General features: G+C 39.2%; 47 protein-coding genes and 1 pseudogene (1 of these 48 only partly in view). 11 read left to right on the forward strand and 37 right to left on the reverse strand.

Annotated elements, in window-relative coordinates:
• Nucleotides 1-289: 289 nt before the first annotated feature.
• From DC53_RS11655 to DC53_RS11635, 5 genes are all read right to left on the reverse strand, one after another.
• Nucleotides 290-763, reverse strand: coding sequence for a YehS family protein (locus tag DC53_RS11655; protein WP_002960721.1), 474 nt, complete (start codon nt 761-763; stop codon nt 290-292).
• Nucleotides 764-880: 117 nt separating this feature from the next.
• A complete protein-coding gene (locus DC53_RS11650) occupies nt 881-2125 on the reverse strand; it encodes a lipoprotein-releasing ABC transporter permease subunit (protein WP_002960722.1) in 1245 nt (414 codons plus the stop codon).
• Nucleotides 2115-2813, reverse strand: coding sequence for a lipoprotein-releasing ABC transporter ATP-binding protein LolD (gene lolD / locus DC53_RS11645; RefSeq protein ID WP_033029411.1), 699 nt, complete (start codon nt 2811-2813; stop codon nt 2115-2117). The genes DC53_RS11650 and lolD overlap by 11 nt, the downstream gene beginning before the upstream one ends.
• Entirely contained in the window at nt 2806-4023 is a 1218-nt protein-coding gene (locus DC53_RS11640) for a lipoprotein-releasing ABC transporter permease subunit (protein ID WP_033029508.1), read from the reverse strand. The genes lolD and DC53_RS11640 overlap by 8 nt, the downstream gene beginning before the upstream one ends.
• Before the next feature lie 147 nt (nt 4024-4170).
• Nucleotides 4171-5043 carry a LysR family transcriptional regulator gene (locus DC53_RS11635; RefSeq protein WP_182755463.1) on the reverse strand — a complete coding sequence of 291 codons (873 nt, stop codon included), beginning with the start codon at nt 5041-5043 and terminating at the stop codon, nt 4171-4173.
• A 134-nt stretch (nt 5044-5177) separates the two neighbouring features.
• Here DC53_RS11635 and DC53_RS11630 point away from each other — a divergent pair, with 134 nt between their 5' ends.
• Together DC53_RS11630 and fghA are read left to right on the forward strand one after the other, a co-directional pair.
• Entirely contained in the window at nt 5178-6299 is a 1122-nt protein-coding gene (locus DC53_RS11630) for an S-(hydroxymethyl)glutathione dehydrogenase/class III alcohol dehydrogenase (protein ID WP_033029416.1), read from the forward strand.
• 72 nt (nt 6300-6371) lie between these two features.
• Nucleotides 6372-7214: an S-formylglutathione hydrolase gene (gene fghA, locus DC53_RS11625; protein WP_033029420.1), complete on the forward strand. Its 843-nt coding sequence runs from the start codon at nt 6372-6374 to the stop codon at nt 7212-7214.
• Here fghA and DC53_RS11620 read toward each other — a convergent pair.
• Complete coding sequence (locus DC53_RS11620) at nt 7168-7548, reverse strand: hypothetical protein (protein WP_033029422.1); 381 nt, start codon at nt 7546-7548, stop codon at nt 7168-7170. The two genes, fghA and DC53_RS11620, sit on opposite strands and share 47 nt — an antisense overlap.
• Nucleotides 7549-8060: 512 nt before the next feature.
• Here DC53_RS11620 and DC53_RS11610 point away from each other — a divergent pair.
• On the forward strand, nt 8061-8477 hold the full coding sequence (locus tag DC53_RS11610) for an MgtC/SapB family protein (RefSeq protein ID WP_024590122.1): 417 nt from the start codon (nt 8061-8063) through the stop codon (nt 8475-8477).
• Nucleotides 8478-8626: 149 nt separating this feature from the next.
• Nucleotides 8627-9811, forward strand: coding sequence for an acetyltransferase domain-containing protein (locus DC53_RS11605; protein WP_033029425.1), 1185 nt, complete (start codon nt 8627-8629; stop codon nt 9809-9811).
• Nucleotides 9812-9873: 62 nt separating this feature from the next.
• Here the strand turns inward: DC53_RS11605 and DC53_RS11600 are convergent, their stop codons facing one another.
• Nucleotides 9874-10899, reverse strand: a complete 1026-nt coding sequence (locus DC53_RS11600; protein WP_033029428.1) for an energy transducer TonB — start codon at nt 10897-10899, stop codon at nt 9874-9876.
• A 180-nt stretch (nt 10900-11079) separates the two neighbouring features.
• Nucleotides 11080-12987 carry a beta-ketoacyl synthase gene (locus DC53_RS11595; RefSeq protein ID WP_033029430.1) on the reverse strand — a complete coding sequence of 636 codons (1908 nt, stop codon included), beginning with the start codon at nt 12985-12987 and terminating at the stop codon, nt 11080-11082.
• A gap of 126 nt (nt 12988-13113) precedes the next feature.
• Between DC53_RS11595 and DC53_RS11590 the strand changes: the two genes are divergently transcribed.
• Entirely contained in the window at nt 13114-14124 is a 1011-nt protein-coding gene (locus DC53_RS11590) for a GlxA family transcriptional regulator (protein WP_033029431.1), read from the forward strand.
• 33 nt (nt 14125-14157) lie between these two features.
• Here DC53_RS11590 and DC53_RS11585 read toward each other — a convergent pair whose 3' ends face one another.
• The 3 genes from DC53_RS11585 to DC53_RS11575 are packed head-to-tail and all read right to left on the reverse strand — an operon-like array spanning nt 14158 to nt 17190.
• Nucleotides 14158-14670 carry an MgtC/SapB family protein gene (locus tag DC53_RS11585; RefSeq protein WP_002960746.1) on the reverse strand — a complete coding sequence of 171 codons (513 nt, stop codon included), beginning with the start codon at nt 14668-14670 and terminating at the stop codon, nt 14158-14160.
• Nucleotides 14671-14678: 8 nt separating this feature from the next.
• Nucleotides 14679-15791 carry a GNAT family N-acetyltransferase/peptidase C39 family protein gene (locus DC53_RS11580; RefSeq protein WP_033029514.1) on the reverse strand — a complete coding sequence of 371 codons (1113 nt, stop codon included), beginning with the start codon at nt 15789-15791 and terminating at the stop codon, nt 14679-14681.
• Nucleotides 15792-15795: 4 nt separating this feature from the next.
• Nucleotides 15796-17190: a RimK family ATP-grasp domain-containing protein gene (locus DC53_RS11575; protein WP_033029432.1), complete on the reverse strand. Its 1395-nt coding sequence runs from the start codon at nt 17188-17190 to the stop codon at nt 15796-15798.
• Between the two features lie 294 nt (nt 17191-17484).
• On the opposite strand from DC53_RS11575, the gene DC53_RS11570 reads away from it, so the two are divergent.
• Entirely contained in the window at nt 17485-17826 is a 342-nt protein-coding gene (locus DC53_RS11570) for a zinc ribbon domain-containing protein YjdM (protein WP_033029433.1), read from the forward strand.
• Between the two features lie 148 nt (nt 17827-17974).
• Here DC53_RS11570 and DC53_RS0120505 read toward each other — a convergent pair whose 3' ends face one another.
• From DC53_RS0120505 to DC53_RS11525, 10 genes are all read right to left on the reverse strand, one after another.
• On the reverse strand, nt 17975-18319 hold the full coding sequence (locus DC53_RS0120505) for an REP-associated tyrosine transposase (protein WP_239462838.1): 345 nt from the start codon (nt 18317-18319) through the stop codon (nt 17975-17977).
• A 496-nt stretch (nt 18320-18815) separates the two neighbouring features.
• Complete coding sequence (locus DC53_RS11565) at nt 18816-19133, reverse strand: type II toxin-antitoxin system RelE/ParE family toxin (RefSeq protein ID WP_033029434.1); 318 nt, start codon at nt 19131-19133, stop codon at nt 18816-18818.
• Nucleotides 19121-19378: a type II toxin-antitoxin system Phd/YefM family antitoxin gene (locus DC53_RS11560; protein ID WP_033029435.1), complete on the reverse strand. Its 258-nt coding sequence runs from the start codon at nt 19376-19378 to the stop codon at nt 19121-19123. Before DC53_RS11560 ends, DC53_RS11565 begins: the two co-directional genes overlap by 13 nt.
• Nucleotides 19379-19804: 426 nt before the next feature.
• A complete protein-coding gene (locus DC53_RS11555; RefSeq protein WP_033029436.1) occupies nt 19805-20128 on the reverse strand; it encodes a hypothetical protein in 324 nt (107 codons plus the stop codon).
• A 348-nt stretch (nt 20129-20476) separates the two neighbouring features.
• A complete protein-coding gene (locus DC53_RS11550) occupies nt 20477-20983 on the reverse strand; it encodes a hypothetical protein (RefSeq protein WP_033029437.1) in 507 nt (168 codons plus the stop codon).
• A complete protein-coding gene (locus DC53_RS11545; protein WP_033029438.1) occupies nt 20983-22059 on the reverse strand; it encodes a hypothetical protein in 1077 nt (358 codons plus the stop codon). Before DC53_RS11545 ends, DC53_RS11550 begins: the two co-directional genes overlap by 1 nt.
• A 147-nt stretch (nt 22060-22206) precedes the next feature.
• The gene (locus DC53_RS11540) at nt 22207-22683 is read right to left on the reverse strand and encodes a GreA/GreB family elongation factor (protein WP_033029439.1); all 477 of its coding nucleotides are present in this window, start codon (nt 22681-22683) and stop codon (nt 22207-22209) included.
• 185 nt (nt 22684-22868) lie between these two features.
• On the reverse strand, nt 22869-23813 hold the full coding sequence (gene secF, locus DC53_RS11535) for a protein translocase subunit SecF (RefSeq protein WP_033029441.1): 945 nt from the start codon (nt 23811-23813) through the stop codon (nt 22869-22871).
• Nucleotides 23806-25644: a protein translocase subunit SecD gene (gene secD, locus DC53_RS11530; protein WP_033029444.1), complete on the reverse strand. Its 1839-nt coding sequence runs from the start codon at nt 25642-25644 to the stop codon at nt 23806-23808. Before secD ends, secF begins: the two co-directional genes overlap by 8 nt.
• A gap of 108 nt (nt 25645-25752) precedes the next feature.
• Complete coding sequence (locus tag DC53_RS11525) at nt 25753-26214, reverse strand: hypothetical protein (protein ID WP_033029452.1); 462 nt, start codon at nt 26212-26214, stop codon at nt 25753-25755.
• Between the two features lie 101 nt (nt 26215-26315).
• Here DC53_RS11525 and DC53_RS11520 point away from each other — a divergent pair, with 101 nt between their 5' ends.
• The 4 genes and pseudogenes from DC53_RS11520 to DC53_RS11510 all read left to right on the forward strand — a co-directional run bounded on the left by DC53_RS11520 (nt 26316) and on the right by DC53_RS11510 (nt 33027).
• Complete coding sequence (locus tag DC53_RS11520; protein ID WP_045984414.1) at nt 26316-28094, forward strand: ABCB family ABC transporter ATP-binding protein/permease; 1779 nt, start codon at nt 26316-26318, stop codon at nt 28092-28094.
• Nucleotides 28095-28334: 240 nt separating this feature from the next.
• A pseudogene (locus DC53_RS0120510) lies at nt 28335-30412 on the forward strand (M13 family metallopeptidase).
• A gap of 534 nt (nt 30413-30946) precedes the next feature.
• Nucleotides 30947-31660 carry a YebC/PmpR family DNA-binding transcriptional regulator gene (locus tag DC53_RS11515; RefSeq protein WP_033029454.1) on the forward strand — a complete coding sequence of 238 codons (714 nt, stop codon included), beginning with the start codon at nt 30947-30949 and terminating at the stop codon, nt 31658-31660.
• A gap of 41 nt (nt 31661-31701) precedes the next feature.
• Nucleotides 31702-33027 carry a leucine-rich repeat domain-containing protein gene (locus DC53_RS11510; protein WP_081824555.1) on the forward strand — a complete coding sequence of 442 codons (1326 nt, stop codon included), beginning with the start codon at nt 31702-31704 and terminating at the stop codon, nt 33025-33027.
• A gap of 78 nt (nt 33028-33105) precedes the next feature.
• Here DC53_RS11510 and DC53_RS11505 read toward each other — a convergent pair whose 3' ends face one another.
• The 6 genes from DC53_RS11505 to glk form a co-directional block, all read right to left on the reverse strand.
• Nucleotides 33106-34230: a sterol desaturase family protein gene (locus DC53_RS11505; RefSeq protein WP_033029456.1), complete on the reverse strand. Its 1125-nt coding sequence runs from the start codon at nt 34228-34230 to the stop codon at nt 33106-33108.
• Between the two features lie 205 nt (nt 34231-34435).
• On the reverse strand, nt 34436-35440 hold the full coding sequence (gene gap, locus DC53_RS11500; RefSeq protein ID WP_007375359.1) for a type I glyceraldehyde-3-phosphate dehydrogenase: 1005 nt from the start codon (nt 35438-35440) through the stop codon (nt 34436-34438).
• A gap of 9 nt (nt 35441-35449) precedes the next feature.
• Nucleotides 35450-36070, reverse strand: a complete 621-nt coding sequence (gene eda, locus DC53_RS11495) for a bifunctional 4-hydroxy-2-oxoglutarate aldolase/2-dehydro-3-deoxy-phosphogluconate aldolase (protein WP_007375360.1) — start codon at nt 36068-36070, stop codon at nt 35450-35452.
• Between the two features lie 33 nt (nt 36071-36103).
• Nucleotides 36104-37954 carry a phosphogluconate dehydratase gene (gene edd / locus DC53_RS11490; protein WP_033029459.1) on the reverse strand — a complete coding sequence of 617 codons (1851 nt, stop codon included), beginning with the start codon at nt 37952-37954 and terminating at the stop codon, nt 36104-36106.
• A 334-nt stretch (nt 37955-38288) separates the two neighbouring features.
• The gene (locus DC53_RS11485; RefSeq protein ID WP_007375362.1) at nt 38289-39305 is read right to left on the reverse strand and encodes a LacI family DNA-binding transcriptional regulator; all 1017 of its coding nucleotides are present in this window, start codon (nt 39303-39305) and stop codon (nt 38289-38291) included.
• A gap of 35 nt (nt 39306-39340) precedes the next feature.
• Nucleotides 39341-40333: a glucokinase gene (gene glk / locus DC53_RS11480; protein WP_007375363.1), complete on the reverse strand. Its 993-nt coding sequence runs from the start codon at nt 40331-40333 to the stop codon at nt 39341-39343.
• Between the two features lie 292 nt (nt 40334-40625).
• Between glk and DC53_RS11475 the strand changes: the two genes are divergently transcribed.
• Nucleotides 40626-41642 carry a LacI family DNA-binding transcriptional regulator gene (locus DC53_RS11475; RefSeq protein WP_033029462.1) on the forward strand — a complete coding sequence of 339 codons (1017 nt, stop codon included), beginning with the start codon at nt 40626-40628 and terminating at the stop codon, nt 41640-41642.
• 14 nt (nt 41643-41656) lie between these two features.
• Here the strand turns inward: DC53_RS11475 and DC53_RS11470 are convergent, their stop codons facing one another.
• From DC53_RS11470 to DC53_RS11425, 10 genes are all read right to left on the reverse strand, one after another.
• Nucleotides 41657-41890 (reverse strand): DUF6429 family protein, encoded by a 234-nt coding sequence (locus DC53_RS11470; RefSeq protein WP_008134061.1) that lies wholly within the window; start codon nt 41888-41890, stop codon nt 41657-41659.
• Nucleotides 41891-42125: 235 nt separating this feature from the next.
• The gene (locus DC53_RS11465) at nt 42126-42953 is read right to left on the reverse strand and encodes a LytR/AlgR family response regulator transcription factor (RefSeq protein ID WP_007375366.1); all 828 of its coding nucleotides are present in this window, start codon (nt 42951-42953) and stop codon (nt 42126-42128) included.
• Complete coding sequence (locus DC53_RS11460) at nt 42928-44010, reverse strand: sensor histidine kinase (protein WP_007375367.1); 1083 nt, start codon at nt 44008-44010, stop codon at nt 42928-42930. The genes DC53_RS11465 and DC53_RS11460 overlap by 26 nt, the downstream gene beginning before the upstream one ends.
• A 45-nt stretch (nt 44011-44055) precedes the next feature.
• A complete protein-coding gene (locus DC53_RS11455; RefSeq protein ID WP_033029464.1) occupies nt 44056-46608 on the reverse strand; it encodes a glycoside hydrolase family 3 protein in 2553 nt (850 codons plus the stop codon).
• Between the two features lie 381 nt (nt 46609-46989).
• Nucleotides 46990-47763 carry a family 16 glycosylhydrolase gene (locus DC53_RS11450; protein ID WP_007375369.1) on the reverse strand — a complete coding sequence of 258 codons (774 nt, stop codon included), beginning with the start codon at nt 47761-47763 and terminating at the stop codon, nt 46990-46992.
• A gap of 104 nt (nt 47764-47867) precedes the next feature.
• The gene (locus DC53_RS11445) at nt 47868-50552 is read right to left on the reverse strand and encodes a TonB-dependent receptor (protein ID WP_033029466.1); all 2685 of its coding nucleotides are present in this window, start codon (nt 50550-50552) and stop codon (nt 47868-47870) included.
• 674 nt (nt 50553-51226) lie between these two features.
• The gene (locus DC53_RS11440) at nt 51227-53635 is read right to left on the reverse strand and encodes a glycoside hydrolase family 15 protein (protein WP_033029468.1); all 2409 of its coding nucleotides are present in this window, start codon (nt 53633-53635) and stop codon (nt 51227-51229) included.
• 10 nt (nt 53636-53645) lie between these two features.
• A complete protein-coding gene (locus tag DC53_RS11435) occupies nt 53646-55142 on the reverse strand; it encodes an MFS transporter (RefSeq protein ID WP_007375372.1) in 1497 nt (498 codons plus the stop codon).
• Complete coding sequence (locus DC53_RS11430; protein WP_033029470.1) at nt 55135-56994, reverse strand: alpha-amylase family protein; 1860 nt, start codon at nt 56992-56994, stop codon at nt 55135-55137. Before DC53_RS11430 ends, DC53_RS11435 begins: the two co-directional genes overlap by 8 nt.
• Nucleotides 56995-57082: 88 nt before the next feature.
• Nucleotides 57083-57671: the end of a glycoside hydrolase family 13 protein gene (locus DC53_RS11425; RefSeq protein WP_033029473.1), read on the reverse strand. The gene runs 1268 nt beyond the window's last position; only the last 589 of its 1857 coding nucleotides appear in the window; its start codon lies beyond the right edge, outside the window; the stop codon is at nt 57083-57085.

The raw sequence follows: 57671 nt of genomic DNA on the forward strand, positions 1-57671 counted from the left end.
AAAGTAAGCTGATCCTACGCTGTTATGGCCGAGCTTTACAGCGTTATAGCTTACGAATGCAATTATTATCTTCATTTTGCCAAAATTAGCGTAAATCTATGAACTATTTATACGGGGCATTATAATTTTTACACGCAAATAAACCAATAAGTAACTTGGTGTTGTTATAAATGTATTTAATTATTAAGTGTTGGGGTTTACCATTGATAATAGGCTTTATGTAGCATTGCGCATACACAAGCCCATTAACTAAAAGCTAATTAGTTAAAAACTAATTAGCTAAAATCAATTACTCAGCAGACTCTTCTGGACGATGCTGCTTTTGTACACCGGTTAAAAACAAGCGTAATATTTGATCGTTACAAACACGGTAATGTTTGTTATCTACTTTTCGAGAAAATGCACTTAACTCATGTTTACTTAAGTCAAAATCAACAAGTGCAAGTGTTGCTATGACATCTTCTGCTTTCATATTTAAAGCAATACGTAGCTTCATAAAGATAATATTGTTGTTTAGCTTTTTCTCAGGCTCTGGTTGCTCACCTTCGCGTTTGCCACGTTGGGTATTAATAAACCCATTTAAAAAGCTAGCAAACTCAGTATCACTTATTGGGGTAAAAGCCTCTTCACCTTCTTTAGTTAACCATGCAATTACTTGCTCTTTGGTGACCGTATGCTCTGCTGATGCAAAAACATTGACCATAGCAGTATCAGTTAAGTTAAAAGTGTAGCGAATGCGGCGTAAAATATCGTTATTAGTCAAAGTAAATCCCAAAGTGAGGTATAGCAACCAAGCAGTTATTGCTTAATTTTAAATAAGCGCCTAGTTTAACAGGTTTACTAATACCACCCTATTAATTTTTATCTGAGCTTCTTATACCTAGTTACCAAGCACCTTGGCAGGATCTACGCGCGTTGCTTGCCATGCAGGATAAATAGTGGCAAGTATCGCAAGCACAAACGTAACAATCACTGTAATACCAATGTCTTCAAGTACTAATTTACTTGGTAAAAACTCTATAAAATAAACGCCCTCAAGTGGATTGGCTCCAAATAATTGGCTTATCCACGTAAAAAGCTCACTTATATTAAGCGCTAATACCACACCAATTAGTGTTCCTAGTGCCACGCCTACAAATGCTTGCATTAAGCCTTGCATTACAAAGGTGGCTAAAATAGTACTGTCTTTCGCGCCCATGGTTTTTAAAATCGCGATATTGCCTTGTTTTTCGCGTACTTCCATCACCAAGGAGGACACAATATTAAAACTGGCTACCGCTATAATTAAAAACACCACAATATAAACAATGGTACGCACCATTTGAATATCTTGATAAAGGCTACCTTGGGTTCTAAACCAACTAGAAACATACACGTAGTCGTCAATAGTTTGCCCTACTTTTAGCGCTATTTGGTGCGCCGAAAACACATCATCAACACTTAAACGCAGCCCTGTTACTTGGGTTTCATCGTAACCCAATGTTTGCTGTGCTTTGTTAAGATGTATAAATGCAGCGGTACTATCAATCGGTCCGCCCATTTCTATAACACCTGCAAGGTTAAGTGTTACGCGTTTAGGCGCTAATAATGATTGACCTTTTTGACTAATTTGCGGAATAAGTAATGTAATGTTATCGCCTACTTTGGCGTCTAACTGTTTTACTATTTGCTTACCTAAAATTACATCGTCAAGGCCTAACTGACTCACTAATTTACCACTGGTAAACTGGTTTACCGCCGATACATTACTCTCGAGCGATGGCTCAACACCTCGAATTTCTATCGCTTTTAGCTGGCTTTTATATTGCGCCATTCCGTTAACGGCAATAAATGGCGCAGCCCCTGTTACGTGAGGTTGTGTTTGTAAATCCTCAACCTTTTGCGACCAATTTGCAATGGGTCTACTTGGTGCTACATATTCAACCTGCGGCACAACACTTAGCAATCTATGTACTAGTTGCTGCTCAAAACCATTAATTACCGACAGCGCCACAATTAAAACCGCGACACCTAATAAAATACCAATAGTCGACGCTTTAGCGATAAAACTAACAAAGCCGTTTTTTTCATCTTTGTGGCCTGAATAGGCTCTAAAACGTTTACTTAAAAATGCACTAAGCAACATGCTGCGACTCTTTAATAGCTAGTTTTCCATCGTCTAAATAAGCTATTTTGCCTAGCTTATCGGCAAGTTCTAAATCGTGTGTAACTACCACAAAACTGGTGTTTAAGCTTTGGTTAAGCTCATTAATTAAATCGTAAATTTTAATCGCATTTTGTTTATCTAAATTACCGGTTGGTTCATCAGCAAGCACAAGCGCAGGTTTTGTAACCAGTGCACGGGCAATAGCCACGCGTTGGCGCTCTCCACCAGAAAGCGCAGACGGTTTATGCGAACTGCGATGTGCAAGGCCTACTTTTTCGAGCATATCGAGCGCTTGAGCTTTGGCTTCTTTTGCACTCAAGCCTTTAATTAATAATGGCATAGCTACGTTTTCAACTGCGCTAAACTCCATTAATAAATGATGAAATTGATAGATAAAGCCCAAGTTTTGGTTTCTAAATGCGGCTTGCTCTGTTCGCGAAAGTTTTGCAACTTCTTGGTTTCTAATTTTAGCGCTACCTGAGCTTGCGGTATCTAATGTGCCAAGTATGTGTAAAAGCGTACTTTTACCAGAGCCAGAACTCCCCACAATAGCGAGCATTTCACCTTGCTGCAGCGCTAAATCAACGCCTTTTAATACTTCAACTTGGTTGCTGCCATCTTGATAAACTTTACTTAAATTTTCACAACTAATTACTAAATCATTCATAACGTAATACCTCTGCTGGTTTTACTTTTGCGGCTTTACGCGCAGGATATAAGGTAGCTAAAAAGCTCATAGCAATACTGGCAAACGCTATTATTACTAAACTCAAAATATCAAATTTTACCGGAAGCTCTATACCCGCCAATAAGTTTAAGCCCACTAATGCAAGTAGCTCATTTATATATAAACTAAATATTACACCTAAAAATGCGCCTATTGCGGTACCAATTACGCCGTTATATAAGCCTTGCACCATAAACACTTTTTGCACTTGCGAAGGTGTTAAACCTAACGTTTGTAGTATGGCCACTTCACCTTGTTTTTCGCTTACCATCATGGTTAATGCCGATACAATATTAAATACAGCCACCAATACAATGAGGGCAAGCAACATAGACATAATGCGCTTTTCCATAGCAACGGCTGCAAATAGAGTACCTTGGGTACTGCGCCAATCACTATAATTATGATCTTGTAAAATACGCTGGCTTGCTTCAATAAACTCATCTAGTTCGAAAGGTTCGTGCAATGAAACACTTAAATTTGGGGCAGTGTTTTTATCCAGCTTTAATACCCGTTGTAGTGAAGCGCCACTTGTAAACGCAAGTGCCATATCTATCTCAGATCCGGTTTCGTATATTGCGGCAACTTTAAATAAACGCTGGCTGGGTACTCGCCCAAGAGGTGTATACGTTGAAGCATTAGGCATAATAACGCGAAGCTTATCACCCACGCTAACGCCTAATTTACGACTCAAATAACGACTTATAGCAATGTTGTAATTTTTGTTTAATACAGTTTTCCAATCGCCTTGCACTATTTTATCGGTAATTTTATACAAAGAACCACTATCGTTATAAAGGCCTTGTAGTAAAACGCCGTGCAAGTCTTTATTTGTTTGCAAAATAGCTTCGCCGTGGCGGTATAAGCTTACATGATCAACATAAGGAGATTGTTCGAGGTCGGTTTTAAGGGTGCCCATTTGGGTGGCAGTGTTTTTACCTGCGCTAACTTCAACATGCGGAATAAGTCCGAGCATATTGGTTTTTAGGCTATTTTCAAACCCGTTCATTACACTGCTTACCGTAAATAATGCCATTAAACCAATAGCGATACCGGCAATAGAAAAAAACGAAATAAACGATATAAACGCATTTCCTTTAGATGAGCGACTATATCTAAGCCCTATAAATAAGCTAACCGGTTGAAACATATTATTTTTAACACTTATCGTAAAAGTATTGAGCAATAGTAGCACGAAAAAAGTGCCTTTGGGTATGGCGTAAAATGTAAGAAATAATTTAAAAATCTGATACTTGGCTATATTTACAGCAATACATGTTTAACCATTAATTCGCGGTTAAGCTTTTAGCCCTTTAACTAAATAATCGAGCAATACCCGTACATTAGTGGCCACAAACTGCCTTGGTGGATATACGCCCCACACCCCTTCTTGCTGTGGTTGATAGGGTGTTAAAATAGGCACTAATTGCCCTGAGTTAATTTCGTTTTCAATGTAGTAGTCTGGGAGCTGTACAATACCAAGCCCCTTTTTTGCGCCATCCACCAGCGCCCAACCACTATTACACTGTAGCCGTCCCGCTATTTTAATGTGTTTATCGCGCCCATTTTCGTTTACGCGCCAGTAGCTACTATTCCCAATTAAACATTCATGGCTGTTTAGCTCGCCTAAAGTATGCGGCTCACCAAATCGCGTTAAATACTGTGGTGCCGCGCACATAATAAAGCGCCGCGCACTTAACCTACGCGCTTTTAAGCTCGAATCTTTTAAATGCCCTAGCCTTATGGCTAAATCAAATCCGCCCTCTAATAAGTTTTCTTGCTCGTTACTTAGTGTGGCAACAACTTCGACCTCGGGATGATCCTTCATAAAATTATGCACTATGGGCATAATAAAGCTCTCTCCGTACATAACTGGTGCTGTGAGCTTTATTTTACCTTTAGGCGTACTTTGTTGCTGAGCAAGGCCTTGAGTTGCCTCATCCATAGCGTGTTGTAAGTGCTTTATTTGATGTAAGTACACTTCACCTTCTTTAGTTAAAACCACTTTACGAGTAGTACGAGTTAAAAGCTGGGTATTTAAACGTTGTTCAAGCGCCGTAACATGACGGCTAATATGCGCAACCGAAAGCCCAAGCATTTTTGCAGCCGCAGTAAAGCTGCCCTCTTCACCAACCGCTATAAACTCATCAATTCCATCCCAACGCGCCATTATTACCATACTGTAAAAGTGTTTTAATAAAATTGAGATTATCATTATTTGAGAAACAAATACAATAAGCCCATCACCCAAGCAAATTGGGTCTACAATTATTTTTTAATAGCCAGTTAAAGGAAATAAAACACATGTCTGAATTTATTAAATCAAAAGCTGCCATTGCTTGGGGTCCTAATCAACCACTTAGTGTTGAAGAAGTTGATGTGATGATGCCTAAAAAAGGCGAAGTAATGGTAAAAATTACCGCTACAGGTGTGTGTCATACCGATGCATTTACATTATCAGGCCAAGATCCTGAGGGCATATTTCCTGCTATTTTAGGTCACGAAGGTGCTGGTGTTGTTTATGCTGTTGGCGAAGGCGTAACGAGTGTTGAAGTGGGGGATCATGTTATTCCTTTATACACTGCAGAATGTGGCGTATGTAAAATGTGTACCTCAGGTAAAACTAACCTGTGCTCAGCCGTGCGCGAAACACAAGGTAAAGGCCTAATGCCAGACGGCACAACACGCTTTTTTAAAGATGGCCAACCAATTTATCACTACATGGGAACGTCTACGTTTTCTGAGTACACAGTATTGCCAGAGATCTCACTCGCTAAAGTAAATAAAGAAGCATCACTAGAAGAGATTTGCTTACTAGGCTGTGGTGTAACAACAGGCATGGGCGCAGTTACCAACACCGCTAAAGTAAAGCCTGGCGACACTGTTGCTATATTTGGCTTGGGCGGTATTGGTTTATCTGCGATTATTGGCGCAAAAATGGCTGGTGCTGGTCGTATTATTGGTGTTGATATAAACACCACTAAATTCGATTTAGCTACAAAACTAGGTGCAACTGATTTAATTAACCCAAAAGATTTCGACAAGCCAATTCAAGAAGTTATTGTTGAAATGACCGACGGCGGCGTTGACTACTCGTTTGAATGTATTGGTAATGTTGACGTTATGCGCTCAGCGCTTGAGTGTTGTCACAAAGGTTGGGGTGAGTCGGTCATTATTGGTGTGGCAGGTGCAGGCCAAGAAATATCAACCCGTCCGTTTCAGCTGGTAACTGGGCGTGTATGGCGTGGTAGTGCATTTGGTGGCGTTAAAGGCCGTTCACAACTTCCTGAAATTGTTGAGCGTTACATGGCAGGTGAATTTGCTCTTAGCGACTTTATTACTCACACAATGAGCCTTGAAGATATTAACGAAGCGTTTGATTTAATGCATAAAGGCAAAAGTATTCGTACAGTCATTCATTACTAATAAACTGCATTCGTAAAATAGCTTATTAATAAGCCGTAATACTTTTAAGTTTACGGCTTTTAAGGATTAAGTATGTTAGAAAATATCTCAAGTGTAAAAGTGTCTGGCGGTTGGCATAAGCAATATACTCACAGCTCGCAAAGTACACATTGCACTATGCGCTTTGCCGTATTTTTACCACCTGGCGCAAGTGAAGCAAATAAAGTACCGGTACTTTATTGGTTATCGGGATTAACCTGTACCGACGAAAATTTTATGCAAAAAGCCGGTGCATTTAAAAAAGCAGCAGAGCTGGGTATTGCTATTGTAGCGCCTGACACCAGCCCGCGTGGCGAGAACGTCCCCAATGAAGACAGCTACGACTTTGCACAAGGCGCAGGCTTTTACGTAAATGCCACGCAAGCTCCTTACAACACCCATTTTAATATGTACGATTATGTTGTTAGTGAATTACCAGCACTTATTGAACAACATTTTCCAATAACAAGCACAAAAGCAATTAGCGGTCACTCTATGGGCGGGCACGGTGCATTAATGGTTGCACTTAAAAACCCGACTGCGTTTGTAAGTGCCTCGGCTTTTAGCCCTATTGTAAATCCTATTGAATGCCCTTGGGGTGTAAAAGCATTTACTGGTTATTTAGGAAATGATAAAGCGCTTTGGAAGCAATACGACAGCTGCGAGCTGATGAAAAACACAGAGCAAGCTCATTACTTACCCATGTTAGTGAGTCAAGGTGATGCCGATGGTTTTTTACAAGAGCAACTTAAGCCAGAAAACTTAGTCGCTATTGCAAATAAAAAAGGCTACCCGCTTACACTTGAAATGCAAGCAGGCTATGATCATAGTTACTTTTTTATAAGCAGCTTTATTGACCAACACTTATTATTTCATCATCAGTTTTTAACTGCTTAGAGTGAGATTCGTTAGTGTGTAGATTAGATCCCTCAACATCTACACACTCTTTTAAACTCTTTGTTACTTGCCTACATGTTTGCGTAGTAGTGCTTTCCCCTTTAACTAGGCTAACAAGAGCCGAATCTATCTTTAATCCCATATCAGTAAAGTTAAATCCGTTTTTATCTGTAGGTACTGGCTCTAGTGGGTTTTTATAAGGTGTTGACTGCGCCGGGCTAATACTATTTTCATCATTACGCGCCTGAGATTGTGCTTGCCCATCAATAATAGCGCCCGCAACTGTACAGCCAGAAAGGCAATAAAAAAACAAAAGTACAATAAGTGTTTTCATCATTCATCCTAAACAAAATATTACCTAAATTGTATACGTTTTTTATTGTAACTCTGTAAAAAAATGTAAGTATTACTACCTAAAATCATTTATAAACTCTCTTGTAACACCCACCAGCTGCAATATAAAAAATGGCGACCCTAAATAACCTAAAATTTTATTAATAGCGGGTTGTAAGTGCTCTGTGAGTAATTCAGGAAATAAAAAAGCAAAAACAGATAACCCAACACAAAATAGTAAGGCTGTTTTTTCAAGTTTAGTTGTTGTGATTAATGTTTTATTTAAAGGCAAAAGGTTCACATAGGTGTCTTTTAGTATGATAAAAGAATACGGGGCTTTAAAACTCAGATCAAATTAACTATCGCGTAAAATAGTAATAAAGGCATGTAAAAGTTTCCTAAATAATTCTTGTTAAATACAGGAATTAACAATAACTCATTGATTAATATTCATTTATGCCATGGCTTGCTGTTTGCTTATTATTAATAAAGTTAACCAGCGCAGGCTCAATAATGGAAATTGATTTACAGTGGAATGAAATCATCGATAACTTAATACACTTAGGTATTGCATACCTACTTGCACTACCCATGGCTTACGACAGAGAGCGAAGTAATGATGGCGCAGGTCTTCGTACCTTTCCTCTTGTTGCTGTTGCATCGTGTGGGTATGCATTAATCGCTATGTCGGTTTTAGATGGCGCAGAAGCTCAATCTAAAATGTTGCAAGGCATCATTACTGGCATTGGTTTTATTGGCGGTGGCGCAATTTTGAAAAATAACAAATCAACCTCCGGTACAGCAACCGCAGCCAGTATTTGGAATATGGGCTTAATTGGTATAGCTGTAGCCTATAGCCGTTACGAAATAGCCATTTTGCTCGCCATTATTAATTTTATAACGCTAAGGTATGTAAAAAAGTTTAAGTGATAATTAGCTGTATTATTACAAGTAATGCGAGCAGATATTGGTCGTATTACGTGTGTATAATCACTGGCAAAATATAAATACACGATTTCAATTTGATACAATATAACATATAATAAATGCAGTTTTAAATCACTCTATATAGCTCTCTTATGTCGCTACCTTCAACCGATAACCGCTTACATCATATTGATATATTACGGGGCATTATAATTATATTTATGGTTATTGACCATGGTATGTATTATTGCCTTAATTACTCAGTTACCGATCCGATGACCATTCCAGGGACTGATCCCGTTACCTTTTTTACGCGTTTTGTTTCTCACTTTTGCGCACCACTCTTCGTATTCTTAGCAGGTCTATCTGCGGCTATAACAGAGCATAAATATGTATCCACTAAAGCATTTTCACAAAGCTTGATTATTCGTGGTTTAGTACTAATTTTGTTTGAATTTACTATTGTTTCGTGGTCTTGGAGCTTTAACCCATTATACCCAATGCTATACGCACAAGTTATTTGGGCTATCGGCTGGGGCTTTGTTATTTTAGGACTGCTGCGTTTCTTGGGCATTTATGCCATTTTTGTAGCAGGGTTATTACTCGTGTTTGGGCATAATTTATTTGATGGAACAAGCTTTGAGCCTAATACATTTGCACATACTGCTTGGTCCATTGCGCATCAAAAAAATGTACTTGATCTCCCTTTTGATTTTCAAATTAGAACAACCTACCCAGTTGCCCCCATTGTTGGCTTAATGGCATTGGCATATTGCGCTGGTGTTTATTACAAAGCAAAACAATACAGTAAAAAAGTGATGAATCACGCATTGTTATTAGGGGTTATTTGCCTTGCGCTTTATGGCATTTTACGGGGATTTAACTTATACGGTGATATGTCACAGTTTGCTATACATACAAGCTCATTGCTCACTGTTATGTCGTTTCTAAACCCAACAAAGTATCCGCTTTCGCTGCAATTTATGTTACTTGCAGTTGGCCTTGGACTTATTTCTTTAAAGGCATTAAGTGCTTTAAAAACCGATTTTTCGCATAACTTTTTACAAGTACTGGGTAAAACAAGTATGTTTTCATACCTTGTGCATTTGTATTTATTACATGCTATTGCTTGGTTACTTATACCTATTCTTGGCTTTAATTTTAGCGATATGACCTACGCAGATACTCTCGTTGGTTTGCCTGAAGGTTATGGCATGAGTTACACAGCAACACTTTTATTCATAGCCGTTGTAATAGGGCTAACAACCCTACTCGCTAAGCGATACATTGTTTGGAAGCGAAGCCACAAACATAGCTTAATTGCTAAATATATATAAGTAAAAACACAAACCCCGCATAATATTTGCGGGGTTTTATGTCATTAACCAATACGTAAAACTTATAAAAAGCTATCACCACTTTGCTTTAGCGTAACAGTTTGTGCTTGAGCGCTTTTAATTAATAACCCACAACGCACATCGTTTTGTGAAATTACAATTTTATCAATTGTGCTTGTATCGTAATTTACTACTTTGTTCTCGCAGCGTAACTGGACTTTAGTTAGCGGCATTTGCGCTTCAAGCGCTACTTCACTTTTTGACAATAAAGGTAATACCGCCTGCTTAGGCGATAGCTCTATTTGTTGTTTTATATCACCAGAACTTTTATAAATTTTATTAACTTGAGCTAATAACTGTTCCTTATTTTGCTGTGTAAAAGTGATGGATTCAATATTGCCTAACGCATCTATTGCGTCATAGGCACGTACATAATCTTGTTTTGATATAAACCATTGTAATGCATTTTTTATCACACGCTTTTGAATTTGATCTGGTAGGTTACCTCTAAATAAAAACGCTTCGTTGATGTGCTGATCAAAGCTCTTCCAATCTTGTACAAAATAACTGTGCTGGCTTTTAAGCCATGCAAGCAAAACAATCTCAACCGTATTTTTCGTATGTTCGTTTTCTAACTCATTAATACGGCTTTTAGATTCATCGTATTTCTTTTCATCGATTAATTTACTAGCTTGTTCATAATCATTAAAAAAGCCGCGAGACGCTTTATCATTTGAAAAACCAGCATGTAAATTTTGCGAACTTACAGTAATAGTTTTTGCTACAGGTATAGTCTCGCCATTTAATTTTGCACTTTTGTAGTTGAGCTTAGACACGTAGTCCATTACTTCTCTTTGATACTTTTTTTGACCAGCTGTAGCTACAATTTCGATATCGCTCACTTGGCCGTTTTCATCAACAAGATAACTACTTAAATTAATTCCTTCTAATCGAGACGCACGCGGTGAGGTATTAGTAAGTTGATCGTAATTTTTATTAATCACCTCTGCAGGGACAAAGTCGTCAGCAAACGCAGGGAGTTGAGTAAAAGCAGAAGTTAAAGAAAGCGCTAATATGAGTTTTTTCATCGATTTATCCATCCTAGATAGTGTTTATATAATAGAAACAAACGATCGACATAAAAGCAAGTGTAAATACAAAAATTAGTTCATTTAATGAGCTTCACTTAGACAAAACTTAATAGATAAATATATTTTGAGGTATTAAAAAAGGCGCTTAAAAAGCGCCTTGCTAACAAGTATGTGTGCTTAAAACATATCTTGATAGGAGTTTGTTGTGCTAAACGTAATTGCTTTTTCAAAGCCTGGTAACTGAATACTTTGCTCGTCTATTACAATGTCGTTGTCGTCAATAAGTCCGTCGCCAAAGCGATAAATAAGCTCGTACTGGCCTAAATCTGCTTGCGTTTGATACGTTTTCTGCGAAGCGCTAACCACACTATTTTTCTGTGTGTAACTAGTCATAACATCATCGCCATGGCGCTTAGCAAGCATCTGCATTGTTACTTTTTCAGAAAGTACAGTCGCTGTTGCATTGTTTCCGCCAAAGCCTTTTGAATTTATAAAAGCAATATCCATATCAGCGCACTCGTAATGGCTATTACGAATATCAAGATGGTCGCTATAAACATCATCAGCCACTTTATCAATTGTGGTAATACCCGGCATAATATTATGACTAAATATGCCTAACGCAATCGCTAACTGGTCACCACTTGCAGGTGCAATAGTATGGCCAACATACGCTTTTGGCGCTGTTACTTTCCAGTTATCAATAGCAAACGTTTGCGCTACTTTGTGATAAATCAAAGACTCTGTTACACGGTTTTGCGGTGTACTAGAACCATGGGCTAAAATAAAGCTACGTTCTTGCAGTGCTTCTTTACCTAATAAGCTGCTAGCAAGTGCGGCTGATTTTGCCATTGTAATATAGTTACCAGGTCCAGGTGATGTAATCGACTTTTTAACGCCATCTGCATTTACAAACACATCCGGTACGCTGCCCATAATATCAGCGCCCAACTCAAGGGCTAAAGCATCATCCATTAAAATAGCAACTTGCGCGCCTTCACCTAATGTAAAGCCACAGTTATCGCCAAATGGGCGGCTGCTATTACGGTAATCTGGTTCCTCATCATTTGATAAGTTATCTAAACGACGCAGCCCTTCAACATTAGCAAGTGCACTCATGTTACCAAAGCCTTCTACAACTTCTGGTGTAATAGCACACTCAACACTTGCGACAACCGCAACGCGTGTACGCCCTGCCTGTATGTCATTAACCGCTGCACGTAAATTATATAAAAACGTTGCACATGCGCCCGAGGTCGAAAACGTAGTCCCTACATTGCCCGTAACATAGGCATTAATAAAATCGGTAGACATTGTATTTAAGCCCAGTGCTAACTGCTTAGTGCTAACACGGTCGCCTTGTTGGCGCGCCTTTACTAAACCGCCTAGGCCTTTGTCGTCCATTTGGCCAATTACCGATGCTGAATAGGTACCAATTTTATCTGGCTCTACGCTATTCATAATATGCTGCCAATCAAGCCCAGTTGATTTAATCGCGTCAGTAGCTGCAAAAATAGTGGCTTGCAAACCACGAGGCTGATAGCGGCTGTTATACATAACTGATGGATCAAACCCAGTCGGAAATTGCCCAGCAGATTTAATTGGGTTATCGCGTGTTGAGTCGTGCTTTACGTCTAAGTCGGCTGCAATAGTTACTTTAACTTTTTTGCCTTCAAGCTCTTCAACTTGCCAGCTAGCTGGAACAGGTGCAGGTAAGTCGCGAGCACGCGTTTCAAACACAATTGCGTTATCGCTTGATGCGGTTAGTGTCATTTTTTGCTGCCACGGTGTGGCATCGGCATCGAAGTGTTCTTTTTCAATTTTACGAATAAGTGTACCAGCAATAATTTGCTCACCAAAGCGTGCTTCTATGTCGCTTTGCTCAACATTATAACCTTGTGTATCTTGTAATTGGCCGTTTACAACGCTTACTAGATTCATCAGTGTGGCGAGGCCTAAAAATGTTTCACTGCGATCTTGAGCATTTAAACTATCTAACACGATACGGCGATAACCTTGATGAAAAGAAGTACGGCCAGCGGCGTTAATGCCACCCATGCCTACTATAACGGGTAATGCTGTCATAATTTACCTTTTAGAAACGTGTTATAAGGAGAAGAAGCAGTTTAAATGGATTATGAACCACACATTGTGCTTTAATAGCCAAATATTCAGCACAAAAGGCCAAAAGATACTGGTCGGAGCATTTATATGACTGATAAACACACTAATCCACCACTAAACATTGCTATAGCGGTATATCCGCATTTGTTAGTGACTAGTTTAACGCTGCCTATAGAAATGCTAAGAGCCGGCGAGGCCTTTGCTAAAGGGCATCTTGATAAGCAAAGCTTTAGGCCACTTGCTATAAATTTAGTGGCTAAAAGTGCTGAATCTATACCCACCCGCGCAGGCCTAGCTGTAAATCCTGATTGCATAACAACTAACGCGCCCTACAGCGATTTAATTATAGTGCCGGGTATTTGGCGAAATCCGCGCCCTGTGGTACGTACAAATCAAGAGGTAGTTGATTGGCTAAGCGAGAGCTTTAGCGCAGGCAGCCATATAATTGGTGTAGGCACTGGCAACTGCTTACTAGCTGAGGCAGGCTTACTTGATGGCCACCCTGCTACCACCCATTGGCATTACGCCAAACAATTTAGCCATGACTACCCGCAGGTGCACCTAAAGCCCGACTTTTTTATAACCCAGTCAGAGCGCATGTATACCGTAGCAAGCCTTAATGCCCTTGCCGATGTGATCGTGCATATTATTAGCCAGTACTACACAAAAGCCGCCGCTCAACATGTAGAGCGAAACTTTTCGCACGAAATACGTAAACCCTATGAAGATCAACGCTACTTAGAAGGTGCAGTAGATCGCCACCCCGATGAGCTAATTGCGCAAATTCAGTTTTGGCTGAAAACCAATTTAGCCACCGAGTTAAACCTGCAAGAAGTCGCTGCCCAATTTAGCTTAAGCTATCGTACTTTTACCCGCCGTTTTAGAGCCGCTACTAACCAAAGCCCAATTGAGTATTGGCAACAACTACGTGTAGAAGGCGCAAAAGAGTTATTAGCATCATCAAATTTATCAATTCAAGAAGTGGCTTTAGAAGTTGGATATAATGACCAAGGGCATTTAACACGCGTGTTTAAAAAAGTATTAAGCCAAACACCCAGTGGCTACAGAAAAGTAGTTAGGAGAAAGTTGTTTGGCTAGTAACTATTTCAATAGCACTAAAAAACGCCACTTTTAGTGGCGTTCTGATTCGTTAAATTCTTTTCGATAGTAACGTTTTTGATAGTTTTTTACTTTAGTGTGTACGCCTTTGCTTAAGCTTTTAAATTTAGCTTCGAGTACGTCTACACCGTATAAAATACCGACCACCAGCACCGAGAGTTTTATTGCAGCGCCAAGGTTTTCGGTCGCTATCATAACGCCTATTGATGCAAGCACCCAGATGGTTGCAGCTGATGTAACGCCAACTACCGCACCATCTTTTGCGAGCATAACGCCAGCCCCTAAAAAGCCAATACCTGTAATTATTTGCCCCACTACACGAGAATGATCAATTACATCCCCCTGTAAATTAAACGCAGTGGATAAAAACAAATACGTGCCCAGCGTTATTAGGGCTGATGTACGAATTCCTACAGGTTTACCACGCAATTGGCGCTCTATTCCAATAATAGCACCACAAAAAGCCGCAGTACCAATAGCTGCCCACGAATACGGGGCTACATCAATTAAATCTAAAAAAGTCACTGTTAACCTTATATTTTATTAGCTATAGCCACCGCCGTTCTTAAACGTTGGCTACCAAACGCTGACATTTTACTAAAATCACTTCGTGCAATAGGTACATATTGGCAATCTATTGCGAGCTGTTTATCGTTACCGGGCTCACAAAATGGGTCGTGAACATACACGCAGTGCTCATCAAGGTGCGTAACACACACCCAGTGTGGCGATTTTTTACCATCAAAACTGTATGTACTAATTAATAACAGCACACTAAAGCCTTTACTTAACCACTGCTCAATATGCTCAAGCTCTACATCTTTATACGTAAGCGGTATATTTGCTTGTGCAATACCATCTACAAATTGCTGATGCACTGTGGCAAGTACCACCTTTTTGTTTTCGTTGCGTACGCCATCTAAAAACAAAGGCTCTGTGGTATTAACCATTACTTCGCTTTTAAAACCACGCTTATGAGCGGCAAGTGCCAAACCAAATGGATGGCAACCACCATGACCCGATGTCATAAAAATGGTGGTACCTTCACGCCAAAGTGCTAACTCATGTGATTGGCTAAGCTCAGTAGTTGGCTCAAGTGCGCCCATTGCCATTAATAGCGCAGCAGGTCCGCACGTAAACTCAGTTGTTTGCTGATACCACGGCGTTAAACGCGCCACTTTTAACTCACTTGTTTGTCGAATGTTTTTTTGCATTCGTAGTGCGTCACTGTGGTCGTCGTAATAATCGCTATATTGACCAAACACTCTGTAGCCTAAGCTTTTATAAAGCCCAATCGCACCTTCGTTATTTACAGCCACTTCTAAACGAAGGTAAATACGCCCACGCTCACACGTTTCTTTTTCAAGACTAGTAAGCAGTGCTTTTGCAATCCCCTTACCTTGCATTGTGGGTTTTACAGCAAGCGAATATAAACGAGCTAAACGCGTGCCTTTATGGCACCACACTAGCCCATAGCCGCATATTTGCTCGCCACTTTCTGCAACGAGTAAAATACCGTGCTTAGCACTTAGCCAGCGCTTTAAACTGCGCGGGCTCAATTTATCGTTATTAAAGCAGGCGTTTTCAACGTCAATCAGTGCATTTAAATCACTGCTAAGCGCCTTTCGAATAACAAGGTTGCTCATGTTATTACCCACGGCCTCGAGCTTCTAGGCGTTGTTTAAACTCATCCATAATGATCATGTATAGCTCGTCGCCTAAGTAGCCGTCTTCTACTTTGTGATCAATACTTGGGTTGTCGTTTACTTCAAGTACATATGCTTTGCCTTGATGCTCTTTAACATCTACGCCATATAAACCCCTACCCACTGTTTTACATGCTTTTAATGCTGCATCTAACACCGCTTTTGGTAACTCAAAGGTTGGCAGAGTTTCAAAGCCACCAGAGAAAAAACGTTTCGCGTCGTGGTTATAAATTTGCCAATGGTTACGCGCCATTAAATAGCGGCATGCATAAATTGCACGGCCATTTAACACACCCACTCGCCAATCGTATTCGGTATACATGTACTCTTGTGCAAGCACTAATGCGCTAAACTCAAACAGCTCTGTAAGCTTAGCGGCAAGCTCATCACGGTTTGACACTTTAAACACACCTTTTGAGAACGACCCTTCAGGCATTTTTAAAACAAGCGGATACGTAAACGCTTCTTCTAATTGCTCAAGCGTTTCATTTGCTTGATCAGCCACTACAACCGTTTTTAAACTTGGCACTTTTTGATAATTAAATGCATCGTGTAAATACACTTTATTACAACAACGTAAAATAGACTCAGCATCGTCAATAACCACTAAACCAAGGTTTTGCGCTTTGCTTGCAAGGCGATACGTTGGGTGGTCAATCGCTGTAGTTTGGCGAATAAATAACGCATCAAACTGGGCAATATTATCAATTTCGTCAAAGCTTAATGCTTGTGCATAAATACCGTGTTTAGCCGCTGCTTTAATAAAGCGTGCGATGGCGTCTTTATCACTCGGTGGTACTTTTTCATTATGATCAACAAGTATTGCCATGTCCCATCTAAAACGACGTTGCACCGCACCAATTCGCCACTGCGTTTTAGTAAAGTTATCTAGCTTGGCTACAAAGTCGCTGTACTGCTGCTCATTTAAAGACGACAAAGACCCTTGTTGTAGTAACCCCTGTTCATCAACAAATAAAATAGGCGCAGGATATTGCTTAAATACCGACTTTGCCGCTTTTGATTGTAAATCGTTTTGGGCATTACCAAAGTAAATTGTGCCATCTATTTGACCCACATTTAACATAGGAGCTTGACCACTTCGAAGTGCATTTATGGTTTTTACACTGGGTAAAACTTGGTGCTTGCGCGCCTCTGCAAGTAATGAGCAATAGTAACCTTTACTCAAGTATTGGCTTGAGTCGCACAGATTAATAATGCGTGTTTTGGGTTCGTTTTGTTTTGGGTAATCACGTAAATAAGTATTAAACGTAATTACATTTTCGAACGATTGAGCAAGCGTTTGCTCGTTGTTATCAACCACAATTAAGGTTTTAAACACGACTTTTCCTAGTTAAGTCAAAATATAAAAAGCATGCTTAGTAAAATACTAAGCATTATAAATAGAAACACCCATCGTACTAAGTGGGCATTGCGCGAATCACTTAATATGATGGGTGCTTTAACAGGTACCTACTGTACGAGTTAGCGCTTAAATTGCTTAAGCGACATGTGCTTTATATGCCCTTTTTTAAAAACGCACAAACGAGATATTTTTAGCGTGAAGATGAAAAATATTGATTAACTAATAACGCAGATTAAAATACGCAAAACAACACCTTATAAGAGTTTAAAAATGTCGCTGCCTGATTGCCCAAAATGCCAATGTGAATATGTTTACGAAGACCAACAACTGCTTATTTGCCCCGAGTGCGCCCATGAGTGGAATCCAAATAATATAAACGATGAAGACGCTATTTTAGTTAAAGATGCCAACGGCACTGTACTAAGTGATGGCGACAAAGTGACAGTAGCCAAAGATTTAAAAATTAAAGGCAGCTCGCAAGTAATTAAAATTGGCACCAAAGCGGTAGTTAGAAGAGTACTTGAAAAAAAAGATCACGAACTTGCTTGTAAAGTAGAAGGCATTGGCGAAATGATGGTAACAGCGAAGTTTGTGAAAAAAGCTAATTCGTAGGTCGAATAAATGGCGAAGCCATGCCATCCGACGCTTAATAGAAGCCGAAGTTATTTCATTCAACAACAAACTTTTGTACAAAGCTAAAGTGTATTATGTTGCTATGGCTTTGTCGGATGGCGCTTCGCTTATCCGACCTACAAATAATTTATATCTTTTCGCCACACCAGTTATTCGTATAAATCCCTTGCTTTACGGCTCTGTGAAAACTTGAATAAGGCCAATCAACTACTCGACTAACTAGACCATGCTTTAGCGGATTAAAATGAACATAGTTAACATGGTACCAATAATCATTATCATCCCTGATGGTATGTTCCCAAAAACGGCGTTGCCAAATTCCTCGCTCATTTTTACGTTTTCTTGTTTGAGTTAAAAACTCTGTTTTTGGGAGTGATTTTGAAAATCGCTTTTTAATTTCTCGCCAGCGCCCAGAATAATCCGTATCGTTGTCTGGCAAGGTTAAAACCGCATGAAGGTGATCGGGTAGCACAACCCATGCATCTGTATAAAATGGCCTTTGGGATTTAACACGCGATAGACTCTCTTAATAAATCAATATGCTCAACTAACAACGATTTATTACGCTCAAGCAAATTAACAGTAAAAAATATGACCCTCCTTCTACATAATTCCGACGATATTGCACTGTATGTCCACTATATTATTTAATATGTATTAGATAAATAAAGCGTAAATTTAGGATATATACAACATTGACGTAGGTCGGATAAATGGCGAAGCCATGCCATCCGACAATTAATTTATGAATAAAGATAGGTATTTATTGTGTTGGTAATTTGGATGGGTGTCATCCTAACTTGTTAAACACTTATGGAGCGTGTGTAGCAATTTTTTTAATAAACAAACCATAATTTAGTTCTTATATTGGTTAAGTTGGAATTTTGACAGATGTTTGGATGGCTTTTTAATAATTGCTTTTTATAATAATTAGTATGGGGGTCATACTAATTTCACTCAGGGATTACCTACTTGTTAGCTGTATATTGCGTTAACAACAAAAATTTTCGTAAGTCTCGCTCTTGTCTCATTACGTGCAAAATATATACTTTATCGTTATCTTTTTTGTAAAATATACGACAAGGATTCACGACCAGTTCAAGATAATTTAGGTTAGCTAACTCAATTGGTTTTTTACCTGATTCAGGAAAGAGTTCGAGACGTTCAACTTTTTCAAATATTTTGGAAACCAATTTTTTCGCTGACTGCAAATTGCTTAATGCGATATATTCAGCAATATCGTTAAGATCATCCGAAGCTGGATTAGTCCAAATTATTTCAGCCATTTATTCATTTTATCTTTAGCTTCGGCATTCGACATGGTTTCACCACGACTTATTGCCTGCTCTCCTTTTGCAAGAGACTCAAGAATTTGCATACGCTTTTGCATAAATTCATAATCATCAACATCTACTAAGTATGCAGATGGTTGTCCATGTTCAGTTATCAACACAGGTTCTTTAGAGGAATGAAGTTCAGATAATATCTTCGTTGCTTGACGCTTCAATGTTGTTACTAGTTCTACTCTCATAATAATCCCCAAACAAATGTATCACTATAGTAGCACCGAGTAGCCAACTTGGGAAATACAACTAACGAGGCTGTAAAACCACTAAAATCAATTAAAAAGGGAGCACCTAACGTCAACCCTGCTCATTTTTAAACTATTAGGTACTTCTCATTATATGCCTTTGTACAAATTGAAATACACACCACGTTACGCTATAAAAACATAGCTGTAGGTTGGATAAATGGCAAAGCCATGCCATCCGACAATTAATTTATGAGTAAAAATAAGCGTTTATTGTGTTGGTAATTAGGATAGGTGTCATCCTAATTATTTATTAGGATGGGTGTCATCCTAATTTTTTTTTCTAATTTTTTTTGGATCGGTATTCACTACGGGAGATGAACCGCCCATTGCGGACCCGCATGATGGGTGGTGTGGGGCTGGAGGTTAGAGACCTCCGGCTACCCGATTAGCCTGTTTCTCAAAATACTCTTTAAAAAATAGTATTTCCTCTTCACAATATTTCATAGAGAGTGCAAACAATTTTTTTGATGCATTGCTTGAATCATTTTCCATTGTATTTTCTATGACACTAGGAAGAAGAAATAATGACTTTGCATCCCTATCTTCTGGATCTTCAATGCGACTATTTGGAATTTTATTATCAAGACAATTTAATAACTTAAGGTTTACGTCAATCCCTTCTTTGATTTCATCACAAACAGCAGAGAATGAAATCAAAGTAACAAGCAAAAGGGTAAATAATTTCATTAAAACCTCAATTCAGGCTAACGAGCCTGTAGATTAACTCGTTTTTTAATTTGTTTTTATTAATAGACAAATCATAGCTAAGTTCCTATTTTGGTTCAATCGATTACTGTATTTTTCATAGAATATAAAAAGCTGGTTTGGTGTTGTTTCAATTGGCGTTTTGGACGGTAGTAATTAGGATGGGTGTCATCCTAATTAATTTCAGGATGGGTGTCATCCTAATTAATTTCTCTGTTATATAAGATATATAATAATAAAATAAAGGCATCAATCTTGATGCTTATACACTAACTCGTCTTGACTTCAAGGGAGCGGCCATATATGTCATCCTAATTATTATTCATATCGCTATCTTTGCGCATTACTAGAAACTTCATCGGCTAACTGTTGCAGCCCTATTACAGAATCTACACCAGTTATTATTATTCTCAAAAGAGAAGCAACTTGTAAGTATGATAGAATCCCAAATAAAGATAAAGCTAAAAACTTAAACAAATAACTATATTCTAAATAGAAACTGAATTTTGGTACTATCGAAGAAAATACATTATAAATAATACAGATACAAATCATCAAACACGCAATCATCATCGGATTAACCAACGACTTAATTTGATCTACTCTAACTTGCCTTTTCTCTCTTGTATTTCTTATATCTAAAATTCTAACTTCAGCATCACTTTTTAATAAAGCGATCCAAGCTCCTAATACTCCGAAAATTATTGCCGATATAGATATCAATGAATTATATAAGGTATTGTATTCCGATTTATCTAGCTCTTCACTGACAACTACCGATAAAGCTATAATAACAATCGTGATAATCACATGAATAACATAGATAAAATATTTCATTATGCCCTCTTCGATAACATACCATCAACTTTACTTAAAAAATTAGCATTTAATTCTGTTAATAACTCCAACAAAACGGGGGTGTTGTCTGTTGAGTACTTTATTTTCAAACCAGGGAACTTCTCTTCAGCTTTAATTCCGCTCAAAGATTTATTCGGTATATCTCCAGTGAAAACAAATGTTACATCATAGGCATTCGAATAGCTATTATCTATATATTGCTTAACAAAGAAATCAACATCTTTAGCATTAATTGTAGTTGGGTATTCGATCTTAATTTCTCTATTATCAGTAGGTTCGTTACTATGAAATAAGAAACCAATTTTGTCTTTTATCCCATGCCAATACTCTTCCTTATGATTGATCCTAACACGCACTTTACGAATCAATTTACGAACACTTACGACATTAGATTTTATAAACTTGATCTCACCTTTAAGCTTCAAGGGTTGTATTTGTATACTAGATTTCAATTTCGAATCAGGTATCCTAGCATCAGTTGGTGAATTAAGATTCCTTTGTTGTAATGTGAAAGCTGTATGTTCCCCATTTTCGGCTGATGTTCTTATTATTTGTTCTGAAAAGCCATTTAAAAATCCATTGAGGTATTTTCTTAATTGAATGATACCAAGACTTGAATGATCTTCTGTGTTTATTGCAACAATAATATTCCTTGATGGAATTACCCAGAAAATACTCATAAACCCAGGAATTTGTCCTGCTTTAGCTTTAGTTGCATCAATAGTACCAGTCCCAACAGGCTTACTCCCTGACACATAATTTATAGCTCCCTTGTGGTTTTCAATTTCATTCCATAAAGCTATGATAGAATTTCCTGTTATAGGACATTCTTCAACTCCCCACAAATAAGCAGGTAATAAAATTTTCTCGTTAGAATAAACACTTGTTTCGATGAGGGGTTTTTGACTTATAATACCCCACTTCTTAATTTGTTCTATCAGTTCTTTTACACTAAGGGCTAATGGTGGTTCATCCCATTTTTTATATAATCCACACCTTTTTACATCAAACAATGTGAAATCTACATGAGTAGTCGTTGAATATCCATTTCCCATAATTTTCTCTTTTTTAGTTATTAATTTTTTAGCCCAACTTAACACACTAATTTATAATTAAAAAGTAGCTACAACTCAAACTTGTTCATAGATTTAATTGATTACAAACTGTTATCAACAAGTATTTTATAACTACGCTTTCAATTATTATAAAATCTCTACCACCACGTATTCGTGGGCTTTACCTGCAATTGTTAACGTAATTTCATCATCAATCTGTTTATTTAGTAACTGCTTACCCATTGGTGCGCCGGGTGTTACAACAGCAATTGCGTGTTGTTTAACATTTACTGTTAACCCACCAGCTGCGGGGCCTAAATAAAACCATTTTTGAGCAGCTTTGTCATCTTCTAAACACACCAGCGAACCGATAGCTATTTTGTCGGTTGGTTTTTCGTTAAAGGCAGGCTCAAACAATTCTATACTTTTATAGCAATCGTTTACGCGCTGGGCTTGGCCTTGTGCTAAATAAGCGGCTTCAAGCCCTAGGGTATCGTATTTGTTTTCGGCTATGTTTTCTTCATGTGTGGCGGTGTCGTGCGCGGTTTTTGCCGCTACTTTTGCTGTTGTAAGCTGCGCTTCTAGCGCAAAACGAAGGTGTTCGATAACGTGGGTTTTATTCATGGGGATTAATACAATACTGGCAGTAAAAATAAGGCAGTTAGTTTAACATTTTTGCTAGGCTTAAAACCATTGTTTTAAACCCCGCAAGTTTGGTGGGAGTACTAGCGGGGTTTAAATAAGCATTAAACAAGCAAAGAGCCGTTGATTGGTTGGTGCAGCTCTTTGCTTGTGTTTTATTAAAAACCTTATGGCATATCTAATAATGTTTGCGTGTGGGCATCTACTTTAACTTCGTAGTTTTTAGCGCTTAAGCCCAATAGTTCCGGCAAGGTTGCCGCTATACAAATAGACGAGAACGTACCCACTACAATGCCGGTAAATAATGCTATAGCAAAGCCTTGCAGTGGTGCACCTGCAAGTAACCAAACGCTCGCAACCGTTGCAAGTGTGGTACCCGACGTTATTAAGGTGCGCGTTAGTGTGCTTTTAATCGCATTATTAATAATAGTCGCTGGGCTAAGTATATTGTTTGATTGAACACGTAAAAGCTCACGCACTCTATCCCCTACTATTATTGAGTCGTTAAGTGAGTAGCCAATAATAGCCAGTAAACTTGCCAGTACGGTTAGGTTAAATTCAATTTGTAATAGTGAAAACAACCCAAGTACGAGTATTAAATCGTGCATTAGCGCAACCACAGAGCCTACCGCTAAGCGCCATTCAAAACGCACTGCAAGGTAAATCATTACCGCAATCATTGCAGCAAACATGGCTAAACAACCTTGATCAAATAACTCATCGCCCACTTGTGAGCCAATATAAGCTGACGATAACACCTGTGCGTTTATATCATCGTTTTGTGTAACGGCGCTTTGCCAATCAAGGCTATTAGCTGCTGTTGATGTAGTTGATGCACTTGGCGCTTCTCTTAATTGAAAATGACTATTCCCTTGCGCGGTTAGCTCAAACTCACCGTTGTGATTTTTAGCAATAAACGATTGAAGCTCTTTTAGCTCAACGCTTTGGCTAGTTGTAAACTCAGTTAAATAACCGCCGGTAAAATCTAGGCCAAAATTTAAACCTTTGTGCGTAAGCGTAAATACCGATAGCAGCACTAAGATGGCGCTTAAAAGCATGCCCATAAAACGTAAACGTGTGCCCTTTTCACCTTTCAAAAAATAATTAAGCATGTACTTTTACTCCTGCTTTTTTACCCATTTTTAAATACAACGTTTGGCTTAATATTTTTGATACGTACACACCTGTAAATACAGACGTTAAAAGCCCCAGTGCGAGTGTAATGGCAAAACCTTTAACGGGCCCATAGCCTATGCCGTATAAAATAAGTGCGGTGATCATGGTGGTTATATTGGCATCAAATATTGTATTTGCGGCTTGTTTATACCCCTCTTGAATAGCTTGATATGGTGCACGGCCTTGGCGACGTTCTTCTTTAATACGTTCAAAAATTATTACGTTAGTGTCTACCGCCATACCTATGGTTAATACTAGGCCTGCAATACCCGGAAGCGTTAATACAACCCCTGGTAATAATGACATTAAGCCCACAAGGGACGTTAAGTTTAATATAAGTGCTACGTTTGCAATAAGGCCTAAACGGCGATACCAAAGCGCCATAAATGCAAGGGTAATACCCATGCCTAACATAAGCGCGGCTAAGCCATTACTAATGTTTTCTTGGCCGAGGCTTGGCCCTATTGTTTGTTCGTGCACAATTGTAACGGGGGCGGTAAGCGAGCCTGCACGTAGTAACAATGCCAGATCGGCTGCCGCTTGTTGGCTTTTCATATTGGTGATACTAAAACGCGAACTTAAATGCTGAGCAATATTGGCAACATTAATAACTTCGCTTTTTTTAACTACTTCGCCTTTAGCGTTTTGAGAATACTCAGAGTAAACCGTCGCCATTGGCTTACCAATATTGGCTTTTGAAAACGCCGACATTGCATCCCCGCCTTGGCCGTCTAGGCTCAGTTGTACAAGTGGTTTACCCCAATCGTCGCGGCCTATGTTTGCATTATTAATATGGTCCCCTGTAAAAATTGGCACAGGATCGAGCTTTATCGTTCCGCCCGATTGCATATTAAATGTTTGCCCGCCAATTTCTTTTAATTGATAAAATCCAAGCGATGCGGTTGCACCAATAATACGTTTTGCTTCGGTTGGATCTTGCACGCCTGGTAGCTCTATACGAATGCGATGTTTGCCTTGTTGCTGTGTTACCGCTTCAGTAATACCTAACTCTTCAATACGTGAACGAAGGGTTGTAAGTGTTTGGCCCATTACTTCTTTATCAAAGCTGCTGCGCCCTTGCTCTGAATAACTAAATTTGGCAGTTTTAACGCTGCCGTTATTGCTTGTTACAACGGCTAAATTAGCAAATCGGCTTTTTAGCTCTTCAATAACAGGGGTTAACTTGTCGGTTGCATTAGGCAATGCGTTTATTTCAAACCCGTGCTGAGTTTGCTGCGCTTTTACGCCATGTGCTTTTTGCTTAATAATAATTGATTTAGCTTGTTGATACGCACTGACTAATTGCTCATCAACGGCTTTATCTAAATCTACGTCTAGTACAAATAGCACACCGCCATTTAAATCAAGGCCCAGCTTTATTGGTGATAAACCAAAATCTTGTAACCATGTTGGGCTGGTTGCATGCTCAACAATTTTAACTTGCGTGTTTGGATATTGCGCTTTTATAGCCGCTTGCGCCTGAGCGCTTTTAGTTGGCTCGTTTAAAAGTATATTAATAGTGGATTGCTTATCTAAACCCTGCTCAACCTCTAGCCCTTGTTTATTTAAAAAAGTAACTAGCGTTTTAGTGCTCGGTAAAGATTGCGTTTCGCTGTGCGGCGTACTACTTACGTGCAACCACGATTTATTTGGGTATAAATTTGGTAATGCGCTGATAGCTAATAAAACCAATACAATTAGCATGGCTATATAGCTTAATTTGAACTTAGCCGTAGACGGCTTTTTATCTTTTTTAAAACTTAACATGTTGAATCCTTATTGCCAGCAAAGCTAGCAACGTACTTTTTAAAAGCACAATTAATCTGCAGGCTAAAACTTTAAAAGTTAAAACCTAATAAAATTAAATAAGGAAAATTAAGCGTGGTAGGTAGTTACAGCTTTGTAGAGTAAATTAACGTCTTTCCAGCCACTCAAACGCGACTTTTTACTATTAGTTACAAGCGTATACCAAGGCTGTATAGGATTAATCGCTCTTGGTCGTAAGAATATATGCCTAACAAGATTTTGAGCAAAAAATTCAAAAACCACATCGTATTCTGGCTCACTTTGAACAGTGTGCAAAAACAATGATGAATTATTGGCTGTTAACCTTGGTTGGTGCGCGTCAAAATCGGTTTGATGCGTTTTTTTATGCTGCGAAGTATCTACAGACTTACTAATAGGCTGTATTTTAGTTAAATCGGCAATATCAGTAAGCGAAACCTGCGTACTAACAGTAATATTTAAATTTTGTGAGGCGCCCATAGCATTGCTCTGCACACTAAAAAGTGCAGCAAGTAGCAAAAAGGCAGTTAAAAACACTCTAAATTTAAACATTCACGTTTTAAAACTAAAATAAGGGATGCGTAGTATATAAGGGCAAGCATTTAAAATACAATGCTTATTAATTAAGTATTTAGTTTTAACAGAGATCACTAATGCGCCCCAGACAAAGCACAGAAAAACGCCCCGATGCCATGAATTTACGCCAAAGTGTAAAAACACTGTGGCCCTACCTTACAAAATTTAAAGGCCGTGTTTTTATTGCACTTATGGCGCTTATAGGCGCAAAAGGTGCCACTTTGTTGATGCCGTGGGCGCTTAAAGAAATTATAGACTCGGTAGATAAGTCAATTAACCCACTGTTAGTTATCCCCGCTTTATTGTTATTGATGTACGGTGCACTGCGTTTTGCCAGCGTATTTTTAGGCGAAATAAGAGATGCTGTATTTTCTCGCGTTACCGAGCACGCCATGCGTGATATTGGTTTAAAGGTATTTAAGCATTTGCACTCACTTGAGCTGGCTTTTCATTTAGATAGGCAAACCGGAGGCATTAGCCGCGATATAGAACGCGGTACTAGCGGGTTAAGTTTTTTAATGCGTTTTTTAATGTTTAACATTGTGCCTACTTTATTTGAAATACTGACCGTTGCGATTATTTTTGGCACGTTGTTTTCTGTTTGGTTTGCGCTTATTACATTATTGGCAGTCGCTATTTATATTACCTTTACTGTGGTGGTTACTCAGTGGCGAAACCGCTTTATTCGTGAAGCAAACGCTGCCGACAACCAAAGTAATACCCGCGCTATAGACAGCCTACTTAACTATGAAACTGTAAAATATTTTAATAATGAACAGTTTGAAGCTAAAACGTACGACACCTTTTTAGCAAACTGGGAAAAAGCCCGTTTAAAAAATAGAATGTCGTTGCTCGCCCTCAACTCAGGCCAAGCACTTATTATTGCCTGTGCTATTACCGCGTTAATGTGGTTGGGCTCAACCGAAGTAGTTGCAGGAACTCTCTCTATTGGTGAACTTGTGATGATTAACGCGTATATGATTCAGCTATTTTTACCGCTTAACTTTTTAGGTTTTGTGTACCGCGAAATAAGACGCGCGCTAACCGACCTTGAAAACATGCTTGGATTATTAAATAAAAAGCCACAAATAACCGATGCACTTAATGCTAAAGAGCTCAATATTAGCCAAGGTGAAATAACATTTAATAATGTAAGTTTTAGTTACGATGCGCATCGCCCTATTCTTAATAATCTTAGCTTTAATGTTAAAGCAGGCAGCAAAGTAGCCATTGTTGGTGCCAGTGGTGCTGGTAAAAGCTCATTAGCCCGACTGCTTTATCGTTTTTATGATGTAACCGCTGGTGAAATTAGTATTGATAATCAAGCTATAAACTCAGTAACACTAAATAGTTTACGAAAAGCCATTGCAATAGTGCCGCAAGATACTGTGCTGTTTAACACCACGATTCGTGAAAATATCGCTTACGGTAGACCAACAGCAAGCGATGCTGAAATTGACGACGCCATTGCAATGGCGCATTTAAAAGACTTTATAGGCACACTTGATAAAGGCGATAAAACACTGGTTGGCGAGCGCGGTTTAAAAGTATCCGGCGGCGAAAAACAGCGTATTGCTATTGCGCGCGCCATTTTGAAAAAGTCCCCTATGTTAATTTTTGATGAAGCAACATCTGCACTCGACTCTCATTCTGAGCAAGCAATACTTGCTGCAATGCGCGAAGTTGCCAGTAATCATACGAGTATTGTTATTGCTCATCGGTTATCTACTATTACCGATGCAGACACCATTATTGTGCTCAAAGCCGGGCAAATTATTGAGCAAGGTAAGCACGATGAGTTACTTACTCTCGACGGAGAATATGCGCGTATGTGGGAGCTCCAGCATAAAAAATAAATAGTGTGTAACCCCTCTTAGCTCGGATACTTTTAAGTATTCGAGTTAAATAAAGCGTTTATAGCACCTATTAGCCTTTCTCTTTTCCTCTATCTTAGTTTTATCGAGCACTGTGGTAATTCACCTCAAAAGGTTTGTTTGTCTGATTAATATCAATAACAATCGATAAGTTAAATATTCGTAACAATAAAAATGATTCACTGCTGCTTTAATTCAATCAGTGATACTCAGGAGTAAGTAATGAAAAAGAGTTTAATTGCCGCAGCATTAGCTGCCACATTTATTACCGGTTGTTCAGAGCCGCAAACAACAAAAACAGAAGAGCAACAACTTAAAGTAGCCACTGCAGCAGTGACACAAAAAGCAGAGTTAGGTAATTTTGGTGTTGACCTAACAGCGCGTAACGAAGCTGTTAAACCAGGCGATGACTTTTTTATGTATGCCAGCGGCACATGGTATGACAACTACGTAATGCCTGCAGATAAAACCCGCTATGGTGCATTTTCAGGATTAGCTGAGCGAAGCGAAGGCGATGTTAAAGCTATTATTGAAGAAATAGCCGCACGTAAAGATTTAAACGCAGAAGAAAAACTAGTCGCTGATTTTTACAACGCCTACATGGATACCGAAACACTTAATAAACTAGGTATAGCGCCTATCAAGCCATTATTAAGTGAAATTAATGATATATCGTCGACTGATGATTTAGCTAAGATGTTTGGAAAGTCTTGGTTAACCGGTAATAAAGCCCCTTTGGGTGGCGGCATGTGGTTTAACCGCTTAGACCCTAATAAATATGAAATGTCACTAGGTGCTGGTGGATTAGGCTTACCAGATCGCTCTTACTACCTTGAAGACGCTGAGCGCTTTGTTAAAACCCGCACAGCTTATATTGCTCACATTGCTGACATGCTTGAGTTTGCAGGAGTAGAAAATACCGCTGAGCGCGCTCAAGCAATTGTTGATCTTGAAACCAAAATTGCACAAAGTCATTGGCCTCGTGAAAAGCGCCGTAATCGCGATTTAACGCTAAACCAAATTGAACGCGCTGATTTAAGCACTGCTTATCCTGATTTTAACTGGGATTTATATTTTGCGCAAACAGGTTATAAAGTACCTCAGTTAAATGTCTCTCAACCTGAACCTATAAAAGCGATGATTGAGCTAATCAATCAAGAAGATATTGCAGTATGGAAAGACTACCTAACGTATCACGCTATTAGCGGTAACGCAGGTTTACTATCAGAGGACGTATTTAATACTAACTTTGCTTTTTTTGGTAAAGAACTAAACGGACAGCAAGAGCCTCGCCTCGTTGGAAACGTGCAATAAGTGAAATGTCAGGCACAAGTTCGCTTGGTTTTGCTATTGGTAAAATATACGCAGCGCGTTACTTCCCTGAATCATCTAAACAACAAATGTCAGAGCTGGTTGAAAACCTACGTACAGCCCTTGGTGAACGTATTGATAATCTAGAGTGTATGGGCGATGCAACTAAAGTAAATGCGCGCGCTAAACTGGCTGCCTTTGTACCAAAAATTGGTTACCCCGATGTTTGGCAGTCTTATGATGGTTTAAGCATTACTAAAAACGATTTAATCGGTAATGTGAAAAACATGCGTGAGTTTTTCCACGCTGAAAGTGTTGAAAAAGAGCTACAAAAAACAGATCGTAACCGCTGGGGCATGACGCCACAACGCGTAAACGCTTACTATAATAGCTCGTTTAATGAAATTGTATTTCCAGCTGCGATATTACAACCGCCGTTTTTCGATCCAAATGCCGATCCGGCTGTCAACTATGGCGGTATTGGCGCTGTAATTGGTCACGAAATGGGTCATGGGTTTGACGACCAAGGTTCAAAATCAGACGAAAACGGTGTGCAACGTAACTGGTGGACTGATGCTGACCGCGCTGCATTTGACAAAAAAGCCGAACAACTGGCTGCGCAGTACAGTAAGTACGAGCCAATTGAAGGTAATTTTGTTAATGGTCGAAATAGCCTTGGCGAAAACATTGGTGATGTAGGAGGATTATCAATGGCCTATCACGCGTACAAGCTAAGTTTAAATGGTAAAGAAGCGCCTGTTATTGACGGTGTTACTGGCGATCAACGTTTCTTCCTAGCGTGGGCACAAGTATGGAAAGAAAAACGTACTGTGCAAAGTATGCTTAACCAACTTCGTGGTGGCACACATGCTCCAGGTCGCTTTAGAGCACAGGCGCCACGTAACCACGATGCATTGTACAAAGCGTTTGATGTAAAACCAGGCGATGCGTTATACCTTCCTGAAGATGAACGTGTGCGTATTTGGTAACTAGGGCCTGTTTATCTTTCGAGGTTAAATTTGCAGCAGTATGTTTGGTATTTAGGCAAGGCAGAGCCTATGCTGTGTGGTTACTCCCCATAAATAGGCGATAACGCAGCATTAATGCCAAACAGGCGCTGCCCAAAGAGTTCTTCCTAGGGGCTATTTACTCTTTGTTGCTCGGTTTTTACTTAGCCCACTAGGTTACAAACCTCGCGCCGCGATTAAATAGCCCCTAGTTTGAACAAATTTTAATCCGCAAAGATCAACAGACCCTAGTATATGAGGCTATTAATTTGCCTCGTTTAATTTTATTACTCTTTAGGCAACTCATTAAATGAGTTGCCTTTTTATTGGATTAAATTTGCTCTTAAACCTTCTTTAAGTCAGTACCAAAACACTTCACTAGAATACATTTTAGATAGTTTTTAAACGCAGCTGTTCTAATCTGTTTTAATACTTACTAGCCCTTGAATGCATTTACCTTTAGAATACGCATTATAATTTTATTCTATTATTTACATATATTAAGGCGAAACGCAGATGGGAAGAGCTTACCAAAACAAAAAAGATTCAATGGCTAAGACTGCGGGTGCTAAAACTAAAGTTTATTCTAAGTACGGCAAAGAAATTTATATTTGTGCTAAAAACGGCGGTGTAGATCCAGATGGTAACTTATCATTACGTCGTTTAATTGAACGCGCTAAAAAAGACCAAGTACCAGCACACGTTATTGACCGCGCAATCGACAAAGCAAAAGGCGGCGGCGGTGAAGACTACGCAGCAACACGTTACGAAGGTTACGGCCCTGGTAACAGTATGATTATTGTTGACTGTTTAACAGACAACAACAAGCGTACCTTTGCTGATGTACGTGTTTGTTTTACCAAAGCAAATGCTAAAATTGGCGCTCAAAACTCTGTTTCACATTTATTTGAACACCTTGCTATTTTTGTATTTGACGGTGATGACGACGAAGCAGTACTTGAAGCTCTTATGATGGCTGATGTTGATGTAACTGACGTAGAAGTAGATGACGGTAAAGTTACTGTTTTTGCTCCTCATACAGAGTACAACAATACACGTACAGCGCTTGAAGAAATGGGCGTGACTGAATTTGACGAAGACCTAATTAGCTTTGTGCCACAAATTGAAACGCCGATTGAAGGCGAAGACGTTGAAGTTATGGAACGCTTTTTAGCCATGTTAGAAGATTGCGACGACGTACAAAACGTTTACCATAACGCGCAATTCTAAAGAGCAATTTAGTAAGTTAGAACGACTTTAAGCCAACAGCTATGTTGGCTTTTTCATTTTTAGAACATGGTATTAATATGAACTCCCTTAAAGAGCTTAAAAGTGGCAAACTTGTTGGTGCTACTCGCCTGCAATTAGTAGAAGAGCTAACGACATTTCCTGAAGAAATTTTTAGCTTAGCTGACACGCTTGAAGTTCTCGATTTATCAAATAATAACTTATCAACACTACCTGATGAATTTGCCTGTTTAACACACCTGAAGCGTGTGTTTTTATCGTTTAATCAGTTTAAGCATATTCCTAAAGTGCTCGCTAAATGCCCTGCTTTGATTATGGTCGCGTTTAAAGGTAACCAAATTTCTGAATTTGCTTTAAACAGCCTGCCAAAAAATATTGAGTGGCTAATACTCACCGATAATACGTTAAACGAATTGCCTGAAGATTTTGGTAATTATACCCAGCTTAAAAAGCTTGCGCTTGCAGGCAATCAACTTAAGCAACTGCCAAGTAGCATGGCGCAGTGTAAAAGCCTTGAGCTTGTTAGGCTCTCTGCTAATAACTTAACACACGTAGACGACTGGCTGTTTCAACTGCCTAAACTTGCTTGGCTTGCGTTTGCAGGTAACGATTTTAATAAAGCCCAGTGCCTTACAAAATGCAGCTTAGAAAATAAACTTCTTAACGATTACACGCTTAGTCATGTTATTGGCCAAGGTGCATCAGGCGTTATTCACTTAGCAAAATCGGCTGATAACGCTATAGCGATTAAATTATTTAAAGGTGCAATTACCAGCGACGGCTACCCGCTTGATGAAGTAAATTGCTGCTTACAAGCAGGCGAACATACTAATTTAATTAAAGTCCTTGCCTACATCGAACAAAGTGATCAGCTAGGTTTAGTGATGGAGCTAATAGATAAAAGCTTTTCTAATTTAGGCCGGCCTCCAAGCCTTGAAACCTGTACGCGTGATACCTTTAATGATGATTGCCATTACTCAACTCACGCTATTTTAAAAATTGTACAGCAAATGGTAAGTACGCTGCATCACTTGCATGTTCGTAAAGTAAGTCATGGCGATGTGTATGCACATAACACCATGATAAACAAAGATGCTGATGTTTTATTTGGTGATTTTGGTGCAGCCACAAACTTAGCCATGTTAAGTAATTATCAACAAAAGCAAATCGAGTTAATTGAAGTACGTGCATTAGGGTGTTTAATTGAAGACTTATTAGGCACGGTAACCGGCGATGATAGGCAAAGTGAGCTATTTGGTGAAATGTCCGATATGGCAAAGTGTGCTATGCAACCTTCATTAAATCAAAGACCTACATTTACTGAGTTATTAGAAGAGCTGAACATATAATTGAGTAGAGTCATAAAAAAAGAGCAACGTTTAACACGTTGCTCTTTTTTTAGTTTATGTTTATTGAATTAATCGAGCTCATTTAGTGCGCTTAAACGGGTAAACCTGTTGTTTAAGCATACCTACCGGCATGTAATCCCCGACTACACCATACGCTTCTGGCCACTCTTTTTGGCCTTTAACAGCAGTACCAAATGCGTAGTCTAAAAACGAAAAATGCGCAGCGTAATTGCGGTCAATTGCGGCTTTATCTGACGCATGATGCCAATGGTGAAACTGCGGTGTAACCATAAAATATTTTAGCCAACCAAATTTCACACGTACATTTGCATGGTTAAACACAGCCTGCAAACCCACAATTATTACGTACAAACTAATTATTTGCTGTGAAAAACCAAGTACAAATATAGGCGTGAGCACTAAGCTGCGCGTTACGAGTATTTCAAGAATATGCTGGCGAGAGCCCGCTAACCAATCCATTTCTTTCGCACTGTGATGTACGCCATGAAAGCGCCATAATAAAGGGACTTCGTGATAGGCACGATGCACCCAATACTGCATTAAATCTGCCACAAGTATTATTAAAAACAACTGCACTATAAAGGGAGTTTGCTCTATATAACCTTGGACTGTAGATGATACAGCCCAGCCAAAGCCATAATGCACAAAGTGGTTAGTAACGAGTAATACAAAACCAATAATTAAATGATTTACAAAAAAGTGGTTTAAATCGCCTCGCCATTCGCTACGTAATATTTTTTGATCTTTACGATGAGGTAATAACTTTTCAATCACAATAAATATAAGTGTTGAGCCGAGTAAATCTAAAATAAACCAATCAAGCCCTATATAAGGTGTATCAGAAGCAAATTCGTTTACTTCAACGTTTGGTCCGCCAAACATAATAGCGAGTAAAATAAAAAACCACGCTGTAGCCCCTAAACGCTTATTGGTATTACGTACAAAGTTAAGTAATCCTAAACTGCCCGAGACTAATAATGATGCAAACATAAGCTGACGTAAAAAGTCGACGCTGTAGCTTTTTCTCAGCTCTGGTGTGGTTAAATATTCAGGAAAGTGAAACGCTAATACGCCTAAGCAACTCAGTATTGCTAAAAAGCAGGCTATGTAGCCACTTATGTTGCCCTCACCTATCTGAAGATGATTTGTGCGAAATACTTTTCGCGATAAAGCTCTGATCATTTTTATTATTCCTTGCGTCGTTGAGTTGATTAAATACAACGAAATTCCATTGATTTACACACCCACATATTAACAAAATTTAGGGTATAAAAAATACAAATAGTTCCCTGCTAATTTTGAATTGCAAATATACAGATAAACCAAACGCAAAAAAGCCACGCAATGCGTGGCTTGGTTGGATAAAGCTAAACTTTTACAAGGTCAATTATAAGTACTGACCTAATGCTTTAACTTGGTCTAACATGCGGTTTGAGAAACCCCACTCGTTGTCGTACCAAGCCATTACTTTAACTAGTTTGCCATTGGCTTTAGTTTGCGTTGCATCAAAGATAGACGACGCTGGGTTATGGTTAAAGTCGATAGAAACAAGCGGAAGCTCGTTATATTCTAAAATACTCTTCATTGAACCCGTTGATGCTTCTTTCATGATTGCATTGATTTCTTCTGTAGTCGTATCACGCTTAGTGATAAACGTAAAATCAACTAAAGAAACATTGATTGTAGGTACACGTACCGACATACCGTCTAATTTACCAGCAAGTTCTGGTAATACTAAACCAACAGCTGCCGCAGCACCTGTTTTAGTTGGGATCATAGATTGAGTTGCACTACGCGCACGGTATAAATCTGGGTGGTAAACATCAGATAAGTTTTGATCGTTGGTGTAAGCGTGAATAGTCGTCATGCTACCTTGTTCAATACCTACAGTGTCGTTAATTGCCTTTGCAATTGGCGCTAAACAGTTAGTAGTACAAGAAGCGTTAGAAATGATATTGCTATCAGCATTAATTACGTCGCTGTTTACACCATGTACTACTGTTGCATCTAAACCAGTACCTGGAGCAGATACGATTACTTTTTTAGCGCCTGCAGTAATGTGCTTAGCAGCGTCATCACGCTTAGTGAAAAAACCAGTACATTCTAAAACGATGTCTACGTTTAGCTCTTTCCACGGTAAGTTTGCAGGATCACGCTCTTGCGTTAACGTAATTACGTCATCACCAATTAGCATAGTGTTGTTTTCAAGTGTTACTTTTTTAGAAAAAATACCATGAACTGAGTCATACTGCGTTAAATGTGCATTTACGTTAGCTGGTGCTAAATCGTTAATTGCGACAATTTTAATTTCGTTGTTTTGAGCTGACTCGTAAAGTGCACGTAATACATTGCGACCGATACGGCCATAACCGTTAATTGCTACATTAATCATTTTAGACTCCTATTTAAGTTCACTTGCTTGGCGAGCAAGCGCTTCAATTGCTTGCCAGTCTTTATTTTCAATTAGTTGTTTATCTAGCATCCAAGTACCACCAACACAAATAACGTTGTTAAGCGCTAAATAATTAGGTGCAGTTGCTAGGCTAATGCCGCCAGTTGGGCAAAAAGTAATATGTGGTAATGGGCCACCGATTGATTTAAGCATTGCTGTTCCGCCCGCGGCTTCTGCAGGGAAGAATTTTAAAAACTTAAAACCATGCGACGCAAGCTGCATAACTTCACTCGCCGTTGCAGCGCCTGGTAAAAATGGTATATCTGACTCTTTTGCTAAAGCAATCAGCTCATCGCTAACACCTGGGCTCACCATAAAATCAGCACCCGCAGCCACTGAAAGATCAAAGCTTGCTTTATCTACAACTGTTCCAGTGCCAACATATGCTTCTGGTACTTCCGCTTTCATTAGCTTTACAGCTTCTGCGGCAATTGGTGTACGTAGTGTAATTTCTAAGGCTTTTAAACCGCCGTTATATAACGCTCTAGCAAGTGGTGCAGCATCTTCTAATTTTTCGATTACAACCACTGGCACCACTGGTGCCGATGCTAAGATTTTTTCAATACTCATTACTTGTTCCTCATTACCCAGTATGGCTAATTTTTATTCAAGTCCAAAAGCACTCGCCCCTAAATCGGCACTGCTTACGATATTTCTAAACCCTGTAAATAATTCACGACCCGTACCAAATGTTGCACTTGGTTGGCTAAGTTCTAGTTCACGTTTTGCAAGTTCTTCATCGCTAACATGTACTTTCAAAATTCCGTTTGGCGCATCAAGCGTCACTAAGTCACCTTCTCGAATTTTAGCTATAATACCGCCCTCAACAGCCTCTGGCGCTAAGTGAATAGCTGCAGGTACTTTACCAGATGCACCCGACATACGGCCGTCAGTAACAATGGCGACTTTAAAGCCTTCATCTTGAAGCGTTGCCATTACTGGCGTTAGCTTATGTAGCTCTGGCATGCCTTTCGCTTTAGGGCCTTGCTCTTTTAGCACAGCAATAAAGTCTTGGTTTAATTCGCCACGCGTGTATGCATCTTGCAGAGCACTTTGTGAGCTAAATACTTTCGCAGGAGCAGTAACAATCTGATGTTCTTCAGCAACCGCTGACACTTTGATAACAGCTTTACCTAAGTTACCCGTTAGAAGTTGCAGACCACCTTGCTTACTAAATGGGTTGCTCACTGGGCGAAGTACTTCTTCATCGTGTGAGTTTGCTGGGCAATCTACCCATTTAACTTTAGTTGGGCCGGTTGAGTTACTCATGATCAAGCTATCGTCTTTATCTAAACGAGGCTCTGTCATGTAAGGTGCTAAACCATCGCCTAGCATTGTTTGAACGTCTGTGTGTAAGTAACCAGCGCTTGCTAGCTCTCGCATTAAGAAACCCATACCGCCAGCTGCTTGGAAGTGGTTTACATCAGCTGAGCCGTTAGGATAAATACGTGTAAGCAGTGGTACAACTTCTGATAAATCAGACATATCTTTCCACGTAACCTGAATGCCGGCAGCTTTTGCTATCGCAACAATATGGATTGCATGGTTAGTAGAGCCACCTGTAGAAAGCAGGCCCACTAAACCGTTTATAATCGTTTTTTCACTGATCACATCGGCTAAACACGGACTTTCTTTATCATCGGTAAGCTGCTTAAGCATGGTTTCTACAGCATTACCAGTAAGGCCATCGCGAAGCTCAGTGTAAGGATTAATAAATGAACTACCTGGAAGGTGTAAACCCATTATTTCCATTAACATTTGGTTTGAATTGGCAGTACCGTAGAACGTACACGTACCTGCGCTGTGATAAGACGCACTTTCAGCTTCAAGTAAGTCTTCGCGACTCACTAAACCTTGTGCAAATTTTTGACGAATACGTGCTTTTTCTTTGTTAGGAATACCTGATTGCATTGGACCTGCTGGTAAAAAGAACACAGGTAAATGACCAAACGACAATGCACCAATTAATAAACCAGGAACAATTTTGTCACAAACACCTAAACAAAAAACGCCATCAAACACATCGTGCGAAAGCGATATTGCTGTAGACATAGCGATTACGTCACGAGAAAATAACGAAAGCTCCATGCCGTCACGCCCTTGCGTAACACCATCACACATTGCAGGAACGCCACCAGCAACTTGAGCTGTAGCATCGTACTTTGTTGCAATGTCTTTAATTAAATCTGGGTAGTCTTTGTATGGCACATGAGCCGATAACATATCATTATATGAGTTAATAATAGCAAGATTTGGCTGCTCATCAGCCTTTAAGCGGGCTTTGTCATCACTGCTACATGCAGCCATAACATGCGCAATATTACCGCAACCTAATCCAGCACGAACTCTTGTTTGTTTTTTTGCGTGCGAAATACGATCTAAATAGGCTTGACGGGTATTTTTACTGCGTTCGATAACGCGCTGGGTAACTTCTTGAATACGAGGGTGCAACATAATTTAACTCATCTCTATTAGTTAGAGGATAAAGGCTCAGTAGCAATTACAGACTCCACGTAAATAACTGTACTGAGCATCTTTGATTTACCCGTTCAAAGGTACGCTACCAGGGAGCCTCTCACAACAACCCTGACACCGGTGTCACTGTATTAACGCATGACCATGACACCGGTGTCAACCCTGAGTAATAAAAATAGACTAACTTTTTAACATGACCGATTAATGAACATTATAATTTTTAGGTATAAGCGGCTTTTTAGCAAGTTTATAAAAATAAAAAAGCCCAAATATGCGTCACTCATATTCGGGCTACTGTGAAAAAGAATTTAGACTATTTTTTAACTTGAGCTGTTGATTCACGTGTGATCAAACGAGATTCAAGAATTACCTGAAATGGTTCATCTTGAGGCTGTGCTATATGAGAAATAAGTTGAGTAACAGCCTGCTTAGTCATTTCCTCAACAGGTTGTGCAATTGTTGTTAATCCTGGCCAGATATGGCGTGCAATCGGTGCATTATCAAACCCTGCTATTGAAATATCATCAGGCACTCTTAATTGACGCTGAGTTGCTAATTTAAGTACTGCTGCAGCCATGTAATCGTTTGAAGCAAATACAGCGGTTGGCCTTGGTGACAAATCTAAAATACTACGCGCGCTATCCACACCAGAGTGATAACTAAAGTTACCCTCCTCTACTAGGCGTTCGTTAAATTCTATACCATGGCTGGCAAGCGAACGTCTATAACCTTTAAATCGTTGTTGCGTAGCACTATGATCTGGATGCCCCTTGATAAAAGCAATTGACTTATGACCAAGGCTTATCAAATGTTCTGTTACTTCAAATGCACCTTGCTCATCATTACTGCGCACAGAGATTGAATCATCTTCTAATATTGCTGATGCCACTCTGGCATAAGGAATTTTTTTTGATTTTAAAAAATTAACCAACTCAGCAAAATCACCAAATGGTGGCGTCAGAACAATTCCATCTAACCGTGATGTTTGTAATAATTGCTCAATATTGTTGATAAGAGCTTCACCTCTAAATTCACAAGGGTGAATTAAAAGGTTGTAATTATTCTCTTGGCAAGCAGCTAGCGCACCTGTTTGCACTCGCGTAATGTAACTTTTACTTGGGTTATCGTAGAGGCAACCAATGATAAAACTGCGATTTTGAGCAAGCCCACGTGCTATTGGGTTTGGGGTATAATCAAGCTCTTTGAATACTGCAAGCACCTTTTCACGCGTAGCCACACTAACATTAGGTTCGTTATTTAAAACGCGTGATACCGTTTTTTTAGAAACACCAGCATGGCTTGCTACACTGTTGATTGTTACTTTTTTCATCACTCTATTTTCCAAATGCAAACAAGGAAACGACCTTATTTACTGTTGTGCAAACATGCTGCGGCACCAATTAACGGGATGTTATCTTGCGTTACAAGCGTTACGGGAATTTGCCCTGTATATTGCGACATAATACCCTTTTGCGAAAAACGTTCAACAAAACGACTTTCAAGTAAGCGAGATTGCATGCGAGGCAAAATACCACCACCAATAAACAAACCACCTAATGCGCCATAAGCCAATGCTAAATCACCTGCCACGCTGCCTATCCAATCACAAAATTGATTGAGAGTTGCATCGCACACTTCACACTCACCACTATTAGCTAAGCTACTAATTTGCGCCGCATCAAGGTTTTTTGCAGTAACACCTTTAACTGCAGCCATTGCTTTGTATAAATGTGTAATGCCTGGACCAGAAAATACGGTTTCTACAGATACATGCTGATGCTCTTTTCTGAGTTCTGTAATTAGTGCGGTATCTAATTCGTTAACCGCCGCAAGCGATATATGACCACCTTCAGAACTTAATACTGACGTAGAGTGAGCTGTTCTTACTAAACACGCAGCACCAAAGCCAGTACCGGGCCCCATTACACCAATATTTGCATTTTCATCAGCTTGCCCTGATTTCACAGTCACATTTTGCAGAGGATCTAAATAAGGCGACGCATACGCAAAAGCAGCAAAATCGTTAATAACATCTAATTTTTCTAAATTAAAATGTTGTTTAAATTCGTTAACACTAAAATGCCAGCCTAAATTAGTTAAATGCACTTGCCCTGCTTTTATAGGGCCTGCAACTGCTAAACATGCGCGTTTAGGTTTAATATGAGAGATGGTTGATAAGTAACGCTCTAATGCATTTTCAAGCGAACCAAAATCAGCACTGGGAAATGTGTTGTTATGCTCTATAATAAATTGGTTTTTTGCCTCGTCAAAAGCTGTAATTAGAGCAAAACGAGCATTGGTGCCGCCGACATCAGCAACTAGGATAGGATCAAATTTGGTAGAAGCGTGTAAGCTCATGGTGTTATCTCTTTTGTTTAAGCGATTAATGCTTATTATTCTACAACGGTAAACCATTGGTATTTATTTACTTTAGGCTATCACCCTAAAGCAGCTATCACAGTAAAAATGCTGCCTATAAGAATATAGACAGCCAATACGTTTTGACAACAAAATGATAAAACGCCCACATTATGACACCGGTGTCATGGTCAAATCAATAAATAAATGCCTTTAACCATAAAAAGCTTGAAAAAATCCATTAATAAACGAGAATGGCACAATTATTTATTACTTTAATTAAGTTGTAACAATGAAAGGTAAAGCTACTTCATTCGACATTGCCCACTATGCTGGAGTGTCTCAATCAACCGTTTCTCGTGCTTTACGTAATAGCCCTCTGGTTAATGAAGAAACACGCAAACGTGTTCACGATGTAGCCAAACAACTTAACTACAAAGTAGATAAAAATGCCAGTAATCTTCGCACGCAACAAAGTAGTACACTCGCGTTGTTATTATTTGAAGACCCAACCTCAGATGACTCACAAATTAATCCATTTTTTTTGGCTATGCTAGGTAGCATAACTCGCGCGTGCGCTAAAGAAGGCTATGACTTATTAGTTTCATTTCAATCTGCTAGTGCTGATTGGCAAGCTGACTACGAAGATAGCCACAGAGCTGATGGCATCATTTTATTAGGTTATGGTGATTACATCGACTTTCAACCAAAGTTTAAAAGCCTACTTGAACAAAATACTAAATTTGTATGTTGGGGAGCAACGGTTGATAACCGCCCTGATCTAACCGTATGCTGTGATAACTATGGTGGAGGTAAGCAAGCTGCAGCCCATTTTATTGCACATAATCGTAGCAATTGTGCGTTTATAGGTGATGCTTCAGATCATAGTCCAGAATTTTTTGCACGCTTTCAAGGCTTCAAAGATGAGCTACTTGCTAATAAGGTAACAATAAACGAAAGAAAGATGGCCAACGCTATATCTACAGAAGAATCTGGATATCACGCCACCCGCTCCCTTATTGCTAATAATATAAAGTTTAACGCCTTATTCGCTGCAAGCGATTTAATCGCCATTGGCGCAATACGAGCGCTTAAAGAAGCAAATATCAAGGTACCTAAAGACGTAGCTGTTGTCGGTTTTGATAACATTGCTATTGCGAGCTATGTAAACCCACCACTTACGACCATAGAGCAAAATACGACGGTTGCAGGACAAATGCTAGTTGAAAATTTATTAAAACTCATACGCGGGGAAGAAGTGCAAAGCACTTTATTACCGCCACTGTTAATTGCCAGAGGCTCAAGTTAATTTAATTGTAAACTTTAGGGCTCATTTTTTACAAATAACTTATTAAATAACATTTCACATTGTTTAAGCCCATCAACCGTTAATACGATAGATTTAGCTTTACCAATAGGGTTACAGATTAAACCTTTTTCAAACAACCGGTTGGTTACTTCCCAATCAACTTGCTTCCAAGCTCGATTGTGCTCATGTAATGTGAGATACATCAACGCTAATGCAGCTTCATCTATTTTATTTTCATCAATATTCATTACTAACTCCCAATCATTAGGACTCTTGAATTCAAGCTTTAAATTATTTACGTATTCATTAAACCCTTTATAGCGAGGCTTTATTCATTAAACCCTTTCATTTTTATAACCAGGACGTGCAGTTCTGCTTTTTCATCACTTCGTCTATCTGCTACTGGTTTAGCTTCATTCTTGAACCAGAGAATAAAGAAAATAAAATAATTGAGCAATATAATTGCCACTGAAACCATTATTTCTAATTCAAACTCTGTGATAATAAGTAACCAGAGTTATTAAGTAATCGACTTTTTAGTTCTTTGCTGTAAGTACGGCTTACTTTCATAGATTTATCATTTTTTAAAATAGCGTTGTACTCACTATTTCGCAGAGGTTCTAAACGCTTTACATGCTTCAGATTTACGATAGCTGATTTATGTATGCGTACAAAATCAGCTGGGAGTGTATCTTTTTCGAGACTTTTCATTCGAGCTCGCATCACAAATGTTTCTTGTTGAGTATGTACACACATATAATCACCTGCTGCATCTATACATAAAATATCGTTGTAAGGTACAAGTTGTATAGGGTTTCGACCATCTTGTATAATTAAGTTATTAGCCTCAACTAACGTTTCAATTTTTGTTGAGTTGGTGAGTTTTGGTTGCTGCGCGTTTAAATAACTTTCGCGCATTTCAAGTAATTGCTGCTTGTTAACCACACTGCTTAAACGTTCACTTGCGCGCTCAATTGCTTCACCTAAGCGCTGCAATTTAACCGGCTTGAGCAAATAATCTACCGCCTTAACTTCAAAAGCTTGCACTGCATGCTGATGAAAAGCTGTAACAAAAATAACAGCAGGGCAATAATTCCCAATAAAGTATTTAACTAACTCAAAGCCTGATTTTTCAGGCATTTCTATATCTAAAAAAATAAGGTTTGGTTGGGTTTTATTTATAATACTTACGGCGTCATCTACACTATTAGCATGACCAATAACATCTATTTGAGGAAAGCTTTCAAGCCTTATCATCAACCCTTCTATAGCACTGTACTCATCATCAACTATCAGTGTTTTTAGCTGCATGCATATTCTCCTGTGTACGCTCAAGTGGAATTGCCATATTAACCCACGCTCCGCCCAGTTCGTTGTTACCTGTTTTAAATTTATTATTTTGAGGATAAATTAAGCTTAATCGTTGTTCACAATTTTTTAAGCCTATTCCTCTTTGAGAATTAGTATTTGTGTTAAAACCTTTGCCTGTATCTAAAACAGAAATAGACAACGTATTATTCTTTTGCTCTATTCTTAGCGTTATTGTTATGTTTTGAGCTTGATCCATTCCATGCTTTAAAGCGTTTTCAACTAAAGGCTGAATAAGCATAGAAGGAATTAAAAAGTCATCGCAGTGAGACTCGGTAATAATGTTTACATTCAGCTTATTACCAAAACGGCATTGCTCTATATCAAGATAGGTATTTAATATTTGTACTTCTTCGTGCACTGTTATTTTAGCAAGCGGATCGGTGTACAAACTATACCGTAATAAATCGCATAGTTTTTCAAGCATATCAACTGCATGCATATTATCTTTTTTTAGTATTAACGTACAAATTGCGTTAATGCTATTAAACATAAAATGAGGATTTAACTGATAACGCAGCATTTTAAGCTGTGCTTCGTTTGCTAAGTTAAGAGCAACAGCAGCTTTTTGTTTTTGCGCTTGGTTATCAAGGTAAGATGTAATACCAAAATAAGCCCCCGTCCATGTTGCTAACATAGTAAGTGACGCCGTACTCCAGGTGCCAAAGTCAAACCAACTCATCGCTGACCACCAATGGCCATAAAACCACTGCAAAGCAGCCCATTTAAAAGCGGTCCACACTATACTTGCAATCAACAGCGCTGAAACATGCAGTGGAATACTTATGTTTGCCGATTTTGTTCTTGCGAACAAATAACACTTCCTTAAACCAAGCGTTATGAAAAGCCCGCATAAGGTGTCGAGTAACAGATGCGGAATATGAATTTGCCAAGGCTCGTTACTAGGTAGCTTTATCATTATTTCAGTTAAAAGCGCATAAATCCCCCAACCACTCAACTGAAAAGCCCAAAATAAATAACGCCGAGATTCTAATTTCACATCTATCCTAATAAAATGAAAACAGGTATTAAACCCGATTAAAGTTTATAAATCATTACAGCCTATAATAAGGCTATTACTCTGTGTCGCTTTCACTAACGCAACATTCGCAATTGCTAAGTTGAGTGGATGCTGAGCATTAATACTAATTATTTCAGTGACTTCGTTCATCTTTGTTTGCGCTGCACTACATCCCAACTTTATAGCGACAGTTTGCCAGCCTTTATTTTTTAACTGGGTAAGTTGAGTCATTAGACTTATTTTAGTCAAACATATTTGTTCCCCACACATTGCGCGAAGCTCAACAACATCCGATTGCACATCATCAACGCGTATATCAAATTGTATGAACTGTTTATCAACGTCTTTAAACTCTGTCGTTGCTTGTTCAAAACGTAAACTCACTGTGGCAATCTCTTGTGTATTATTCCAAACAAACTGCCTGCCATCTTCTTGATACGCTAAGTTAACCGATTGCATAGAAATACTTTTGCCGTCGGCGCTCATGGCTGATGAGCTTTTAGTCATCATGTTGATTTGAGTTTGGTCTGATAACGCCCAGCGAACGTTAGGTGCTAGGTTTCTAACAAAAAATGAGGTGCCTTGGCTGTCACTTTCATTAGCTTTTGGACTGGTTTTTTCTGATAGCTTTTTTACACTTTTAGGTTCTTTATAACTAAGTCTATAACCATAAGCAAATAAAGGATCGTAGTTTTTATCGCCTTTATTGAGAATAAATTGGTCGTCAAATTTTGGCCACGAAAAACTTAATTTACCTGTAAAGTCGTATTGAACAGCATCGTTTTTATCTAAAAGTAAAACGTCAGCAACACCTTGCCCTTGTGAGCCTGGTAACCATGCGGCTACAAACGCATCAGACGCATTTATCTCTTTATTTACCCAAAGCGGACGACCGCTTATAAATACACTCACTACCGGAATGTTTTGTGCTTGCAGCGATTTTAATAAAACGAGATCTTTTTTATTATCTCGCTGATATTCAAGCCCTTGTATGTCGCCAAACCACTCGGCGTAAGGCTCTTCGCCAAACACGACTATTGCTATATCGGGTTTTTGCTTAAATTGTGCATTTTGCGATAATTCAATTTCACCACCAGCGGCAAGTACTTGTTCTTTTAAACCATCAAAAATAGACACTGCATTTGGAAAATCAGCATTGGTATTATCCGTTCCTTGCCATGATACGCTCCAACCACCCGCTTGTTTGGCAATATTATGTGCGCCATTACCTGTCACTAATATTTTGCTACGCGGAGATATTGGTAACACATTTTGATTATTTTTTAGTGTATTATTTTTCAATAATACTAAAGACTTTCTAACAGCCTCACGTGCCAAAGCTTTATGCTCTGGGGCATTTAACCAGTCTGTATTTTTAGATTCTGCACGACTCGATGGCTTATCCTTGGTAAATAATCCCCAACGCACTTTTGCGCGAAGAAAACGCCTAACCGCGTCATTTATTCGCTCAAGCTTTATATCGCCTTGCTTAACTTGCTTAATTGTATTGTGATAAAATGCCTCATAGTGTTCTGGCACCATCATTACATCGACACCTGCATTAAATGCACCGGCACATTGTTCAAGATCGCATCCTTTTACAAATTTATGCGCATTCCAATCACTTACAACAAATCCATCAAACCCCATTTTTTTCTTCAGTACAGTCGTTAATAAATATTTACTGCCATGAACTCGTCTTGAATTCCAACTATTAAACGAGGCCATGACTGATTGCACACCCGCTTCAATCGCCGAAAAATAACCCGCCGCGTGAATATCTCTCAGTGTTTTTTCATCAATCACAGTATTTCCTCTATCTATACCGTTTTCGGTGCCGCCATCACCCACAAAGTGTTTTGCCGTAGCAATACGATGATAACCATTTAAAAAATCGTCGTTTATATCACCTTGTAAACCTGACACCATAGCACTTGCGTAACGTTTAACTATATCAGGGTCTTCTGAATAACTTTCGTAAGTACGTCCCCACCTATCATCTCTTACTACAGCAACTGTGGGTGCAAAACTCCATTCAATACCGGTTACTGAAACTTCTTTTGCTGTTGCTTTGCCAATTTTTTTTATTAATTCTGCATCGTTAGCTGCACCTAAACCAATATTGTGAGGAAACAACGTTGCACCATATACATTACTATGACCATGCATAGCATCTGTGCCCCAAATAGTGGGTATTGTACTTTGGTCTTGCGAGCTATCAATTGAGGCTAAATACATTTCATCAGCAAAGCGTAACCACGTTTTTGAATCTGCGGTTTTATTGCCGTATGGTGCTGAATTACCTCCATTTAAATATGAGCCAAAGCCATACTTTCGCATTTTTTTAACGCTGAGATAGCTTATTTCTGGTTGAATTAATTGTGCTACTTTTTGCTCAATACTCATTGTCGCCATAAGCTCATCAATTTGGTGCTCAACCGATAGATTAGGCTTTAATTGCGTATTAACCATTGGCCAATCTACTGATTCTGTAGCCATTACGCTAACGCTTAAAGTACATACGCTTAACAAAGCAGGAAAAGTATTTCGCCAAAAACGACGATTAATAGTAAGCATTTAGGGATCCTTAGAGTTTTTATAACTTGATTTTTAATGCTGTTAGCCATTCGTGCTAACATTATTACGAAAAACGCTTCCTTGCGATTTTATGTAATTAACCTGAACCCTGGTTAAGAGATTTGCTAACATATTGAATCATGGTGATATTTAAATTTATTCTCTCTAACCAGCGATTTTCAGTGAAACAAGGCGAATTTACACGTCAATAGCTGGCCTACTGCAAGTAAATTTAACGCAGTTAGCGCTGAAAATAGCTGCTCAAGATAGGTTTATTATCCAGAGTTCAGGTTAATTAGCCGTAATAAAATAACGAACCACACAACGTTTAATGTAGTGATCAATTAAACAAAGTACTGTAGAACGACAAAGTGAGCTTAATTAGTTAGCCGTGTACTGAATGAAGTCATAGTATGCCCAAGCAGAGCTTTGATAATACTGACCTGGAAAATAATAAGCTTGCTCTGAGTTATCACCATGCCAGTGATTAATCATCAACTTGGTGTTATCAACCGGCCATGCATAAGCAGGAATTTCGTTATTTGTTAAATTGCCATCACCATTGTCTTTATACATAACGCGAATTGTTTGCTCTGTACCTTGGCTATTATAAATAAACCAGCGTATTTGATTTACACTCCACTCAAATCCTATTTCTACTAACTCATTTTGAATGTTTACTCCAAACTGTGCTAAATCAATATCTTCTTCCCAACTTTGATATACCCCGCCATTTGGCTGATAAATAATATTGGTATGAACGACATTGCCAAGTGAAGGTAAAAATTCAATATCAATTTCTTGCCAAGCCCGTCCTGGCTCATCAAACCATGAGGTATAGGTAAAAATAGATGATACAGTCCCTGGGGTATTCCCTGTTTTTAATGCTCCTTGTACTTTGCCATAGGTTATCGTATTTGTACTTTGTAGCTCAGCACATTTGTTGTTATCAACTACCAGTGTTATGCCATGTGAGCTTGGTGAGATTAGACCTGGTTCAAATGTACAGCCAAATGGGCTGCCATTATCGCCTGATCTGGGTGTCCATATTGATGAATCAAAACCCCATGTAAAATTATCTTTAAAACTATTTGCTAGTACATCAGGTACTAACAACGCACTTAGTAAAATGAATACGACTATTTTTTTATACATATTTAATGATCTCTATTAAGATTTAAATGCACGTCAAATACTGCAATTACACAACCGCTTAAAGCACAGGACGTACGTTTTAATACTATATTTAACACTATAGGTTAAAAGTTAAACCCTACTTTTGCACCATAGTACCTAGGCATACCAAAACTACCTTTAGCAAAGCCTTTAGAGGTACTGTTCCAATGCTGAACAGTTTCGTCACTGGCGTTACTAATGAACGCTTCTGCAAACCATTTTTGGCTTTGCGGTTCATATTTTAAAGAGGCATTAAACATTGCAAAGCTATCACGGGAGTCATCTATATAACGCGTTGCTTCATCAGAGATGGCAAACTCCATATCATCGAGGTGTTTATCAACGTTCCAAACTGTTGAATATGATTTATCCTTCCAACTTACATTAAACCAGCTGTGTATAAACCCGTATTCACCAAAATCAAAACTATGCGTGTAACTTAAATTAGCAGTAAATTTAGGCGTCATCGCCAAGTCATTGCCTTTTAAATTAGTTTGTAACAAAGGATTTTCAGGATTGAGTGAGTCCTCATAAGAAATATCAAATAAATACTCAGCATCGTAGTCCCACTTTGTAAACCAATCGTCTGTTACTTGAGCCTCTGTCCAGGTTACATATCCCGTAATTCGACCGTTTGGATATGGCTTCCAATCAAATTCGAGCTCAATTCCTTTAATAGTAGAACCAGGTACATTTTGTGTGTAATACGCTATAACAGGCTGATTTATGTAATCTAATACAGGGTTTCCTGAGCCATCCAAAATAGGCCTGCCATCATTATCCTCAACAGCAGAAAGACGCTCAACGTTACCAATAGAACCAACAGATGCATACTGCATGTCTGTGTAATCTGTGTAGAAAAATGCAGCTTGTAGATTTAACGAGTTATCAAAAAAGCTCGATTTAGCGCCTATTTCCCATGTTAATACTTCTTCTGGATCAAATTGCGTTTCGAATCGATTTACTTCAGAGGTTCTATCGTTTACTACTTCAAACACATCGCCAATACCACCGGCTTTAAAGCCGCTTGCTAAATAAGTATAAAGCATTGTATCGGGGCTCAAGTCGTAATCTAAACCCACTCTAAAGTCATGGTGCGTCCAACTGCCTTTGTTGTCATTTTCAAAAAATGATGCGTAAATAGTAGGATCTTCAAAGTAATCTGCTGGCAAGTTATTTAAATCAGTACGATTAAACCAACCCGGCGCGCAGCCATCAGCATTTGAGCAACGATAAGAGCGCCCGCCTTTATCTTCTTTTGTTTCATCACTAAAGCGATACCCCAGCGTGGCGTGCAGTTTGGGGGTTATTTTATACGTAGCTTGTGCAAAAAATGCGAATGCATCGGTTGATCTATCAGGTTGATCCCAAAATACTTTATCGTCCATTGGATTATCGTAATACCCGAGCGTTGTGGTTTTTTCGTGAAAATAGTTAACGCCCATAATCCAAGTAAGGTCAGACATATCCGATGATTGTAGTTGTAGCTCCGTAGAATAAGATTTAGCGCCAGTACCGTCTAAAAAATAAGTTGCACCATCCCAAACATCTAAACCCGCTTCGCTATCTTGCTTTGAAGAGCGCTCCATGTCTTCAAAGCCCACTAACCACACTAAATCAAGATCGTCTGTTAATGCATAATTAAGAGTGTTACGTAAATACGTTATATCTAATTTAAGTTCACCGGGTACATTCACAACCGCTTGATATGTATTATCTGAAGGTAAAAAGTTTGAACAATCGCCACCGTACTCTGTTGGGCGACCTCGTAATTTATCGCAGTTTACCAAATCAACATTATTACCACTGTCGTTAACATATTTTTGAAATACGGTATGGTTGGTGAAATTACCATCTAAAGGCGACCATAACGTACTTACTCTAAATGAATACTCATTAGCACTATTATAAAAATCTGATTTGTCAGCTTCTGTTAACGCGCGAACTTGCTGCGACTCTGGGTTGGTACCAGCTGCATCTATCCACCAATTCTCTCGTTGAGTAAGTGTACTGCCAATGTTTTGATATGAATCTTGTGAAATAACGTCTGTATTTAGTACTGCATCACTTAATCTGCGAGTATCGTATTGGTTAGGATCGTAATAACCTTCCAAATAAGAATCACGTTTTAACCCTTTAGCTGCAATACGGACCGCAAAATCGTCGCTAACTGAAAAGTTATAAAAACCTTCCGCACTGCGTGTATTATATTTGCCCGCTTCTAACGTTACACTACCATAATCATCAGTAAAATCAGGTTTTGCAGAAATAACATTAATGCTACCAACGGTCGAGTTTCTGCCAAACAGCGTACCTTGTGGTCCACGTAGTGCTTCAATACGCTCAACATCGTACATTAATGCTAAAGCACCTTGCATTCTTGGTGAATAAATTCCATCTAAATGCACGCCAACAGCAGGGTCGCCAAGTTCAGTAATATTGGTAGAGCGCACGCCTCGCATAGATATAACTGGTGCTGATTGATCTGTTGCCGTTGATATATCAAGCCCAGGTACAAGATTTGCTATATCCCTTATATTATTAACACCACTTTGTTTTAATTGTGCCGATGTTAACGCTGTAATTGCGACGGGTGTTTCCATTAACCTTGTTTTACGCTTAGTCGCCGTTACCGATATAACTTCTAATGCAGTGTCATTTTTTTTAACCTCGTTACTATTGCTTTGATCTGCTAAAGACTCTTGAGCAATACTAGGCAACGAACAAGCAAGTGCGATTGCCAAAGTTATTGTGTTTATTTTTTGCACGGGTATCACCTTTCAATTTGTGTGGGTTGTCAGAGGCATGTAAAACAGCTTTATTTACTACCTGTTAACAGGTTACAAATTAGTTACACCCATTGACTACCCTAATACGGTAAAGCGAAGCACTGGCAATACAACCCGAGTAAATTACACGTAAATAAAAATTAAATTGTCATATTTATCGTTATTAAATAACCTGAACTTTGGATAATAACTGCTTGAGATAAATAAGTTTAACTATCATTGTGGTTCAATATGTTCATAAATCTCTTAACCAGAATTCAGGTTAAATAGATATAAATTAACTAGAGCCTATTTACCTTTCGAGGTTAAATTTACAGCAGTATGTCTGATTTTAGGCAAATTGGCGCTTATGGGTCGAGGTTATTCACCATAGGCGATGTAAGTCATTATATTAGCGCAGGAGCCGTTACCAGCTCCATTAGGTTACACTCCTTACGCCTCGGTTAAGCCGCATTTAGATAAAACACATTTAAATCCTGAAAGATCAACCAGCCACAATAAAAGTGTTCCGATTGAGGTGAACATACGCTTTATGGATAATCAGATTTGATGAACTAAAAGCAAGGAGGTCAGCTTAACAACTCTTAGGTCACAGATACTAAAAAGCCATGGTTATAAACCATGGCTTTTAAATTTAAAAATATGAAAAATTACTATTTTAGTGCTTTTTTAACAACTGGGTAGTGATCCCATACTTGTTTATCACTGAGTGAGCGTACCAGCTTAATGTATTCTGCGTGTGTCCAAGCTAGAGGTGTTGCTGAATTAGTCCCTTCGCCCAGTGTATAACCTGCTTTGTTTACACCAACGCCGTCCCATACTTGCTCTGGTAACATCATGCCTTCATTGGCAAATTGCTCTAAGCCTTTAACATAGCTGTTTTTAATTTGCGCTTGTTTAGCATCATCCAGAGCGTTGTTCGCATTAGCTGCAGCTATTTCATAGTGACCACGCTCACCGGTGAAAAACGGCCATACACGACCACGTTGGCCTGGTGTATTACTGCCACCCTCTGCGTAATTAGTACCGGTTACTTCATCTTCGCCGTAGCCATCATTACCGTAGCGACGGTAGCCTGCAAATGTGCCGCTGCCGTCGTCAAAGCTAAAGCTGTATTTAACTTGTAGGTTATCTTCAAGCGTTTCGTCATCGTACTCAGGCAATGTTTTAACAATGCTTTCGTCGTTAGCACCACGTAAGCCATAGCGTACTAGTTCTAAGAAGCCGCCATCTAAAATTTGCTTTTTGTTAAAACCTTCACGGCCATTATTAGCGTTAATTTTAGTGTCTGAGTTTGCATCGGTATCTTGGCCTATACGAATAAAGTATTCACCATCACTATTTTCGCCTTTTAAGTTACCTTTAGTGGTAAACATTTGCGATTCAATATCGTTGCTGTATTTTTTAGCCGTAGCTAGGTAGCGCTGTGCGTTTTTATCATCGCCATTAAGCGCTGCTATATCACTGGCTGTAACAAGGCCTGCTACTATTGCGGCTGTAGTTGAAGGCGAATAACCGCTTTGCTCTTCCCAGCGCTCTTGTTGTGTTGCCGGTGGTGTAATTTGCGTGTCGTTCCACAAAATTTTAGCAAGGCCGCCCTCGACTAAAAAATCCGCCGCTGGTTTTAACATACGTGCGTACCAGTCTTTAAGCTCGGCATCACTAAGTACATTTGCTTGGTGTAATTTCCACGCAAGCATAATTGGCATCGCAGTTTGATCAAGCTGTACACCCACCCATTCTAGTTCGCCATCGACATGTGTTTTTTGTAAAAACCAGCCTGTATCTCCATTGTTACCTGGCGTTTTGCTATTAACTTGAACTTTTTCAAGGTATTCGAATGCTATTTTTGCTGTAGCTGTATCACCCAGTGCCATAAATGCCATAGCTACTTGGTAGAAATCTCGTACCCACACGGCTTTATAACCAGTTGAGCCTATTTTAGCCGATACGGTTTCGCCCCACGGATTAGACAACGACGCAATAAGCGCACCTGCGTGCGTTTTGTCTTCTTGTGCTTTTAATACCATTGCGCTGGTATAAAGTAACTTACCGTTATCGGCCGTTTGCCCCGTCATTTTATTAATAGGTGTAAGGCTTTGTAGGTAATCTTGCCAACCAAATGCCGCACCTTCACCATTGTAGTTATCAAGTACACTTTGATAACCTTTTGCTAATGTTTGGGCGCCCTGCTCTGCACTTTGTTGCTCGTTATGTGCAAAGCTCAGTACTAAATCAAACGTGGTATTACTTTCAATATTGCCAAGCTCAGCAAGTAAACTGACATTACCTGACTGCTCACCAGTATTGCTATAGCTGGTATTTAATGATTGTGACTTTTTAAGCTCATCCAAACCATCGCTTACACCCGTAAAGCCAACCGTTTTTGCGCCAAATTCAGTATTTGCTTGCAATGTTAAGTAGTTGTCACCTTGCCAAGCAACTAAACCTTGCTCGGTAGTTTTTGCAAAATCATCAAGGCCATTATTATCAATATATGGATTTACCACAACATAGGCTTTAACGTCTTTAAGGTCGGTATTAAACACGCTACGAACAAATAAACTTTGCCCATCAGGATCGGTAAAAACGTGTTTTTCAAGAGTGAATCTGCCTTGTTTATCTTTACTTACTATTTTATAAGCAAGTGATAACGGACGGCCTTGCTCGTCTTTGTATAGATAATCAATAGTGACATCAAGATCGTCTGCTTCGCTAACAGTAAAGTCTTTTCCTGTTACCACAAATTGCATATCTTTTATTTGTGCTTGATGAATAAGGCCAAACATAGTTTCGGTGATCATGCCTTTAGCAATTGAAAACCAGACTTTTGATACTACACCTGTTGGTGCATCACTTGTGTAATGACCATTTTGGTATTGCTCGTACGATGTGCCAATCCCTGTTTTACCTGCGTATGACCAAAACGGGTCGCTGCCCGGAGCACCAGGCGCAGTTGTTTTAGATGTTTGTACTGTTTGTGACTGATTCGTATTTTGAGCACCGCATGCAGTTAATCCAAGTGCTAATAATGAAATAGTAATTAGGTTATAGTTTTTCATTTTTTTACTCTTAATTAGAATTTTTAACGCGCATAACAGCAATGGCTGCTAATACAAATGACGCAGCACCAATTAACAAAGCGTAAATGGGCTGATTAGAAAACACATGACTCAAAATAAGCCCTAAAATACTGGCTGCAAGTAGCTGTGGAATAACAATAAAGAAGTTAAATATTCCCATATAAACACCCATTTTATTACTCGGTAATGAGTTACTTAGCATTGCATAAGGCAGTGACAATATTGAAGCCCACGCAAAACCAACACCAATCATAGGAATAAGCAGCATTTTGGGGTCTGTTATAAACATAAAGCTGGCAAGGCCTAGTGCGCCTAGTAATAAGTTAAAACAATGCGCGCCTTTTAAGCCCATTTTTTTAACTAAGAATGGAATGCACATTGCGGCAATAGCAGCGAATCCATTGTAAGCCGCAAATAAAATACCGACCCAATCAGCGCCATCGTTAAACGCTTTTGATGTTGTATCGCTACTCCCATAATGAAAGCTTGTTACTGCCGACGTGGTATAAATCCACATCGCAAATAAGGTAAACCAACTAAAAAATTGCACCCAAGCTAATTGCTTCATCGCAGTTGGCATTGTAAATACATCTTGCACTACTTGATAAAAGCCCCCTTGAGTGTGATTTTTAGCTTTTAATAAACCAGCTATCCACTGCACAATGCCAAAGGCAAGTAAGCCACCCGCTAATAAATAAAGTTCTTTTTCAAGCGCTAAGCCCATCACTAGGGCAAGTGTTGCAAGGCCTAATACAACAAATATAATGCCGCCTTTATTGTAGTTAATATCAGCAATTTCAGCCGTTACAACTGGCCCTTTTTGTGCCTCAAATTTAGCTAATTGCTCAGGTGTGTATTCTTTTGTTTTTGCAACAGTCCACAACACAGCAGCTAGTAAAACAACGCCACCCCAGTAAAATGAGTACTTAACTGAGTCTGGTATTTCACCAATAGCTGCCGTGTTACTCACATCAAACCAATTTGTCATCATCCATGGCAGTGCTGATGCCAAAACTGCACCTATACCAATAAAAAAACTTTGTAACCCGTAACCGGTAGCGCGTTGCTTTTCTGGCAAGTTATCGCCTACAAGCGCTCTAAATGGTTCCATGGTTACGTTAATTGACGCATCCATAATCCACAACATACCAGCAGCAATCCACAATGTTGGCGAATGCGGCATAATAAACAATGCAATGGTTGTTAATATTGCACCCAAAAAGAAAAATGGACGACGACGACCAAAACGACACCACGTTTTATCACTCCAATAACCAATAATAGGTTGCACAATTAAACCGGTTAGCGGTGCTGCTACCCATAAAATAGGAATATCATCCACTTGTGCGCCAAGGGTTTGAAATATTCGGCTCACGTTACCGTTTTGCAGGGCAAAACCAAACTGTATGCCTAAAAAGCCAAAACACATGTTCCATATTTGCCAAAAGCTTAGAGTTGGCTTGTCGCTATTATTTTGATTATTCATTATTAGCCTTATTTGTTAATACTGCGCTGCTAAATGCATCAAGTGTAAGTGTGAAGGTTGCGCCTTGAGACCCTGATGTAATCTCGGTGCTATGCTGCTCAAGTAAGTCATGCAATTGAGTGTATTCGCTGAGTCCCGCTAATTGCACTTTTGATAAATTAACCGTCATTGTTTGAGATTGTTCGCTAAAGTTACTTAATACGTAAAGCATTTGTTGGCCAAGTTTGCGGGTAAAGCCTACAATTCGCTCACTTCCTGTAACACTAAGCTCACTCATTTCACCGCCCACCACTGCAGGTAAACTATTAAGTGACAGAATGGCTTTATAGTAATCACGAAGTGCTGACTGCTCTTTTGTTAAATTAGCGCCGTCAAACTTACCGCTATTCATCCATGCTTGATGCGCTGGTACGCCAATGTAATCAAAAATACTGGTGCGGGTTGGTAAGCCAAAGCCTGCATATTCAGATCCATCCTCCCCTACATCTTGGCCAAAATATAATAAGGTTGGTGCACGGCTAATCAGGTTTGAAACCACCATGGCTGGTTTACCCCACACGGCTTTGCCTGCAAAGTCTGGGCTTGCGATACGCTGTTCATCGTGATTTTCTAAAAAGTGCAGCATGTGCTGTTCAATATCCGCAACCTGTTGCTGCGCATCAAAAATAGCGTTTGCAGGTTGCTTGCTTTGCATAATTGCTTTTAAGGTATCGTAAAAACCGACCTTATCGTATAAATAGTCCATTTTACCTTGATGGATATAAGCACGGTACATTTTTGGGTTGTAAACTTCGGCAAGTAAAAATGCATCAGGTTTTTGCATTTTTATTGATGAGTTTAAAAAGCTCCAAAATTCAACCGGCACCATTTCGGCCATGTCGTACCTAAAGCCATCAACACCTTTATCTAACCAAAAAAGCGCAATGTCTCTAAATTTGTACCAGCTGTTAGGGAGCTCTTTATCTTGCCAAAACGCGTAGTGAGCACGGTAATCTTTATTTTTGTATTCATTTGGTAACTCTACAAAGTCGTAGCTGCCATCAGGCTTTACACCGTAATTCACTTTTACTGTTTCGTACCAATCGTTCATATCTGGTTTTGGAGATCGAGCACCATTACCTGTCCATTTGGCGGGTGTTTCATCAAAAAAACCATCAACAAGAGGATGAGCATTCCCGCCTAGCACTTTATAGGTTGTAGAGGTAGGCACTTGAAATGACTGCCCAGGCACATAGTAAAAATTGTTGTTTTTATCGTACGTTTTACTGGTGTCGTCTTGCGCGCCAAAATCTTCAACCCCTTTAGGCTTTCCTAATGATTGATAATTTCGCGCAACATGGTTAGGCACTATATCAATAATGACTTTCATGCCATGGCTGTGCGTACGCTCAATGAGCTGGCTAAACTCTCCCATACGATTCGTCACGTTAATTGCTAAATCAGGATTTACATCATAATAATCTTTTATTGCATATGGCGAACCTGCTCGTCCTTTTACAACATCAGGGTCGTCTTGAGAAATCCCATAATCGCTATAATCGGCTACTAAGGCGTGGTGTAATACGCCGGTATACCAAACGTGCGTTGTTCCCAGCTCCTTTATACCTTTGAGGGCGGCATCGTTAAAATCGGCAAACTTACCTACGCCATTTTGCTCTTTAGTGCCCCATGAAACATTGGCTGTTTCGGTATTACCAAACAAGCGAGTAAATACTTGATATACAACCGGCTTGGTAAGCTCACTTTTTGTGTATGCAGGCGCTTGCGGTTGCTCAGGTTTGTTATTCTCTGAACACCCTGTAGAAATAAGTGCGCTACACAGTACTGCGGATACATAAACTGATTTTTTCATTGTGTGTCTTTTTTGTCAGTATTGTTATTACTTTATACTAAAGATTACTGCAGCAACCATACAGTTGCTGCATACGTATTCAGGTAAACTATTGAGAGGTATTTATAATTAATACCGTTGCACTCATAGCCGGTAGAGTAACTGCACTACCCAGCATCTTTGTTTTGTGGGTGAATAAGTTTAGTGCTTTGGCATTTTTTGGTATTACTTCCTGCATATACTCAATATTCTTAGTGAGCTCTTTTGTGTTTTTATTCATAAATACCAACACAGTTTGCTCGTCGCTAATACGCGCGTAACTATACACACCTTGTTGAGGCGTAAAGTGTACAAGCTTTCCTTTATCAAGCGCAGTGCTGCCTTTTCTAAAGTTAAGCAAGGTGCTAATTGTTTTATGCATCTCTTTTTGCTGTTTTGTTAGCCCCTCGCCCGTAAAGGCGTTACGAGTTTGGCCTTTAAATCCACCTGGGAAGTCTATTCTAATATCACCATGGTCTTTACTTGGGGTGTTATCTAATAGCACTTCCGTACCGTAGTACATTTGGGCTATACCTCGTGTGGTTAAAAACAAGGTCATTGCCATTTTAGTTTTGGCTTCGTCTTGGCCAAGTTCAGTGTAAACGCGGCTCATATCGTGATTATCTGCAAATACCATAATGTTATTGGTATCAGGGTAT

Source organism: Pseudoalteromonas fuliginea, from assembly GCF_000690055.1.
Lineage (GTDB): Bacteria > Pseudomonadota > Gammaproteobacteria > Enterobacterales > Alteromonadaceae > Pseudoalteromonas > Pseudoalteromonas fuliginea.

Coding starts and splice junctions, on each gene's coding strand:
- DC53_RS11650 (WP_002960722.1), bottom strand. CDS start 2,125: ATGTTGCTTAGTGCATTTTTAAGTAAACGTTTTAGAGCCTATTCAGGC.
- lolD (WP_033029411.1), bottom strand. CDS start 2,813: ATGAATGATTTAGTAATTAGTTGTGAAAATTTAAGTAAAGTTTATCAA.
- DC53_RS11640 (WP_033029508.1), bottom strand. CDS start 4,023: ATGTTTCAACCGGTTAGCTTATTTATAGGGCTTAGATATAGTCGCTCA.
- DC53_RS11635 (WP_182755463.1), bottom strand. CDS start 5,043: ATGGCGCGTTGGGATGGAATTGATGAGTTTATAGCGGTTGGTGAAGAG.
- DC53_RS11630 (WP_033029416.1), top strand. CDS start 5,178: ATGTCTGAATTTATTAAATCAAAAGCTGCCATTGCTTGGGGTCCTAAT.
- fghA (WP_033029420.1), top strand. CDS start 6,372: ATGTTAGAAAATATCTCAAGTGTAAAAGTGTCTGGCGGTTGGCATAAG.
- DC53_RS11620 (WP_033029422.1), bottom strand. CDS start 7,548: ATGAAAACACTTATTGTACTTTTGTTTTTTTATTGCCTTTCTGGCTGT.
- DC53_RS11610 (WP_024590122.1), top strand. CDS start 8,061: ATGGAAATTGATTTACAGTGGAATGAAATCATCGATAACTTAATACAC.
- DC53_RS11605 (WP_033029425.1), top strand. CDS start 8,627: ATGTCGCTACCTTCAACCGATAACCGCTTACATCATATTGATATATTA.
- DC53_RS11600 (WP_033029428.1), bottom strand. CDS start 10,899: ATGAAAAAACTCATATTAGCGCTTTCTTTAACTTCTGCTTTTACTCAA.
- DC53_RS11595 (WP_033029430.1), bottom strand. CDS start 12,987: ATGACAGCATTACCCGTTATAGTAGGCATGGGTGGCATTAACGCCGCT.
- DC53_RS11590 (WP_033029431.1), top strand. CDS start 13,114: ATGACTGATAAACACACTAATCCACCACTAAACATTGCTATAGCGGTA.
- DC53_RS11580 (WP_033029514.1), bottom strand. CDS start 15,791: ATGAGCAACCTTGTTATTCGAAAGGCGCTTAGCAGTGATTTAAATGCA.
- DC53_RS11570 (WP_033029433.1), top strand. CDS start 17,485: ATGTCGCTGCCTGATTGCCCAAAATGCCAATGTGAATATGTTTACGAA.
- DC53_RS11565 (WP_033029434.1), bottom strand. CDS start 19,133: ATGGCTGAAATAATTTGGACTAATCCAGCTTCGGATGATCTTAACGAT.
- DC53_RS11560 (WP_033029435.1), bottom strand. CDS start 19,378: ATGAGAGTAGAACTAGTAACAACATTGAAGCGTCAAGCAACGAAGATA.
- DC53_RS11555 (WP_033029436.1), bottom strand. CDS start 20,128: ATGAAATTATTTACCCTTTTGCTTGTTACTTTGATTTCATTCTCTGCT.
- DC53_RS11550 (WP_033029437.1), bottom strand. CDS start 20,983: ATGAAATATTTTATCTATGTTATTCATGTGATTATCACGATTGTTATT.
- DC53_RS11545 (WP_033029438.1), bottom strand. CDS start 22,059: ATGGGAAATGGATATTCAACGACTACTCATGTAGATTTCACATTGTTT.
- DC53_RS11540 (WP_033029439.1), bottom strand. CDS start 22,683: ATGAATAAAACCCACGTTATCGAACACCTTCGTTTTGCGCTAGAAGCG.
- secF (WP_033029441.1), bottom strand. CDS start 23,813: ATGCTTAATTATTTTTTGAAAGGTGAAAAGGGCACACGTTTACGTTTT.
- secD (WP_033029444.1), bottom strand. CDS start 25,644: ATGTTAAGTTTTAAAAAAGATAAAAAGCCGTCTACGGCTAAGTTCAAA.
- DC53_RS11525 (WP_033029452.1), bottom strand. CDS start 26,214: ATGTTTAAATTTAGAGTGTTTTTAACTGCCTTTTTGCTACTTGCTGCA.
- DC53_RS11520 (WP_045984414.1), top strand. CDS start 26,316: ATGCGCCCCAGACAAAGCACAGAAAAACGCCCCGATGCCATGAATTTA.
- DC53_RS11515 (WP_033029454.1), top strand. CDS start 30,947: ATGGGAAGAGCTTACCAAAACAAAAAAGATTCAATGGCTAAGACTGCG.
- DC53_RS11510 (WP_081824555.1), top strand. CDS start 31,702: ATGTTGGCTTTTTCATTTTTAGAACATGGTATTAATATGAACTCCCTT.
- DC53_RS11505 (WP_033029456.1), bottom strand. CDS start 34,230: ATGATCAGAGCTTTATCGCGAAAAGTATTTCGCACAAATCATCTTCAG.
- gap (WP_007375359.1), bottom strand. CDS start 35,440: ATGATTAATGTAGCAATTAACGGTTATGGCCGTATCGGTCGCAATGTA.
- eda (WP_007375360.1), bottom strand. CDS start 36,070: ATGAGTATTGAAAAAATCTTAGCATCGGCACCAGTGGTGCCAGTGGTT.
- edd (WP_033029459.1), bottom strand. CDS start 37,954: ATGTTGCACCCTCGTATTCAAGAAGTTACCCAGCGCGTTATCGAACGC.
- DC53_RS11485 (WP_007375362.1), bottom strand. CDS start 39,305: ATGAAAAAAGTAACAATCAACAGTGTAGCAAGCCATGCTGGTGTTTCT.
- glk (WP_007375363.1), bottom strand. CDS start 40,333: ATGAGCTTACACGCTTCTACCAAATTTGATCCTATCCTAGTTGCTGAT.
- DC53_RS11475 (WP_033029462.1), top strand. CDS start 40,626: ATGAAAGGTAAAGCTACTTCATTCGACATTGCCCACTATGCTGGAGTG.
- DC53_RS11470 (WP_008134061.1), bottom strand. CDS start 41,890: ATGAATATTGATGAAAATAAAATAGATGAAGCTGCATTAGCGTTGATG.
- DC53_RS11465 (WP_007375366.1), bottom strand. CDS start 42,953: ATGCAGCTAAAAACACTGATAGTTGATGATGAGTACAGTGCTATAGAA.
- DC53_RS11455 (WP_033029464.1), bottom strand. CDS start 46,608: ATGCTTACTATTAATCGTCGTTTTTGGCGAAATACTTTTCCTGCTTTG.
- DC53_RS11450 (WP_007375369.1), bottom strand. CDS start 47,763: ATGTATAAAAAAATAGTCGTATTCATTTTACTAAGTGCGTTGTTAGTA.
- DC53_RS11440 (WP_033029468.1), bottom strand. CDS start 53,635: ATGAAAAACTATAACCTAATTACTATTTCATTATTAGCACTTGGATTA.
- DC53_RS11435 (WP_007375372.1), bottom strand. CDS start 55,142: ATGAATAATCAAAATAATAGCGACAAGCCAACTCTAAGCTTTTGGCAA.
- DC53_RS11430 (WP_033029470.1), bottom strand. CDS start 56,994: ATGAAAAAATCAGTTTATGTATCCGCAGTACTGTGTAGCGCACTTATT.